The following is a 42,533-nucleotide window of genomic DNA, read 5'->3' on the forward strand; positions in this document are numbered from 1 at the left end:
CCATCTTGGCGTCAGCAGGATAACTGCAAGACAAATTACCGCTGTGATGACGCTGTACACACTCGTGCCACCCAGATGAACCACAATTTCCTTCATGTTCGCAATAAAGGATTCATGCTTCTCTAGCCCTGTTAAGCCAAGAAAGTTGGCAATCTGGCCTGTAAAGATGGTGACCGCAATCCCAGTCGTGAACCCGATCGTAACGGGCCGTGGTATGAATTTGATCAAGCCTCCAAGCTTGAATAGACCCATGAGGAACAAGAGGACACCAGCCATAAACCCTGCAATCAGTAGATTCTCATAGCCGTATTGCATCACAATGGCAAACAGAATCGGAATAAACGCTCCTGTAGGCCCCCCAATCTGGAACTTCGAACCCCCGAAGAGCGAGATCAGAATTCCCGCTACGATGACCGTGTACAGCCCGTATTCAGGCTTTACCCCAGATGCAATAGCAAAGGCCATCCCAAGCGGAATGGCGACAATGCCTACAATGAGACCTGATACAAGATCCTTCTGCAAGGATTGGACACTATACCCCTTGAACCTGCCGTCAAAAGAAAAAATCGTAATCAGCTCCGTTTATCTTTATCTTTAATTATTTGAATATATATAAAATCATATTTATGAAAACTCGTACTGTCAATCGATCCCTCGCCTCGATAACACGTAAGAACACGCAAGAATAGCGGCAATTGCAAGATAAGTTTCTGCCATCCCTCTACATCCGCATTTTTCATATCCAATTGAACTTTTTATCACTAAAATAAGGCTAGGGCTTGTCTACTCAACCATCTAGAGGAAATCGTTAACGATCTATCAGGAAGGAAGGATGCAGCTGCAAAAAATAAGATCATAGAACCTTGCCGCTTCTATCGAACGAATAGACTAATGCAGCAGAAAGGCATCATTCGAACCTGACATGATGGGAATAGGTTACAATAGAACTAAGATTACGTTTCATATACGGAGGCAAGAACATGACTAAAAAAGGCGTCGTCATCGTGAACCTAGGAACACCTGATCAGCCTAAAGCTAAAGAAGTAAGAGCTTATTTGAGCCGATTCTTAGGTGATCATCGCGTCATCGATAAGCCGCGCTGGATGTGGCTCCCGATCCTGCATGGCATCATTTTACGAACCCGTCCCAAGAGATCTGCCAAGCTTTATCAAGAGATCTGGCAAGAAGATGGTTCTCCGCTGCTTCTCTACACCAAGGCGCAGGCCCGCCACTTGCAGGACAAGCTGCCGGACCGTATCGTTCGCTTTGCCATGTCCTACAGTGAACCGCTGCTCTCTAATGTGCTTGAGGACATGATGCAGCAAGGGGCAACGGAACTTGTCGTCATTCCGTTGTATCCCCAATATTCCGTCACCACGACTGCCACGGTATTCGATCAGACAGCACGCTTCTTTTTGAAGCAGATGTTTATTCCAAGCCTGCATCTTGTTCATGCGTTTTACGAGCATCCGCTCTATATCTCGTGGATCTCCGATCAGATCAAGCAGAAGCTGAATGAACAGCCCATCGATATGCTGATCTTCTCCTACCATGGGATTCCGGTGTCTTATGTTCAAAAAGGAGATTGCTACCCTGAGCATTGTGAAAAGACGACCGCGCTTATTATGGAGCAGGTAGGCGATATTCCCTACCGGCTGACCTATCAGTCTAAGTTCGGTCCTGATGAATGGCTGACGCCTGCAACTGATGAAACGATGAAGCGTCTTCCGGTGGAAGGGATTAAGCATGTGCTGGTCATTACACCGGGCTTTGTCGCAGATTGCTTGGAGACGATTGAAGAGATTGAGGGAGAGAATCGATCATACTTTCTGAGCCATGGTGGAGACAGCTTTACTTATGTGAATCCGTTCAATGATAATCCCATTTTGGCGGATATTCTGAAGGAGCTTGTCGAAGCTTATGGTTGAATGGTAAGGGGCAGGCTTGATAGAGGCTCATATAAAAAAAGAGCTTGCTGCAACCAAGAGGCCTAGCCTCTACCCGTGCAAGCGAGCTCTTTATCGCTTCCGTGTCTACTGGCACGGCAGCTTCTATTGATTTTTCATATTTTCCAATAAGGAGATTGCACTTATGAGATGATTGTCGAAAATCTGCCTTGCGACCTGCAATAGCTCCTTAATCAGCGGGTCACGGAGTGAATAGATGACCGAAGTTCCGTCCTTGACGCCGATCACCACATTCTTGCTGCGCAGCACCGCCAGCTGTTGGGAGACCGCAGAGCCCTCTGTGCCGAGAATGGCCTGGATCTCGTTTACCGTCTTGCTTCCTTCAGATAACACTTCCAGAATCCGTATACGTAAAGGGTGTGCCAACGCCTTGAAAAAATCAGCCTTAAACTGCTGAACCTCTTGATACATCACATACTCTCCTAATATTTGAAGATTTAAAGATAGTCCTATGATAACACAAATATAGGAGAAATGTAGAATCGCCATCAAACCCATGCTGGATAAGTCTGTGCTATCACATGTGTGAAAGTGCTCGGCCCTGTCCGCAGACTGAATAGCTGACTGAACTCGCCTTGAAATAGGCTGTTCGCTTTATCGTTGGTTTCTCGTTCGATACAGCAAATAGATGAAGAACGGTGCCCCGATCCCAGACGTAAAGACACCAACTGGGATGTCGAGAGGCAGAAATGCCGTCCTTGCGACAAGATCTGCAAGGGCCACCACCGCTCCGCCTGTTAAGGCTGCAACCGGAAGCAGCCGCCAGGAGACCGGCCCTACCAGCTTGCGCGCCATATGCGGAGCAATTAATCCTACGAAGCCGATCACACCTCCAACTGACACAGCCGCACCCGCTAAGCCAACACTGATGGCGATCAGCAGCAGCCGATTCCGCTGCACCCGACTCCCTAGCCCCACTGCAAGCTCATCGCCAAGCAATTGAACATTCATTGCTCCCCTGTATACATAGAGCAGCAGCATAAAGCATATAACCCAAGGCAGAAGCACGATCACCTCTGTCCAGGACGAGCCATAAATGGTCCCTGTCAGCCAGATATAGGAGGAGGTTGCTGAATAGGAAGGGCTAAAGACCAGCATAAAGGACGTCAGCGCAGATAAGAGCGACGAGATGCCAATGCCGACGAGCACAAGCCGAAGTGGATGGACCCCATCACGCCAGGCCAGCCAGTAAACGAGTCCAGCAGCTAAGAAGGCTCCGATTATGGAAGCCACAGGCATCCAATAAATGCTTGCATAGCTGGACAAATACGTGATAAAGGCAAGCGCTCCTACGGATGCGCCGCCGCTGATCCCGATCACATCCGGCGCAGCCAGCGGATTGCGGATCACGGCCTGCAGCACCGCTCCTGAGACGGCCAGTGCGGCCCCGACTAGGAAAGCCATGATCAATCGCGGTGCCCGGAGAGACTGGATGATGAATAGCTCATCCGAGCTTCCCTGTCCCATTAGAGCTTGCCAAGCTCGGTTCAATGGTATCATCTGATCGCCAAGCATAAGGCTTAACAGGGCAAGCACGATCCATATGGTCAGAAGCACTGCAGAAGCACGAAGCGTAGGGCGGTGAAATTGGCCCCATCTGCCGGCATCGGAGGAAAGATCTCTATTGTTCTTTCTTCCTTCCCCATACGAGGTCTTCTTCATTTGCTCCTCAGCTCCTTGCGTGCAATGTAAATAAAGAAAGGCGCTCCTACAGCCGCCGTCATGATGCCGACGGGAACCTCTTCAGGCATGATGATAAACCTTGCCGAAAGGTCCGCGAGCAAGAGCAGCACCGCACCATATACCGCGCAGTAAGGCAGGAGCCAGCGATGATCATGTCCTGCAAGGGCTCGTGCGATATGGGGCACAATGATGCCGATCAAGCCGATCGGCCCGGCAACAGCAACCGAGCCTCCTGCCAGGAGGACCACAATGAACCCCACCAGGAGCCGGATGAGTCCGACGCGCTGCCCTAGTCCCCTTGCCATCTCTTCTCCCATAATGAGAATGTTAAGCTGCGGCGCTAAGATCAGTGACGCAACCCATCCAATAAGCATATAAGGAGCGACCATCATAAGCAGTTCGATATCCCGAGCTGCAATTGAGCCTGCGAGCCAGAACATTACGTCCTGCAAGCCATTTTCATTGCGTACCAGCAGTCCTTGCGTGAAGGAAGAGAACAACGCAACAATTGCAGACCCTCCCAGAATCACTCGCAGGGGAGACAAGCCGTCTTTCCCCATTGAGCCCAGCATATAGGCTGCTGCAGCCGCTAAGAGTGCTCCACCGAAGGAGACCCATACGAGCACGCGCATATCGCTCCAATGAAATACGGTAATCGCAAGCACAATCGCGAAGCTTGCTCCTTGATTAATGCCAAGCACGCTTGGCGAGGCAAGCGGATTGCGGGTAACCGCCTGCATCAGCGCCCCTGCCATGGCTAAGCTTGCTCCTACGGCGATAGCCATAAGCGCTCTTGGCAGTCGCGCAGTTCTGACCACAACTTGCTCCATCGAATCTTCTTGGTAATGGGTTAAAGCAGCGATCATATCCCCCCAAGATATCGTTTGAAATCCAAATCGAATGCTTGCTATGGCGCTGATAACAAGGAGTATGACTCCGATGACAAGTCCCCAAGCTTGAGCGGCAGCATTCCCTTTTTTTCGTTCCATCTCTTCTACCGCCTCTCCAGACTAACCTAGCTTCTCTTCTTATTCACGGCAGAAAAGAATGGACCCAAGGGGCCCATTCTTCCTTCGTTCTTGTACGTATCCATTTCATATCCTGTGAGCAGGCTATTCCAGATCAAAATAGAAGTAAAGATCATCAAGCATCTGCTTCGCAGCGAGTGCACCGCCGGAAAGGTTCCAGGTCACTGCATTCACTTTGTAGTATTTTTTATTTTTGACGGCTTTCAAGTTCTTCCAAAGCGGCGAGTTCGTCCATTCCTTTTGCAGCTTTAAGATCTCGCCATCCCCGTCCCAATCTACTGTAAAGTCAAAGATATAATCTCCATCCAAGAGACTAACTTGCTCTTTGGACGTAACTGTTACCAGCTCTTGCTTCAGGGCAGCCTGCTGCTTCGGTACCTTAAACCCGAGCTCTTGGAAGATCTGATAGGCAAATCCCGTATTATAAGCTCTTGCGCTTCCGTTTGGATTAACGCGAATGACCGAAATTTCGGCTCCTTTATCTTTAGCAGGAAGCTTTCTCTTGAAGTCAGCTACGCTTGCCTTCCAATCAGCCATGAAGGCATTTGCTTTTTCTTCTTTGTTGAATACAGCAGCCATGACTTGGAGATTGTCTTGCCAGTCGGCGAGATCCTTCGTCATAATCGTTGGCGCAATCTTATTCAGCTGACCATTGATCTTCTCGTGACGATCCTTCGTTGCGATAATCACATCCGGCTTCAGCTTCGCAATAGCCTCTAGGTTCGGCTGTGTCTCATCACCAAGCGTCTTTGTGCCAATCAAGCTTGAACGAACATACTCATAGAACGGCTGTTGGACGTAAGATTCAACAGCTCCGACCGGCTTCACGCCAAGCAGCACAGAGATATCTACACCGCCATTGAACAAAATAACGGCACGCTTTGGAACACTATTCAATGTTGTAGAGCCCAGAGAATGCTTAATCGTTTTCTTCGTTTCAAGAGATGCTGTTGAAGAGGATTTGTTCCAATTCACCCATACGCCAAGCGATTCACCGACAAAGCGCAGAGGGACCAATACGGTGCCATTGGCATTGACAGGAGCAGCGTCCATCGTTGTCGATTTCCCATTTATCTTTGCCGTTTTGCTGCCAAGCGTGAGCTCCACTTTCTGGCTTCCTTTTGTGATCGTGGCGAGCTTGGCTTTGGAGTCATACTTCACCTTTCCACCGAGAGATTCCGCAATCGTGCGATAAGGAACCATCGTTCGGCCGTTAACCATTCTTGGCTTCTCATCGAAGGAAAGAGACTTTCCATTCACGGTCACCTTGATATTGCTGACTGCTGCCTGTACAGAAGAGAGAGGAAGCAGTGTGCATACTAAAGCTAGCATTAACGTAAACGCTGTCCATCTTATTTTTAACGAATACATGAATCGATCACCTGACCTTTTGTTAATATAGCAATCTGCTAGGATTGCTTAATCTTTTGCTTCATATCCCGCAGTCCCTGATAAAGCTTATAATCGAGCTGAATGAGCAGCTCTCGATCCCAAGTTTCCGAGGATGTATGCTCAAGCAAGGACGTCAGCGCTGCTGCCAGCTCTTGATGCAGCTTTTGGTCGGTTGCCTTCAGCTGTTCCTCGATCGCCTTCCACAGCCCCGCCATCTCTTCTGCCAGCTTGGCTGCCTCTTCCTTGCTGTCGGATTCTACCGCTTGTTTATAGGCTTTAACCGCTTCGATGATCTCGGTCATGCCAGTAGGGAGATCACTTATCTCAGCGGCTTGAATCTGATCCAGAGCCTCCTGCCCCTTGCTGGTCTCGTTATTGGAGGCCGCACTAGGCTGAACGTCCCCTGCTTGTCCAGAAGATGAACTGCACGCTGACAGGCTAAACAACAAGCAAATACCAACAACCCCTAACATCCCATGCCGCCATATACGGCTTAATCTCTGCCACTCCTTTATCCCCTGTATAATGCGTTACCCCCACCTTAATTGATAATCATTTTCAATTACATTGTAACGAGCCCATTTTTCATGGTGTATACCCGCCATTGTCCGATTCATATGGACAAAATGTTCATCCCATGTTCCTTTCTCGACAAATCGCTATTGTCATCGCTGACATTTATTGATAAGATACAATTCAATAGTGATAATGATTATCAATGAGAATCATCTCGCCAAAGGAGCTGTATACCGTTGATTCAAGGACAGCGCTATTCCTCTTACATCCCCTTATCGCTTAAAAACCATGAATATCAGGCTGGCTATCGGACGAGGCCATTTACGATACATCGCCCTGCCATTCTCTTTGTCATTAGCGGCACAGCAACAATTATGCTTGACGATACAGCCTACAAGCTTCATTCCGGCTGCTCTATCCTGCTTCGTCCCTTCTCTACCTTTCGACTGCTAAATGATTCGAGCCGTACCGTGAGGCTGCAGTATTTACACTATCAGCCGTTAAGGCACGGTGAGTCCCAAGACTCCCTCCAAGCATCCGCTATGTTGGAAGGTTTTCTCCAAGAGCAGCATCCCGTACAAACAAGCTCTGCCGTTACCCTGCACACCCTTCTGACGCCGCTTGAGCAGGCCTTCAAGGAACAAGGCGAACGAGGGGAGCTTCGGCGTCAGCTGCATTTTCTGGAGCTACTGCTGCATTTGCAGGCTCAGCATCAAATACAGGGATTATCCATGAGCGATACCCTTCAGCATACGATTGACTACATGGAGGAGAACTTTGCTAAGCCCATTGCGCTTAGCGAACTGCCTGTTCTAGCCGGGATGACGCCCAGCTCCTACTGCCGCGCGTTTAAGAAGCTTACAGGCATGACGCCAGGGAATTATTTGACACGCATTCGGCTGCTTCGCGCCAAAGAACTAATGAGCGAAGGGAAAACGACCCTTCGAGAAATTGCTCAATGTGTGGGATATCAAGACGAATTGTATTTCAGCCGGGTGTTTAAAAAGACGGAAGGCATGTCGCCCTCCGCCTACATGAAGAGGAAAGATCGCAGAATTGCGGTCGTAAGCAGCTATCTCCTGCAGGATCATCTGCTGGCACTTGGCATTCAGCCAATCGCAGCACCTGCATATCCCACGTACTTCCATACTCCATCCGGCTTTCCAAGCTACCTGCATGATCGCCTGCAGGGGACAGCCGCACTCCCTGCGGAGCGTCCGCTCAATTTTAGCGATGTCATGCGCCTGGCTCCAGACATGATCATCAAGACAGAATCGTTGATTAATCCAAATGACCGCCAATGGAAGGCGAATCCGCACACCATCTTTATCCATCCCTCGGCCTGCTGGGAACAATATCTCCGTGAGATCGCAGGCCGGGTGAGCAAAGAGCAGACAGCAGACCGAATCATAGAACGAATGGCCAGAGTCGAGGAAGAAGCAAGAATGCAGCTCGCCCCGATGACAAGCCGTGGGACATGGATTATTATTCGGCTGCTGCCTGGCGATTGTCGTCTATACGGCAGGAAGGAGCATGCCCTGACAGAGCTCATCTATCAGCGGCTTGGCTTTCAGCCGGATGCGCACATTCAGCATGGTTTTTACCAAAGTCTTGCATTTGAGGACGTGCTTCAGCTTAATCCCGAGCAAATTCTTATCATGTGGAGCGAGACACAAGAAATTGTGCAGGCCTATAAGGATGAGCGCTGGCTGTCTCTTCAAGCGGTTCGCAATAACCGCGTCTTCATTCCGGATTCGAGGGAGTGGGATCCTTGGGGGCCAATTGGACGTGAGGTGATGATCCAAGAGATGGTGCATTATTTTGGTCAGTAGCATGAAGGTAGAGTCTTCGGATACACAAAAAGGACAGCCTCAACAAGGCTGTCCCTCTAACGTTCAAAGATTCGATACATGGAGGATTCCTCATCTAGCAACCTTGCCGCGAGAAAGGCCTCCTTCACATTTTTCTGATTGGTCATCCTCTCGTAGAAAAAGCGTATCGCAAACATCAGCGCCGTATTGCCATCTGGGTAATCGTCAGGTCCGATGTAGGTTTGACAGCCGCTTTCCAAAAAGGCACGAGCAAGCTGCTCGCTGCCAAGTGAGCAGCCATTGGCTAAGACAACCTTGCCTGGTAAATGGGCAAATTGTTTAATATGCTGAGGTCCGAAATTGACTCTAGGCTCGCTCTCCTCATACACGTCCTCACCAAGCTCCGGCATGATGAACGTTCCTTCATCACCGTGAAAGTTCAGTACAAGCACTTCAATATCGGGGTACAGATCCTCCCCTGACAGGATGGACATAAAGTCTTGTGGGCGGCCGAGCCAATACGTGATCACTCTTAGACCAAAGTATTCTAACGTGCATCGCAGCGCTTCCGTCTCCAGTTCACAGCCCGGACCACATACTAATGCTATCGACGGTTCTCTCTTACTCACTTAATCCCTCCCTATGACCGGCTACTCTTCACCGTTAATCATTTCCCCTCTTCGAGGATGAAGGTTGTTCTCCCATTTCACGGCAAGTGAACGCGACTCAAACAAATTCTCGCCATCGGACACTTGGAAATGAAGATGCGGCTCGCTAGAGTTGCCGGAATTGCCAAGCTGACCGATTATTTCGCCACGCTTCACGGATTCTCCTACTTTGACCTTAACAGAACCCTGCTTTAAGTGAGCCAAAATGCTATACTCGCCGTTATGATCAATCGTTACCTGATTGCCTGCCGGATCCTCTTCATTCATGACACCTACAGGAGCATTATCTGGAATATTGTTCACCACCGACACCACCACGCCGTCCGCAGGTGCTAATATATCCTTGCCAAAGGCATAGTAGCTCTCATTCAGCTTGGGATCGCCTTCATAAGAACGGTCATTCTCCACTTGAATCAGATCATAGGCGTAACGCTGCATTTCATGTGCATAGTGATAATTCAGAAGCACGTTATGGCCTCCCCAAAATACAAACATCGGCTCTTTAAACGGAAGACTGAAGGTGGTGTGGGTTAGGTGATTATCCGACTCGAGGCCCGCTCCAAGCTCTTGAATCTGCATGCTCAGTATCGTTCCCTGCTCATCGAATATCGCCAATAGGCCTTTATGTCCTGACGGATCCACCCATATGCGCTGATCCAACTCATTTAATAAAAAGCTCGCTTCTTCCTTAAAGGAGGCTACCCCTGCAACAAACGACTTGGACAATTGCTCAAACTCCGATTGACTAACCTCTCCCTTAAACTCCGGACTGAATTGCTTATAAATAAGCTCATACTTTCCTTCCAGCATCGCTTTAGGCAACTCCTCGGGCTTTAGTTGATCTACACCAGCCACCCTTTGATCAGCCTCCTTTTCATGTATGACGTTCTCTTTCTTATCGTCCACTTTCTCTGCCCCTCCGCAAGCCGTCAAGCCGATCACGGCCGTCATGAACATGATCGTGATACTCAAAAGCCGCAGCTTCTTATTCCTTCTACCATCAGCATTCATCTTTTGTACCCCTACCTCTCATTTGAATCTATGTTTATTGTAGAGGTTAAGACTTACGATACTCGTAACCGGAAATAAACACTGTCTTAATTATTTGGAGATCGGCTCCGGCCAAAATTAAGATAGCGTTAAGATAACGCAACCTATTACACTGGAATATTTATGATAATATAGGGGCAGCAAGCCATATGGGGAAAGGGGATTTACCAACATGAACGATGCGGCCATTCTCCTTGTCGATGATGAACCGTCCATTGTAACGCTGCTGCAGACTGTCCTCCATAAGGAGGGGTACACGCATATCGATGCGGCATTCACCGGCGAGGAAGCAATCAAAGCATGCCAGCGCCATACCTATGATCTCATCGTGCTCGACGTGATGCTCCCAGGACGAAGCGGAGTCGATATCTGTCCCTTTATTCGAATGACGACAGACGCACCCATCCTCTTTCTAACCGCGAAAAGCTCTGATTTTGACAAGCTGACCGGGTTCGCCGTTGGGGGAGACGATTACATTACGAAGCCTTTCAATCCACTAGAGATTGTGGCGCGGATTCGTTCCCAGCTTCGCAGACATCTTGCTGCCAAAGGGAATTATATAAAAGGAGAAGCGACCTTCCCTCCTCCTTCTAACCCTATTCGCATTTATGATTATGGGAGATTTCAAGTCAATGAGACCGCAGGAGAGCTCCGAGTCTTAAATGGAATTATTTCCTGTCCAACGCTTGTCTTTCAGCTGCTGCTGTTTTTCTGCAAGCATCCGAACCGCATCTTCAGCAAGCGAGAGCTGTATGAGCAGGTTTGGGGCGAGGAGGCGCTCTCCGATGACAATACGGTGATGGTCCATATCCACCGCATTCGAGAGCGGATTGAGGAGGATCCTTCCAATCCTCAAATTATTGTGAATGTTAGGGGTCTAGGCTATAAACTTGTCTATCATCTGCCGAAAAGGAACTCTCTATGAAAAACATCAAGCATCGGCTTACGTTGCGATTTATCATTCAGCTTGCCATATCCGGCATTATTGTCCTGATTCTTGCAGGATTGTGCATCCTGTGGGTTCTTCATCGTTTTGAACAAATTAATCTATCCAAAGACTTCGCCTCAGTCGGTTTAGAGAAGCTCGTGGAGTCCTCCCAGCTTGGACCAGACGGATTCGTATTTGATACGATGCTGCTGGATCAAGTCAAAGCCAATAACGGATGGCTGCAAAGCCTTGATGAAGAAGGCCGCGTTACGCTGTCGTACAATACACCGCGAGATGTGCCTAAACACTATGATCCCGGGGAATTGCTTGCCTATTGGGTAGGCAATAAGCCTTTTCCATACGGCCTATACTTGTGGATTCAAGAGAAGGATGGGAAGCTCTTCACTTTAATATATGGGGTAAAAAATGAGATGGAGCCTCTCATGAACCAAGTCAAAAAAGAGGCCCATCTTGCTGCTGACGGATCGCTTCAGCTCCCCGACACGGCAGAAGCGCGTCTCAAGGCTCTAGGCGGATACGTCCAATGGCTAGATATAACGGGCAAGGAACTTGGTTCCTATAACAAGCCTGGCCATGTTCCCCATCAATATACGATTCAGGAGCTCGCACTGCGAGTATCCGATCGAGAGCATTACGGCTATACCGTAGTCACATCTTATGATCAAGATACAGGCCGAACATGGCTCATCGCACTGCCGAACACGATCAGCAAGAATCCTGGTGCCGAAAGTTTCCTTCCTCCCGAGGCTAAGATAGTCATACTCGGTGTTACCGCGATGTTTCTTGCCATGCTGCTTGTCTTTATCCTGCTCTCTCTTTGGAATGCCCACCGCTTCGGCGCACCAATGCTTCATACGATGGCCTGGCTCGATTCTCTTAGCCACAAGATATACAAGGAGCCTATGGACCGAAAGGGGCTCTCCATTACCCGCAACGCTTCAGGACAATGGAAACGAAGATATCGGACGTATGCGGAGGTCATGCTGTCACTGGATAAGCTCTCTACCACGCTGCAGCGTGATGAGACGATGCGAGAGCAAACGCAGGAGCTGCGGGAGCAGTGGATCAGCGGCATTACCCATGATCTCAAGACGCCGCTTTCTTCAATTAATGGCTACGCTCATCTGCTTGCTGAAGATCAGTATGATTGGACCAAGGAAGAGGTGCTTACGTTCTCACGTGTTATGCTTGAGAAATCAACGCATATGGATTCGCTGATTAACGATCTTGCAATGACCTATCGATTACAGGCTGGCATTCGCCCACCTGAGACAGAAGAAATGAATTTGAATGTATGGCTGCGGGATTATTTGGCGCGTGCAGCATCCGATCCTGAACATCAAGATCACCTTATTCAGTATGAGCCTGCCGATAAGCATATCTCGGTTCACACTTATGCACCATGGCTTCAACGTATCATAGACAACCTTATTGCCAATGCATTCCTGCATAATCATCCAGACACAATGCTGACGGTCTCCCTACAGCTTGATCATGAGCAAGAACAGGCTATCCTTACTTTCTGTGATAATGGAAGCGGCATGGATGAACGCACGCTTGAGGGCTTGTTCGAGCGGTATTATCGGGGGACGAATACCATCCATTCTACCGAAGGCTCCGGGTTAGGCATGGCGATATCCAAAGGTCTCGTAGAGGCCCTGGGAGGAACGGTAAGTGCGGAATCCGAATGGGGCAAGGGAACGACCATACAATTAAGGTTCCCGTGTCAGAAGTCCACGGCCTAGGCCAAAGATCGCGATCAGTAGGTTAGACCAACCGCGATTCGTGATCATTTTGATATAAATCATAAAGGGACTGCCCTTTAGGGGCACTCTCCTCTTGCAGCAGGCCTTTAAACCATGATGCTGCTGAGAGGGGAGCATGCCGTCCTATCAGCAGTCCCTGTTTTTAAGATGATCTAGCGTTGTTATTTCGACTCACTATTTCGAATGTGCAGCCTCGCATTTATGGAAAGCAAACAAGCTTTTTTGCCTTATCGTGCCGCTTGATGGCGCTCACGTTCCACTTCTGCAATAAGCTCCTCTATAACCTGATCTGGCGTGCGGTGAATGAGCCAGTTCTGGCCAAACATTTGCAGCACTTTAATCGTCGGGAAGTCTCCCCAGAATCCGATGAATTCCTCGTTCAAATACACCTTGTCGGCCACATGCTCATTCATTTCATTTAAGCACTTTTCCAATACCGACTTGGCTGTCGGGTCCTCTACCCAGTCGTTAAGCAGGCTGAACTTGTGGAAGGATGCCTCTTCCTTGCCAAAGTCGCAGAATACGCGTTCCGTCAAGCGAATATCTCGCGAAGAGCTGCCTGCCGCAATCTTGAAGTAGCCCGTCTCCGCTACCCAGTGGTTGTACTTCGTATTGTAGTATGCAAAGTCCCGCTCCTCGAGCTCAAACACGACTTCCTTCTTCTCATGCGGTTGAAGCTCGACCTTGGCAAAAGCCTTGAGTTCCTTCTCTGGGCGCGTCCATTTGCACTCCTCGTCCTGGACGTACAACTGAACAACCTCTTTGCCTGCTGCCGATCCGGTATTCTCCACTTTTAGGGACACCGTTACACTGCAATCATGCTGCTTAACCATCATATCGGAATAGGCAAATGAAGTGTAAGACAGCCCATGCCCAAACGGGAATTGCGGCGCAAGCTCCTTGCGGTCATAGTAGCGATACCCAACAAACAATCCCTCACGGTAGTACAGCTTGCCATTCTCTCCACGAATGCGCATATGAGACGGATTGTCGGACAGCTTCACAGGGAACGTCTCGGACAGCTTGCCCGAAGGGTTCGTCAAGCCGAACAGAATCTCGGCAACCGCACGTCCTGAACCTTGTCCAGTCAGCCAAGAGTGAAGCAATCCTGGCACATGCTGTACCCACGGACGCATCGCCAATGCCGTACCGCTACTCGTCACAACAATGCATTTAGGCTGAACAGCCGCTACGGCTTGGATCAGTTTCACCTGATGATCGGGAAGATCGATGCTTTTTAGGTCGTGCATCTCAGACTCTGCGTATTCCGGCTGTCCAACAAACAGAATCGCGAGATCCGACTTCGCGGCAAGCGCTGCACTCTCTTCAATCATCGCGTCATCGATGCGCTCGTCCTTCGGGTAGCCTTCCGCATAATGGAACTGTACATTCTCGCCAGCAATCTTCTGCATCTCTTCCCAAGGAATATCGACACGTGTTGGCGTCACCTCAGCACTACCCGCGCCCTGAATTCTCGGCTTCTTCGCGAATGTACCGATAACGGCAATGGATTTCGCCTTAGCAGGATCAAGCGGCAGAATGCCGTTATCGTTCTTGAGCAGCACAATGCTCTCAGCCGCAGCTCTTCTAGCAAGCTCATGATAATCGATCGCTGCTGAAGGAGTCTCCGCTGCATGGTCTGTTACCTGCTCAACCAGCGTAAGAATACGGCGTACGCTCTTATCAAGCTGCTCTTCCAACAATGTGCCATTCTGCACAGCCTCCACTATTGCAGCTGCATTGTAATGAGCAGGTCCCGGCATCTCCAGATCAAGTCCTGCCTTAAGCCCGCGAATACGGTCGTTAACCGCTGTCCAGTCGGACAGTACAACGCCTTCATAGCCCCATTCTTTACGAAGAATATCATCAAGCAAATGCTCGTTCTCGCTTGCATAGGATCCGTTAAGCAGATTGTAGGAGCACATAATCGTCCAAGGATCTGCCTTCTTAATAATCCGCTCAAACGCACTCAAGTAAATCTCGCGTAGGGTACGCTCATCCACCTCTGAGCTGGTCACCATCTTTTCGTACTCCTGGTTGTTGCAGGCAAAGTGCTTCACCGAAGCGCCCACGCCTTGGCTTTGGAGTCCATTCACGAAGGCTGCGCCCAGCTCGCCGGACAGACAAGGATCCTCGGAATAATATTCGAAGTTGCGGCCGCCTAGCGGCGTGCGCTTCATATTGATACCAGGGCCGAGCAACAGCTCTACACCCATTTCCTTGCCTTCAACGCCAAGCGCTACACCAACCTCGTGCAATAACTCCGTATTCCAAGAGGAACCGATTGCAGAGCCAGTTGGATAGCATGTAGCTGGAATATTACCTGTAGTAGCAATCCCCATCTCTTCATCGCTATTCGTCTTACGAATGCCATTCGTACCGTCATACATGTGGATCGGCGGGATATTCAAGCGGTCAATCCCTTTTGTCATCCACATATTAAGACCTGCACATAACGACGCTTTCTCTTCCAATGTTAACTCCTTCATCCAATCCTGTATCTTTTGCTTCATCATTTATCCCCACTTTCCTAGCTTTGTTGCAGCTTTGCTTCTTCCTGCTCCTTCTTCAGCTCCTGCGCATCATAGATCTTGTAGAACGGATACCAGACGGCAAAAATGATGGCCAGCACGACTGCCAACAGGATGAGCCCGTTCAAGCCAGACATGATGTAAGTCGATATTCCGATCGGTGTATACCACAACTGGAACACTTTGCTCGGAATTTCCGCGAAGCCCCAATCAAGCGCGAAATATACAATAATTGGTGTAATAATACCGTTGATCCACATCGGAACCATTAGAATCGGGTTAAAGGCAATCGGCGCCCCGTAGATCACCGGCTCATTGATATTAAATAAAGATGGAACAATCGTCGCTCTGCCAATGGACTTCAGCTTTTTGGATTTCGCAAACAGGAACCATACGATGAGCGGCAGGGTCGCACCGAGACCGCCGACACCAAGCCAGCCTGAGAAGAACGTTTCGAATGTGTTGATGTTGACTGGCTCAAGTCCTTGCGCCACCAAGGCAGCATTCTGTTCAATCGCTGGAATCCAGATCGCGTACCAGATGGGCATCATCACCCATGGGCTAACCCCGAAGGAGTACAGCACAACACCAATCAAGTTAAAGAGCAAGAAGCCCCATAAGCTTTGTCCTACCGTGTTAATAGGCTCAAATACGCTCACGATCAGCTCGAAAATATCAAAGTGCAGCTGATAGACAAGCACCCAACCCATCGTTAGAATAACTGCAATCGGAACAAGAAAGTCGAACCAATCAATGATGAACTCCGGCAAAGACGAATCCTTTTTGAATAGTGAAAAATTGTTGAATACATTCAGGACTACGGCTACCACGATGCCGACCAGCAGCGCGGTGATCATTCCAGAAGGCCCAAAGCGTTCCAGGATAAAGGTAATCGTGCCATCATCATTCATAACGGGCTTAAGCAGCATTAAGAACAAGGATAGACCTGTCGCTCCGGCAATAAGCTTGATTTTGTCGCGCCCTTTCTTTTGCATGACCGTATACGGCGTGAGAAACGCAATAAACATTCCTAGAAGCCCGAAGCTAAATGTGGTTATCGGTGTTAAATCTGGCATTCCCGGAATGAAATCTTTTAGAATTGAGATCAAGGTTATGATCGATCCGATAAAAATCATAGGTAGGGTGACCATAATGGCTTCCTGAATGGAAGATACCCATACGTTGTTTGTAAACTTCTCTAAGCGTGGCGCAAATTTTTCCGTCATCCATTTCATAAGACGGTCCATGTTCATTCCCCCTTGCATTGACATTCTCATCGGCCGTAACTTTAGTATAGATCTACTTGATAGCGCTTTCTTGTTCTTCTTTGTCGCAAACGGGGTTGTTTCTTGTTCCCTTTCTCCGAACGGACTTAGCATATGCAGCAAAGGTACCGCTTACACAACAAAAAACACCCCTCCATAGAGGGGTGAACGTTGCTTTGAACGCCTTTTTAGCAGAAATATGGCGTATTATTCATTTGATAGGTCGACTAATACTGCTTATCGAACGTAAGCAGAAGCACGCCATGAGGCGAAAGGGTCACTTCTTGCTGCCAGTTCTGCACGTCATGAATGATTTGTGCCTTCATGGCAGGCCCGCTTCTAGCATCTAGATATTGAAGCTCTTCATCGGATAAAAAGTCTGGCGCTCCCAAGCGGACCCACTCATCAAATACGGAGCCATGCTCACGGTCTAGCAGATAGCTGGTCACTTTATAGCTCCCTGCTAACCCATCGATATGGATGTGAAATTCTTTATGGCCCTTCTCCTCGAATACGGCATACCGATTCGTATCGGACAGCTCCGACCAATCCCCGCTCGCAAAGAGCTGATCGACATGCACATAATGATATAGGAGCAGCTGAATGCTGCCATCACCCCGTCTTGTTGCGATATATCCATCCCCATGGGCTACAATCTGATCCCCGAGCTTGTGCAGAAGCTGGAAGGCATAGTAGCTGGGCTTCTTCAGTCCATCCCGATTGACAAGCCCGAATCCGCCATAGAAGTGGGCCGGCGGAACAACGCTTTCCTCGAATACATCCGTAAAGCTCCAGTAGGCAAGCCCCTTCATCGAGCCAATTGTCGTCAGTGCATGATATATGACGAAAGGAGCCATAAACATCGTATCGTGTACCAGATTGCGATCATAGAGCGAGAAGTTCCATTCGGTCATAAACAGTTCCACATCGCGATAAGGGGTTGCAGAGAGCTTGGCTGTTAATCGATCCACACTCTCCATATAAAAGGATCGCGGCATAATCGTCGTGAGACGATCGGTCTCTCCTTTTAAGAAGGGATACTCCGAATAGACGTGAAAGGAGAAGAAGTCGAGCGGTACCTTGTTCTCATGGCAATAGGCTAGGAATTCCTCCATCCACGTATCGTTCCACAGCGAGCCGTAGCCAAGAGCTGGTCCACCAACCTTAAACTCCGGTGAGATCGACTTGATCGCTTGGACCGTTGAGGCATAGAACGAAAAATATTCCTCCTTTGTCCCTGCCCAGCAGACGCCCGAGAGGTCCGGCTCATTCCATACTTCAAAATACCATTGACTCACCTCTTGCCAGCCGTAGCGGTTCAAGCAGTGGCGGATAAAGGCCTGAACGAGCGCATCCCACTTGGCCTGCTCTTTGGGCGGGGAAATGCTTCCTTTCCACCAAAAGACCGTCTCGTTTGACCTTCTCAGGAGGCTCGGCATAAATCCCAGCTCGACAAACGGCCGGATGCTTTGCTGAAGCAGCTCATCGTACAACTTGTCCACATAAGACCAATTGTAGATCGGCGTGCCGTCTGCTGCCTCGCTGTACACCATCATTTCATCATTAAAGATGCCATGGAAGCGAATATATTGAAAGGGGAATCGTTGCTGCATCTTTCTAAAATGCCGCCGCCAGTCCTCTCTTAGCCCCTCAACGGCTCGCCCTGCTGTCGTGACGACATTCCAGTGTTTATCAAAGGGGGCTCCCGTCCCGTTCGCCTGAACCTTTACGCCTACCACTGTTGAAGCGGCCGCTGATGCCGCACTTGGTCCTGATGAGTGGAGAGTCGTTTTCATGCCTTCCTCCGTATCGACATGGAGATAGCGGTACAGCGAGGACATCGCCTGTATCGTATCGGTCTCATAATAGTCCCCGCTGGATGATTCCTCATAGGTCAGTGGTTTACGATCCGGATCAGGCTGATCGGATAAGGCGAGCGCTTCCCGATATGCACTAGGCGTGCTATTGTATTTTTCCTTAAAGTATTTATTAAACAGCTTTACATTGGCAAAGCCGCAATCGAGCGCAATCTCTGTAATGCTCTTGGTTGTATTAGCGAGCTCCGCCTGTGCTTTCTCGAGACGGACAAGCGTCAAATACTTTTGAAAGGGAATACCTATCTTATCACTGAAAAAATGCGAAAAGTAATGCAGACTCAAATGCTCCTGATCCGCCATCGTCTGAAGCGTAATCTTCTGATTAAAGTGCTGATCGACATATTGAAGCACCCGATTGAGCCGCTTGTAGTCGTAGGACTTCGTATCGCTCACAACGGCTTCGTTTGTCCCAGATGAGAAATATCGAAGCAGATAGCCGCACAGCATCTGTAAGCATCCTAGCGTATAGCTGCGAAAGCCATTGGCCTTCTTGTTGATCTCATAGACCATCTTGGCGAGATTATGGCGGATGGCATCGTACTTGCTGCGATTATCCTCCGTCTGTGTACTCGAATTGCAGTGGATAAAGGCATTCGAATCGAGCCACTCCGGGCCAAATTGAAGCGTCAGCAGCACATTATCCTCACTCGTGCGTTCAATCTTATGAACGGACATGCTGTTGACGACGATAATATCGTCCTGGTGAAGGGTATATTGACGTTGATCCAGATACATGACTATCGAGCCTTGGAGAACATAAATAATCTCAATCTCTTTATGCCAATGAAAATGGATGTGCTTCACGCTGTTTACAAATAACTTGATAGGCAGATCATCTTGGTGCTGTATAAACTCGTATAGGTAACGGATATCACGCGCCCCCTTTCCGTTTCTTATTATGTGATGAAGATACGAAGAAATACAATGAGGTTCATCCTTCTCCAAAATAAAAAAGAGCCTCCTGTGCTGGAAGCTCACTCATTATCATTGAAAATCTGCAAGACCTACTAGCCATGTTCTGTCCTGTCATCAAGAAATGCTGCCTAATCGGCTAATAGATGGTACTCCAATCTTTGTCCAACAAGATCTGCTCTGCCTCCCAATGAAGCCGCCACACATTGCAGGTCTGATTCGCTAGAATCGTGCTTGTTACATCTAGCGCTGGGTAATATGCAAACATAGCTGCGACACCTGCGTTGCAACCCTCTTTGTACATTCGAATCAGCTTGCCATCGGTATTGTACATAAAATGAAAGCCATAACCATTGATGACTTTACCACCCGCAACTTGCCGTTCCATCGCCGTTTGCGGTCCCATGATCTTCTTCGTCTGCTCTTTGGATAGAAGCTTGCCGCCAATGATCGCTCTCATAAATCGATCAAGGTCACCTACAGTGGTAAAGGCACCTCCATCCGCGGTCCCGATTGGGGGAAACGAGTAAATATTTTTTCTCCACGCTAGGTCTTGATGCTCTGTCTGAACCATGGAGTAACCCTCAGCTATTGGAGCATCTCCATCATCCTTAGAGTAAAAGGCAGTGCTGTTCATCTCTGCCGGAATAAAGATGTGCTGCTGAACATAGCTCCTATAATCCACTTGCGCCAGCTGTTCAATGGCTAAACCAAGCAGCACAAAGGCGCAATTGTTGTAGCTGACGTCTGTACCAGCCTGAAACTTTGGCTCCTTATAAGCAAATTGAGGAAGAAAATCGATACACTGACGTATCGAATAATTGGGTTTATGGATAAATAAATCCTCGTAGCTCTCCCCCTCTTCCTCATCTGCATCGTCTGCAATGCCTGAGGTGTGCGTAAGGAGATGCGCAATCGTAACGTCTGTTGGAATGCATGTACCTGTCAAATCAACAATTTCTGTTATACGATCATGAAGACGAAGCTTGCCTTGATCCACAAGCTGCAGAATCGCAACAGCAGTAAAAAGCTTGGTGATAGAAGCCGTATCAAACATCGTATGGAGCTGATTCGGAATCTGAAAGCCTCGATGGGCCAACCCGTATGCCCCAGCAAAGAGTTCCTCTTTCTCTGTTTTAATAAGCACCGAACCAGAAAAATATTGTTCATCCTTATACCAATCAAATCGCGTAGCCAGCTTTCCCTTCATCCGGTTAGCCCCCTCCTGGCCAATATCATATCTCCCATTCTACTCCTTATCTTGGAAGCAGCCTGAGAAAGCTTTGCTATATCTATTCTTGGATGAAGGTTTAAGACTCTTTTTACCCGTCTTTCCTTACTGCACTTGGTATCCACTTCGGAAAAGCGATTAGTTTAGATGGCATTTACGAGATGCCATTACTATTATTTATATCCAACATTAACTTTATTAGTTTTACTAATGTCTTCTTATCGAGGTATAGTCATCATAGAGATGATAAAAGGATCAGTAACTTTTCATAAGGAGCGATAATATTGGAAAGAGTAGTCGGAACTGTGGTTAGAGGCTTGCGCTGCCCCATCATTAACCAAGGAGACAATATTGAAGAGATCGTGGTCGACAGCGTACTTAAGGCGGCCGAAGTCGAAGGATATTCCATCAATGACAAAGATATTGTAACGGTCACGGAATCCATCGTTGCTCGCGCCCAAGGCAACTATGCGACGATTGACCATATTGCTGCAGACGTTCAGGCTAAGTTCGGCGACGATACACTTGGGGTGATCTTCCCGATCCTAAGCCGCAACCGCTTCGCGATCTGCTTGCGAGGAATCGCAAAGGGAGCGAAAAAAATCGTCCTGATGCTGAGCTACCCATCTGATGAAGTGGGTAATCATTTGGTTGACCTGGATATGCTGGATGAAAAAGGCGTCAATCCTTGGACAGATGTGCTTACTGAGGAGCAATTCCGCAGCTATTTCGGCTATAATAAGCATCCATTTACAGGTGTTGATTACATTGACTACTATAAATCATTGATTGAAGAGTACGGGGTAGAATGCGAGGTTATCTTCTCGAACAACCCTAAAACGATTTTAAACTATACAAAGAACGTCCTTACTTGCGATATTCATACACGCTTCAGAACGAAGAAGCTGCTCAAGGCCAACGGCGGCGAGAAGATCTACAGCTTGGACAATATTTTGTCCGCTTCTATTGACGGCAGTGGCTTCAATGAAGCCTATGGCCTGCTTGGTTCGAACAAGGCAACGGAGCAAACCGTGAAACTGTTCCCTCGTCATTGCCAGCCTATCGTCGATAATATTCAGCGCATGCTGCTTGAGAAGACTGGCAAGCACGTGGAAGTCATGATCTATGGAGACGGCGCATTCAAGGATCCAGTCGGACAAATTTGGGAGCTTGCCGATCCCGTTGTATCCCCTGCCTTCACTGCAGGCTTGAACGGTACGCCAAATGAAATCAAACTCAAATATTTGGCTGATAACAACTTTGCGGGGCTGCGCGGAGAAGAGCTTAAGCAAGCGATCTCCCAATTCATTGATCAAAAGGACGCTGATCTGGTGGGCGCTATGGAATCGCAAGGCACAACACCTAGACGATTGACGGACCTTATTGGATCATTGTCGGATTTGACTTCAGGCAGCGGAGATAAGGGAACGCCGATCATTTATATCCAAGGCTATTTTGATAACTATACAAAGTAAGCTAAGCATCTTCTGCTTGCTTCACTGCAAAAAGCAATGCTCTTTAAGAGCATTGCTTTTTTTAATAAGGAGGTGCTTAAGCAAGTGTCTTAAAATACTGATATACCCGATTTAATTTCTTCTCGTGCTGGCCTTTCGGGCTCTCCATGTTCCCAAATTCAAAGAATTTCACCTTCTTAAACCCTACATATTGAAGCAGCGCCTTTCTCATAAGGACCTTATGTGCATTGTTCAGCCAATATAACGGATAGAGCGTAGGCCCTTTCATCACAGAGATGCACACCGCACTCTTCCCTTTCAGCAAGCCTTCTGGCAATAATCCGCCATGATCCCGATAGGCAAAGTTCGAGGCAAAGAGCTGATCGATATAACCTAGCAGCATCGCAGGAGGGCGCCCCCACCAGATCGGATAGACAAAGACAAGCTTATCCGCCCAACGAATTTGCTCCCGATATTTTGCTAATTCCGGATCGGTATGCATATCTCTTCTCCGTTTTTGCTTGTTAAAGACTAGGACCGGGTCAAACTTCTCATCATAGAGATCAAGCACCTGAATCTCGGTGATATGTCTATTTTCTTGGCTTCCCTGGATCACTTTTTGTAAAAAAGCGTAGCTTAAACTCTGATGATTTGGATGCGTATAAATCGCTAATACGTTCATAGACCCACCCCTAATTAATTATCAATTGATAACAAAATGGTAGCACACCTCTCTTTTAGTTGTCAAATGATAATTGTGTATTGATAAATAGTTTGTTATGGTTTTAATATGAGGTGATGATGATGGGCAAGGAACAGCTATTCCGTAAGTTTGTAGCCTTTACAACATCCGTGCATGAAGTAACGCACGAATTAACCAAGGACATTAAGCCTGAAGACATTACGCCCGTCCAATACAGCATTCTGGAATATATCGCGGTCAGTCAGCCTGTTACGTTGAGTCAGATTAGCGATTGCAAGCATATCTCTATGCCGAACACCAGCCGTGAGCTCAAGAAGCTGACGGAGAAGCAGCTATGTGAGAAATTCGAGGTTGCAGAAGACCGGCGCAAGCAATTGATTCGGCTTTCGGAGGCAGGACAAGCGATGATGGATCGCGCGTTTTGCGAGATTGGCGACCGGTTCCTCGAGCGAATCAAGAATGTATCCGATGAGGAGCTGGCTGACATTGAGCGTGCGCTTGATATCCTTCACACGAAAGTGTTCTATGAGGAGTAAGCGGTGAATAAACGAAGGGTGCCCCAAAGCTGGAGCACCCTTTTCATTTTCGTATTTTTGTTAAAAGAACAGCGGTGTTAAAAAGGAAGTTCAAACTGCACTTTCTTCCACAAGCTCTCTGTCTCTGGACCAGGATGCCAGTTCGGCGCATATGCAGTGTGCGTTTGAACGCAACGATAGAACTCACCCTCATAATATACAAGTTGCCCTGCTGTATATGTACTTAGGAGCTCCCATGTCTGAACGACTTCGAGATCTACTTCAACAGAGGTGTGATAGGAATAGGTTTCGATGGTTGTAGGCTGCCATAGAGCGGGAGCCTGCACGGGGTCCCAATTCGGTGCGTAAGCCGTATGTGCTTGAACAGCCTTATAATAATGACCGTTGTATTCAACGATGTCATTTACGTTATACGCCGCAAGCCATTCCCAAGAGCGTGCGATGACTTCGGGGCGAAGCAACAGATTGGAGAAGGTGGCCGATGCTTTGCCATTCAACGTGGTTTCCAGCCTTAATGACAAGGTCTCTCCATAGGCAAGATCCGTGCTCGTCGTACCTTTTAGAACATAATGATCCCCTGTTTTGCTAGCTACAACTGCGTTAGTAACAGCTTGAATATCCCCCTCAAAGTCAAACTCTAGAACCCATGGTGAGATCGTATTGTTCCTGGAAGGATCTAAATAAAGATTTTGTACCTGCAAATGAATGACCGCCTTCTCATTCAACGTCCCGATTCCCCATGCAGTCCCTTGTGCAGAAGCAAGAAGCGGTGCGTTTGGCGAGGCATGTGCCATCGGTACCATAAGCAGCGTGGCAATCATGGTGAGTACAATCATTTTAGCCGTCAATTTAAGCTTCTTTTTGTGCATAACTCGTTCCTCCCAGAAATGGATTGGAATGACAACGCTATAACTTATGCACTCGCCATGCAATGTAGTATCACAATCGTAAGCGGTTTCACTTTGTGCCTATTAGATGATTTCACTGAGCACTGTCTTCTGGAATTCTGCCACGTCAAGAAGCAGAAGGATAAGAAATATGCAGAACGAAAAAAAGGACAATACCCACTGGATTATCGTCCTTTTCATATTTGTATCTTTACGGATGTAATGGTTCTCTCGTAAACAAAATCCTCATTTGAATAAAGAGCGATAGAAATAAAGCTTGTTTATTCCTCTCCCGTCGCCACCGGATTCTCCTCATAGCTTACCCAGTCGCTCCAGCTGCCAGCATACAGCTTCGCATGGGAATAGCCCGCCTGCCATAGCGACAGCACGTTTGGACACGCCGTTACACCTGAGCCGCAGTAGACAATGATCTCCTTGGCGTCACCAATAAGAGCATCCCACTCTGGCTTTAGTTCATTGGGAGCTTTCCATTGTCCCGCTTCATTCAAGCTCTTCATCCAGAAGCGATTGACCGCCCCGGGTATATGCCCTGCCTTCGGATCGATAGGCTCCATCTCGCCTAAGTAGCGAGGCAGCTCCCGCGAATCGATTAGACGAACCCCTGGCTCCTTCAGCTTCTTTTTAACGTCATCCATCGTCAGCACGATCTCGCTTCTTACCTTGACTGGATAGACAAGCTCTTCCTTGCTCGTCTGGCTCCCTGCATGCTCACGGTTCGCAGCCATGTTCTCTTGTTGCTTATCGCCTTCCTCAATCGGATAGCCCGCCTGCTTCCATGCAGGGTAGCCTCCATCAAGCAATACTACCTCTCCCTCATGACCGACCCATTGCAGGAGCCACCACATGCGGCTTGCCATGGAACCGCCTTGCTCATCATACAGTACAATCTTGCTGGCTGGCGTTATCCCCGCTTCGCTTAACTTCTTCGCAAAGATCTCCACATCAGGCAGAGGATGTCGTCCGCCGTGTGTCCGAACAGGAGAAGACAAGTTCTCATTGAGATCGAAATATACCGCGCGGGGAAGATGCCCCTCGTTGTAAACCTCTTTTCCCCGTTGCGGCTCGTTCAACCAGAATCGGCAGTCGGCAATAACGACGTCTTGGGATCCTTCCTGTTGAAGCAGATGTGCTAATGCATCTCCTGAAATGATCCATGATGGCTGTGTTGGCATACGTGTACTCCCCTTCCAATAATCTTTTTTGTTACGAATAAAATGATAGGTAACAATGAATATAGCTGTATTTTAATAAATATCATAGCTTAATAGATCAATCTTGTTCTATTCTATTAACGATTCGATTAGGAAAGGAGGCACCTAACATGGATGTGATGGAGAGACCAGTTCAATCCCTTATCCCTCTTAAGCTCCGCCCCATGACTGAACACGATGCAGAGGCCATTGCTGGCTGGCGCTACGAGCCTCCCTATGACTTTTATAACCTTCCACCCTGGAACAAGCTAAAGGCTAGACGTCAATATTTTGCAGATCCTTCCTCTCGCAAAGAACAATATGTTAGCATCTGCACCTCTGATGATCGATTAATCGGCTTTGCGCAGTTTATTCCGAAGGGACAGGCTCTACGCCTTGGGCTCGGCATGAAACCTGAGATAACAGGACAGCATCTGAGCGCTGTCTTCCTTGATGCCGTTATCCGCGAGGCTCGTCGTCGCGCTCCGTGGCAGGAGCTTGAGCTCTATGTCGTCACCTGGAACAAACGTGCCGTTAAAGCCTATCAGCGTGCAGGCTTCGTGATCACGAATACGCTGCAGCGACGAATCGAAGGTCGTTATGAACCTGTCTACCATATGAGTTATCAGCCACAGCTTCAGCGCAACCATGGATGAAGAGCGGTCCTCCATTGTGAGAGAACCGCTCTTTTCTGTATGAACCGAGGTGAATTTATGCAATTAAAGCTAGCATTTAAGCTTCCGCATCCAACAGCTGTACGGTTGCAATCACCGCGTTTTCTTTCATCACCTCAATATGATGAAATTTCGGATCATGCTGAAGGCTTCCGCTGCCTACGAACAGGATCTTCTCCTGCCCCAGTCCATAGAAGCAATCATCTGCTAGCGCTTCCAACACTTCGTGCTTCTCTTCCTTGCTCATCGCTTCCCAATCCGACTCTTCCATTTCGAAGAACGAATAGCAATCCGGGATTTGAATCAACGCTGCCACTAAGTCCTGCAGGATATCTTTATAAGGTCTAGTAAACGGCATCCCCATGGTTCTCACTCCTCTGTAGCCTATCCCATTTTATTCGTATTGTAGCACAATCAGGCCCCGAATCACCAACGTTTGCTGCTGCCCACTTTGCCGCGGAACGCTTTTCCATCTAAAAAGAATCGCCTAATATGCCGATATATAAGAACAGAACGCGCAATTGCAGGATTGATGTCAACAGATGTCGATTCATCACGCAGGGAAGCACCATTATACTCATGGATGAGGTGGATGGAACGAATGGAGAAATCAACAATTATAGGCCTAGTGCTAGGGATTGGCGCGGTCTTGCTTGGGATGGTGTTCAAGCATGCGCCACTGACCAGCTTGCTTAACCCGGCCGCCTTTATGATTATTATTGTGGGAACCATAGCTGCATTATTCATGGCTTTCCCAATGAAGGAACTTACAAAGATTCCGAAGCTGTTCAAAATGATTTTCAAGCAGCAGCAGCTCGTAGATCGCGTGCAGCTGATTCAATTATTTATGGAGTGGGCATCCATTACTCGCCGCGAAGGATTGCTGGCGCTCGAGTCCCGCATTGATGAGATCGATGATGATTTTCTACGCGGCGGTATGCGCATGATCATCGATGGCAACGACCAAGATTTTGTGCGTGATGTACTGATGGAAGATATCCATGCCACAGAAGAACGTCACCGTGCAGGCGCTCTTATTTTTACCCAAGCCGGAACATATGCACCTACCCTCGGGGTTCTTGGTGCGGTTATCGGTCTGATCGCAGCCCTAGGCGAGATGTCGGATATGGCCATCCTCGCACAAGCGATTGCGGCAGCCTTCGTCGCAACTTTGCTCGGTATCTTCACAGGTTATGTGTTGTGGCATCCGATTGCGAATAAGCTGAAGCGTCTATCCCACAGTGAGATTCAGATTCGTCTCATGATGGTGGAAGGTCTTTTATCGATTCAATCTGGAGTATCGACTGTAGCGATCAACCAAAAGCTCGCTGTATTCCTTACACCGAAGGAACGTACTCGATTGGACGATAAGGAGGAAGCAGCGAATGAGTAAAAAGAGGAAGGAACATCATGAGGAGCATGTGGACGAGTCCTGGCTGATTCCTTATGCCGACCTCCTGACTCTCCTGCTTGCCCTCTTCATTGTGTTGTATGCGATGTCCTCCGTTGACGCCCAGAAGTTTAAAGCCATGAGCGATGCGTTCCAGACCGTCTTCCAAACGCAAAGCAGCGGCGGAGGCTCGGGCATTCTTGAGCATCCTTCTCTTGAACCAACAAGCGGTGATGAAGCAAAGCAGGCTGAGAAGGAATTCGAGCATGATACTGCTGCTGATCAGAAGAAGGATCGCTATGCGCTGCAAGCTGAGAAGGAGCAAGAACAGCTTGAGGAGCTTCAAGGAAAGCTTAACGAGTATATCGCGCAGAACGGCTTGTCTGATCAGCTGAACACGAAGCTGAATCACTCCGAGCTGATGCTGACGATTAACGACAGTGCCCTGTTCGCATCAGGGAGCGCGACGCTGAAGAATGAATCCAAGAAGCTCGCCTATACGATTGGCGATATGATTAAGGCTTATCCCGGCTACCAGATTGTCATAAAGGGACACACCGACAATGTACCGATCAAGAATAGCGGCTTCGAATCCAACTGGGACCTAAGCTCGGCACGTGCATTGAACTTCATGAAGATCGTGTTGAAGCAGTCCGGTCTTGATCCGAAGCAGTTCCAAGCGGTCGGCATGGGTGAATACCATCCCATTGCCTCAAATGACTCGGAGAAGGGCAAAGCCGAGAATCGCCGGGTCGAAGTGTCGATTATTCGCAAGTACACAAGCAACAAAGCCACAGAGGTGAATGCCGCTCCATAAGGAGCGCTTCTCAGTGCATATATGCGTCCTTCATGTTTAACAAAGGATCGTCCATCAAGCTGCAATTATGGCACGCTTATCGGACGATCCTTTTTTATATTATCGTATTTTAATAAAGCCCTTGTCCTGCTCGATCTTCTCCTTCGTGACATGAGCAGCAGGAAGAACAATCTTAACCTCAGTGCCTACGTTGACCTCACTTGAGATGCACAGACTGCCATGATGGCTGTCCACGATTCGGTGACATACCATCAGCCCGAGTCCCGTTCCATTCTCCTTATTCGTAAAGAATGGATCGCCAAGCTTCGGAAGGTTCTCCTCTGGAATTCCGATTCCTTGATCTCGAACCTTAATGCATACCTCGTCTTGATTCAAGCTCTCTACCGTCAATTGCAGCTTGCCGCCGCTTGGCATGGCCTCAATCCCATTTTTAATCAGGTTGATAAACACCTGCTTCATCTGATTCTCTTCGCACAGAATAAGCGGAACATCCTGATACGATGTTGCCACCTGTACGTTGTGGAGATGCGCCTCACTATTCAATAAAGACACCACTTCATCGAGAATCGGACGGATATCCTTCTCTAGAAAGCGTACTGCCTGCGGCTTCGCCAATATTAGGAACTCGCTTACGATCAGATTGATACGATCAAGCTCTGACAGCATCATCGTCGTGTGCTTCGGATTCACCTTCTGCGTATGAGCCTGCAGCTGAACGAAGCCCTTGATCGTCGTCAATGGATTGCGAATCTCATGGGCGACTCCGGCAGCCAGCTGACCTACCGTTGTAAGCTTCTCAGAGCGTCTTAGAAGCTCCTCCATGCGGTTCCGCTGGGTGATGTCACGGGTAATGCCTGCCCAGCCTATACACTGTCCATTTTCGTTATAGATCGGTGACCGGCTGACACTAACCTCAATCAGTCTGCCATCCTTCGTAACACGCACCGTTTCTTTTACGCCAAATGAAGCATCCTCCGCATAGAACGGATCCCCTTCATACTCTTCCTTCAGCGACTCTGGATATATAGGAAGCGGCTTGCCAATCAGCTCGTTATCTGTCCAGCCAAATAGCTGCTCGAACGCTTCATTGACACGCTCTACCCGTCCCTCAAGATTCGTCACATGAATCGCATCTGAGGATTGATTAATAAATGATTCGAGCTGATATTTCATCGCACGATTTTCTTCATACAAGCTTCTTAGCCGTTCTGTAGATTCGTGCAGATTCACACCAAGCATATTAATTCTTCTCGCTAACAGCCCAAGCTCATCTTTTCGGGTGATGCTCAGGTTCGTGTTGTATTGACCGATAGCCATCATGCTGACCTTTTGTAAAATGTACTGAATCGGCCGTATGATCCAGCCTGAGAAGATATAGCTGCCAATAATGACGATTTCAAGCAGAATAAAGCCAATGCCGATGTTGTTCAGCAATTGCTCCTGCAAGGCTGCCCGCAGCGGCTCTGCATTCAGCACGATCCCTAGCACATAGTGATTATTCCCCTCGCGAAGCGGCAAAAAGCTCTTGATAACACGGTCATCATTGATGATCAGTTCTTTAAAAACAGGAACGCCCTCATAGGCGACCTTCCCTACCAGCTCAGCATCCTCTTTATATCGATAGATGTAGCTTCCATAAAGGATAGGGCGGTCTGGCACCTCAATCAACTGAATACCGGAATCATTGGAGCTAACCAGCGAATCATCCTTGAATTGGTCCGGTTGAAAAGCCGTTATCTCCAAGACATTCGCTTGAGATTGAAGGATGCGTTCAATAATCCGCTGAGGATTGGTCATTTGGAAAGAGCTTTTGAACCTTGTGTCCTTGATGTAGGGATTAATAATATAATCGCGCTTGCCATCATAATAGTAGCCCCATTTCATCCGGTGAGACGGATCAGAGGTAGAATATTCGATAGGGCCTGACCAAAAGTTTTTCATCTTCTGGCCAATCGGCACCCAGACCCGATTGTAATTCAACAGCTGCTCAAAGGCTGTATGCCAATAGCCCCAATCCTTGGTGGACAGTCCAATCTCTCTTGGATCCGTTGATTGTTTGATCACAATATCTGTCCCGTCTTGCGATCGTTGAAGCAGTGAGATATGAGAGATGTCAAGCTCCCCAATGATCTTGTAGAGATCGATTGGGGTCACTTCGCTTAGCTTGCTGGGGAGCTTCTCCGCAGCATAGATGGATGCCGCATATAATTGCTCGCCGAGTAGATCTCCTATGACCTGCTCCGCCCGCTGGGATTGGATCATGGAAATAGAGACCTGCTCCGAGATAATCTTTGCACGCTCCTCCATCTCACTCATTAGCCGAGTCCGCATGGAGTAATAATTAAAAATCATATGCGTAAGCAATACCACGAACATAATGCTGGATATGGATAGTGATAATTTGCCTTTGATCGAAAGTTTCATAATTCACCTCGCCGATATCGTCGTGGACACCAGCGCCCGTCGAACATTATCACTATGATCATATCACAAGAGTGAGAATTTTCTAATGCATTCATTACCAGCTCATTCATTTTCTAAGGGAACAGGGCGAGATATCTTGAAATTAGGTGTCCATTCACATACAATGAGATCTGAGTTATTAACAAGTTATGCACAAAATGTGATTAGTTATGGATAAAATGTGTATAACTATGTGTACAAAAATAAAGTTATCCACATATTTGTACACATCATGTTAACAACGATCATTTGTTCGGAGAATAAAAGCAGCATTATTCCACAGCCCACAATGATTACATTTGCAGGAGAAAGTGGATAAATAAAAAAGGAGATTGACATGACTTTTCAACACGATAATGAATCTATACAGCGATTGACATATACAGATGAATATTGGATGCGTCAAGCTATTGAGGAAGCGAGGAAAGCTGAAGCGATTGGAGAAGTACCAATCGGAGCGGTCATTGTTCGAGATGATCAAATCATTGGACGCGGCCACAATCTTCGAGAAAGCACACGGGATTCGACGGCGCATGCGGAGATGATTGCCATCCGAGAAGCTAGTAGCTCGCTTGAAGCGTGGAGGCTTCTGAATTGCACCTTATACGTCACTCTTGAGCCATGCCCCATGTGCGCAGGAGCTATCGTACAGTCGCGAGTGCCTCGTGTTGTATTTGGGACAAGAGATCCTAAGGCAGGATGTGGGGGCACCCTGATGAATCTTCTTCAGGAGCCCCGCTTTAATCATCGAGCAGATGTCTTGGAAGGTGTGCTGCAAGAAGAATGCGCGCAGCTGCTCACATCCTTTTTCAGGCGTCTTCGGAACAAATTATAAGACCTTAGAGAAGCAGTCCGTTATTCGCCGGCTGCTTTTTTATTTGCTTGCTGCTTTAGTAAAAAATCCACAATAGCCCGATCTGTCTCTTCACTGATACGCAATACATGCGGATCTGTCAACTTGCTGCTGTTCAAAGCTATCTCATACAGCTTGTCCCGCAGCTCATCAATGCGTTGTGCGCCTTCTCTTGTCATACGATCACCTTTGCATCTCAATTTGTTGAACCCATCATGCACATGCTCAAGCCTTATCTTTTATATCGGTTGTATTGGTGAAATACGTTATCCCTGTAAAGCGCTTAAATTTTTGAGACAAAATGTAAGTCTTATAAGCAAACATTGGAAATGCGTCTGCCTTATTACAAAGATAACCTAATTTGGGTGAAAAAAAAAGACCTGTCTTTACCGACAGGTCCTGATGTAATCATATCATCACACTTTTTTTATTATTCGAGGCCGTCAACGCCTTCAAGATCATACATTCCGCTATAGATGGATTCTTGCAATTGCTCCATCGTAATCGTGTCTGTTGGAATACCAATCTTGAATTCAGCCTTTTCATTAATGTTAGATGTAGTCGTGTTCATGTGAACAACAATCTTCATTTGGTCTGTTTCATCCTTGAAGTCTACATTGCCCACAATATTTTGATACACAGGGAATCCATCTTTATTGATTGCTGTTGTAAGGCTCAATTCGTTTACTGTCAGAGATTTCTTCATCTCTTCAAGGCCTTCTTTAAGCTCGCTGTCAGTCGTTGTAAGCTCGGACTTCATTTGATCAAGGTCTGCTTGGTCGAGTTGGAACAACTCTTTGTACTCATCCTTGGACATCAGGTCGATAAGAGCAGGAAGAGCATCTTTTACGATCGTCGTTACCGCTTGATCGAAATTATCCTTCGTAATCGCTACTTTCACGACTTGCTTCGCTTCAACACCTTCTGGCAAGCCAGCGTCTTTGACTGCGATATCTGTGAAGTACAATTTCTCATCAAACTTGCTCATGACTTCTTTTAAGAACTCGTTGCTGAACTTTTGTGTTTTCACAACATCAATCGTTGGGATCTCTTCACCTGTTTGCTCAGCAAGCTCCTTCATATCAAGCACCAGGTATTTATCAACAACTTCTGCTGGAAGACCCAGCATAGGGATATTCGGAATCTTATAGTACATCTTATCCGGTGTGATTACCATAGGCAGGGAGAAGCTGAATGCCATATCGCCTTTAAGCGCAACATTCAATGTAGCTTCTACTTGCATTGGATCAAGCTGTGCTACACCGTCAATCGTAAGCTCTGCATTTTTGAGCATATTAATGACCATTGCTACGTTCGGATCGCTGAGCTCAGCTCCGCTCATTTGCAAGTCGTTCACCGTAATAGAAGATTTAAAAGCATATGATTTCATTTCCGCTGTCTTCAGGTAGGCACCTTCAAGAGCATTCTTAGGACTTTCTTTTGCGCCGCACCCCGTCAGAACCAGGACAAAAGCAAGCAGCATTGCCAATGAACCCTTTAACCACTTCTTACTCATGTTACACTCCCCAATCCAGAATTTTCTATTTAACAAAACATACTTATAAATTCTAACCCAATTTCCTGCATTTGAAAATAGTTCAATCGGGTCTAAGTCTTAGTCAATTAAGGCAAATTTGCAACATTGTCCCTATTGCATCAAAATATTCGACATAAATTCGTCTAATCATGTCGAAATATGAAACCTCGGGCAGAAGCTTGATTCTACCCGAGGCTGATTCCGGCTTAGTGAATATCTTTCTTTTTGAAGCGCCCGCCTTTAACATCATGGATATTGCCGATCGCGAGGAATGCTTGTGGATCATGCTCTTCTACAATTGACTTGAGCTTTGCTTCCTCTAATCGTGTGATGATTGTGAAAATGACTTTCTTCTCGTCTCCGGAAAATCCACCTTCACCATTCATGTACGTCACACCGCGTCCAAGACGGCTGAGCAACGCATCACCGATATCCTTATAGTTTTCACTTATAATCCATACGGATTTGGAATCGTTCAAACCCTCAATGGTAATATCAATCATCTTAAAGGCGATATAATATGCAATCAATGAGAACATGGCTTTCTCAAAGCTAAATACAAAACCCGCCACCAACATAATGAATAAGTTGAAAAACATGACGATTTCGCCGACTGAGAATGGCGTCCTTTTGTTAAAAAGAATGGCAACAATCTCAGTGCCGTCTAATGAGCCTCCAAAACGGATAACGATACCTACCCCAATCCCTAGGATAACACCCCCGTATACAACAGCTAGGAAGCTATTGGTTACAAACGGTTCTACCGGATGAAGCAGAATGGTCCCGACGGACATGACGACAATCCCGAGTAAGGTCGATAATGCAAAGGTCTTGCCGATTTGCTTATAACCAATGATAAGGAAAGGAAGGTTGAGAACAAATAGGAACACACCAAGTGGAATGCCTGTTGCATGTGAAAGGATAATGGAGATCCCTGCTATACCTCCATCCGTCATCTGATTCGGTACTAGGAAGAGCTCTAGTCCAACTGCCATCAGCACTGCGCCAATGGAGATAAAGATGACCCTTTTGATAATATCGGTCCAATGCATGCCCTTATGCTTTACCGCTATAGCATCGGCCATGACTGGCGTCTCTGTGACTTGTACTGTTACGCCTGAATGATCTGACACCGTCTCCACCCCATTTATACATTTTTCTTATAAATACTATTATACTTTAATATTTCACTAGATGCATTTCTGTCTAGAAAATACTTATATAAAATGGAAAAACTCCGAGCACGGGGCTGATTTCTCAGCATGCTTCGGAGCTTCATAGGTGAAGACTTTGTTAAAATTTTTAGCCTTCAGGATTATTATGGTCGACATGATTGCGGTTTTTCACCTTTTTAGAGCCGGAAAGGGGCTCTTGCTGCGCTCCACGGTCGTTGCCAGCGTGATGCTGCTGCTCTTGTTGATTCGCCTCTGGAACCGGCACTGCTCTAGGTTTACTCATCGTAATCCTCCTAACGGGTAACGTGTTATACCGAGTCTGACGCAGGATGGTCATGATTCAAGGCATCTTGATGCCTGCGGTCATTATGATCCTGTTGAAGCTGCTGTGCTTGATGGCTGTTGACTGGAGTTTCCTCCAGATCTGCCACCACGTTGCTTAGATTTTTATCTGCGCTGCCTTTTGCACGTGTCATGGTCTCACTCCTATCCTTCGATCAATGGGTTAAGTTCTGAAGCGCTTGGGCACATTCGTGAATATGACGAATATAGTTTTGGGTCAGCTCTTGTATCACTTCGGTACGTTCATCAATATGGCGACCGTCCTTCTCTACATCGACTAGCTTGACCTGTACCTCATGATGATCGACATAGGCACATTCAAAGTCAAAGGAGTACGCTTGATGACCGGCTGCATCAATATGAATGCGAAGGCCATGGGGAATCGCCTCGTCAGCCAACACCGTTGCTCGGTCGCTTGGATCCAGTGTAGTTGGCAGGGTTTGCTGCCAAGCTGCCACCAATTGTGTCTGATCCACTGAACGTTCAAACTCACTATGCATCTACAACACCTCCATTGGTCACAGTTACAGTGTGTGGACGTAGCAAGCCTTTTATACCCTCCAAAAGCAGCAAAAAACCACACTGTTATGCACAGTGTGGTTGAATGATTATGTATGGCGGAGAGGGTGGGATTCGAACCCACGTGAGCTTGCACTCTAACGGTTTTCAAGACCGCCCCGTTATGACCACTTCGGTACCTCTCCAATATATTGATTGTAAGAACGAGTCGAACAATCAATATTATAGCACGCATCTAGATGCTTAGCAAGTCATGTGCGTAATCATTTTTTGGTGATAATCTCAAGTCCACCCATGTAAGGACGAAGAGCTTCTGGAACGACGATGGAACCGTCTTCTTGCTGATAATTCTCAAGAATAGCAGCTACTGTACGGCCAATCGCAAGCCCAGAGCCATTCAAGGTGTGGACAAATTCTGGCTTCGACTTCGTATCGCGACGGAAACGAATATTCGCGCGGCGCGCTTGGAAATCCTCAAAGTTAGAGCAGGAGGAAATCTCACGGTATGTGCCGCTGCTAGGAAGCCAAACCTCAAGGTCGTATGTCTTCGCGGAACTAAAGCCAAGATCGCCTGAGCACAAGGTCATCACGCGATAAGGAAGCTTCAGAAGCTGAAGGATACGCTCTGCTTGTGTCGCAAGCGACTCCAGTTCTGCATAGGAATCCTCTGGACGGACGAGCTTCACAAGCTCAACCTTGTTGAATTGGTGCTGACGAATCAATCCGCGCGTATCACGGCCTGCTGCACCTGCTTCGGAACGAAAGCATGCACTGAATGCCGCATAATAGCGAGGGAGATCCTCACCATTTAAGATCTCATCACGATGATAGTTGGTAATTGGAACTTCAGCAGTCGGAATCAGATAATACTCTGTATCCTTAAGCTTAAAGAGATCCTCTTCAAACTTTGGAAGCTGCCCTGTACCGTATAAGCTGTCCTGATTGACGATGTATGGCGGCATCATTTCTTCATAGCCATGATCATTCGTATGTACGTCCAGCATAAAGTTGATCAATGCGCGCTCTAATCGAGCTCCAGCATTTTTGTAGAACACAAATCGAGAACCTGTAACCTTCGCTGCACGCTCAAAGTCCAGCATATTCAGATCAGCAGCAAGATCCCAGTGCGCTTTGGGTTCAAAGCTAAAAGAGGTTGGCTCGCTCCATGTTCTAGTCTCTACATTCTCATCCTCAGAAAGACCGACTGGAACGGACTCATTCGGAATATTTGGAATAGACAGCATCAATTCATTAATGGATTGCTCCACTTCACGAATCTGCTCGTCCAGCTCCTTAATTCGGTCACCGACCTGTCTCATCTCTGCAATCACTTCATCAGCAGGCTGACCTGCCTTCTTCAGCTTTGCAACCTCCTGGGATACGGTATTGCGACGATTCTTCAGCTGCTCCGTCTCTTGCAGCATCTCACGACGCTTCGCATCAAGCTCTGGGAATGTTGCGATAAGTTCAGGAGACTTGCCGCGATTTTTAAGCGCTTGCTCTACACGTTCAAAGTCTGTGCGCAAATGTTTAACATCTAACAAAGGAATTCCCTCCTATGAGAAACTTTCTTTCGAAGCCATTCTAAAAGAAAACGACTGCGAGTAGAGGTAGGTTTTATCGCCACATCGAATTCTGGTTCCACATCACATAAGTTCGATTGTGGTAACAAAAAGGCTTGTCTGCCTATTTAAACTCATATCTTCTTATTATAAAGTGTGTGTCAAATAAAAACACCTTAACCCTACCCTAAAAAGGGAATCAAGGTCAAGGTGTTTTTTGCCAAATCAATCGGCAGGTAAAAATATCGTTGAACAGAGCCGCTTCATCGATGACCAGCGCATTAAAACGTCCCGTACTTACGCTGTTGCACGCTTTTTGGAGTCTTTCACCATATCGATGAAATATTGATGAAGACGAATATCCTCCGTTAGCTCTGGATGGAAGGAGCACGCCAGCAGATGACCTTGACGAGCGAGCACGATCTCATCATTCACTGTGCTCAGCACCTCTACATCGCCGTGTACCGCCTCAATCAGCGGTGCTCGAATGAATACTGCCATTACTGGCTCATCAATGCCTTTAACAGCGAGACTCGCTTCAAAGCTTTCTCTTTGTCTACCAAAGGCATTACGGCGAACCTCAATATCCATTAAGCCAAGATGAGGCTCCTCTTCGCCTTGATTGCCCACAATATGCTTTGCGAGGACAATAAGGCCAGCACAGGTGCCGAATAAAGGCTTGCCTTGACTAGCTAAGTTCTGAATAGGCTCGATAAAGTGATACTTACGCATCAGCTTGCCAATTGTAGTGCTCTCTCCACCTGGAATAACAAGGCCATCCAAGTCCTCGAGCTGCTCCGGCCACTTGATCGCAACAGCCTCGGCACCCGATGCCTCCAAGCTGCGAATATGCTCGGCAACTGCTCCCTGCAGCGCTAATACACCAATCTTCATTGCTCATAACCTTCTTTCTTGCAGCGTTGAGGGAAACTCCTGCAAGGTCGCTCCTTCAGGAGCGACCTTGTTCAGAGTCAGGTTATATCGCTTCATAGAATCATGCCTCATATTAATGAAGAATTAGTCTACTCAGCTAAACCTTATTACCAGCCGCGATCCTGCATACGCTCGGACGGATCAAGCTTCGCAATATCAATCCCTTTCATTGGCGTACCGAGATTCTTCGATACTTCTGCAATAAGGGAATAGTCTGTATAGTGTGTCGTTGCTTCTACGATCGCTCTGGCGAACTTCTCTGGGCTGTCGGACTTAAAGATACCAGAACCTACAAATACGCCGTCAGCGCCCAAATGCATCATCAAAGCAGCGTCTGCAGGTGTCGCTATACCGCCTGCTGCGAAGTTAACAACAGGGAGCTTGCCTGTTTGATGAATACCGAGGAGCAGATCATAGGATACGCCAAGATTTTTCGCTTCCGCATACAGCTCATCCTTGGACAAATTCTGTACTTTGCGAATTTGGCTGTTGATCAGGCGCATATGACGAACCGCCTCAACAATGTTTCCTGTGCCTGGCTCACCTTTCGTACGAAGCATTGCAGCGCCTTCACCGATACGGCGAAGTGCTTCGCCAAGATCTTTTGCTCCGCAAACGAATGGGATGGTGAATTCATTCTTGTCGATATGGAATACTTCATCCGCTGGAGTCAACACTTCGGATTCATCGATATAGTCGACACCGAGGGATTCCAGTACTTTTGCTTCCACATAATGACCGATACGCGCTTTGGCCATTACCGGAATGCTGACTACTTTCATCACTTCTTCAACGATCGTCGGATCAGCCATGCGAGCAACGCCGCCAGCTGCACGAATATCAGAAGGTACGCGCTCAAGCGCCATAACCGCTGTTGCACCTGCCGCCTCAGCGATCTTCGCTTGCTCAGCATTCATGACGTCCATGATGACGCCACCTTTTTGCATTTCTGCCATACCGCGTTTTACACGAGAAGTACCTGTTTCCATTCTTGCCTGCCTCCTACCATCACATTCCTGATTGATCAGGTTTGCCTGAGATTTCGCCCTAATTGTACATGAAGCGCTGAATATAGACAACTGCTTTTGTCGGAATTATGCGATTTAGAACAAATCTCCGATGGATTTGAACAAATCAACGAAGAAATATTTGATCGCACGGAAGAATAATCTCCACCAGGAGCCCTTCTCCATATCCTCAGCAGCTACGAGGTTAACGGTTTGTTTTTGCTCGCTGCCATTAGCCTTATAAGTGTAAGTAACGGTACCTACCTTTTGTCCGCTCTTAATTGGTGCAACCAATTCATCCTCTGGCGTAAGCTTCACTTCTTTCGTGAGGTTGGACTCATCGAAATTCGTTCCTTTATTCACCACGAAGGATACATTGCTTTCAGTAACGGCTGGAATCTCCGTCTTTACGCCCTTTTTAATAGGCGCAGTCTCATGACCTTCCACCGCTTGCTTGGATGCAACAGCCTGCTTCACTTCAACATTGCCAAAGCCATAGTCAAGAAGCTTAGCTGTCTCGGTGAAACGTGCACCCGTAGACTCCGTTCCCATTACGACGGAAATCAAACGCATGTCATCACGAATAGCCGTGCCCGCGAAGCAGTACATCGCTTCATCGGTGAATCCTGTCTTCATGCCATCCAGGCCCTGATAAGCGTAACGCTTGAAGTTGGCAACATCCTTGTTCGCTTCCAGCATCCAGTTCAGATTGACGATCGGGGATTGATCGCGCTCACGGAACTTGTATTGTTGAATTGTCGTAAATTGGTTGAACTCAGGGTGATCGACAACGATTGCACGAACAAGCTTCGCAACGTCCATAGCCGACATGACTGTCTCTTCTTTGGATTCCGGCTTGAACTTATCTGGCATATCATCACGACCGAGACCTGTCGCATTAATGAAGTGGGCGGTCTCCATGCCAAGCTTCTTCGCTGTTTCGTTCATCAGCTTTACGAATTCCTGCTCGGAGCCTGCAATATGCTCAGCAAGCGCTACAGTAGCATCATTGGCTGATCCGATTGCCATCGCGATGTACAGATCTTTTACGGTATGCTTATCACCCTGTGCCAAGAAGATACGGGAACCGCCCGTCAAAGATGCATTCTCGCTTGCAGAAACGACGGTTTCCCAAGTAAGTTCGCCGCTTTTTACCTTTTCCATTACAATGTACTCGGACATCATCTTTGTCATGCTGGCAGGAGGAAGAGCATTGTCCGAATTATAGTTGAAAATAATTTGCCCAGTGCTTGCTTCCATCAAGATCGCAGAGCGAACATTAAGTCCAAGCGACTCCTTTGTCGGGCCAGAAGCGGCCTTATTGGCCGGCTGTTTCGTATCAGCAGCCTTCTCACCTTGTGCGACAAGGACTTGATCTCCCAATGCAGCGACCATACCTGCTGTTGGAAGTAATGCAAAAGATAATATTTGAACCGCAGTTACAAATGCAACCGCGCGCTTCCATTTACGTTTTGTCGATTTTCTAGTTGTCTCGCTGTGTTTAAACACCACGTCAACTCCTCTCTACCATTCTTTCATCTAATAAAACCATAAAGTTATTCTATCATAGTGTAATAGACAAAAAAAAGACAAGGATACAATCCTTGTCTTTTTCTGTCGAAGATATGGTAATTCTGTGAGCTACCGCACTACTCTTACAAGGAGTAGTTTGGAGCTTCTTTCGTAATTTGCACATCGTGCGGATGGCTTTCGCGCAATCCTGCACCGGAAATTTTAACGAAATGGGTATCATTTTGAAGCTCGCTCAGACTAGCTGTGCCGCAATAGCCCATACCTGCTTTCAAGCCGCCAAGCAATTGGTGAATCGTGTCAGCAAGGGGCCCCTTATAAGCAACGCGTCCCTCGATTCCTTCCGGAACAAGCTTCTTCTCGTTGCTGCTCTCTTGGAAGTAACGGTCTTTGGAGCCATGCTTCATCGCACCGAGTGAACCCATGCCGCGATATACTTTGTAGCGACGGCCTTGATAGATCTCGGAGTCGCCAGGGCTTTCTTCTGTACCTGCGAGCAAGCTGCCGAGCATAACTGCGCTAGCGCCAGCTGCAATTGCTTTTGTAATATCACCGGAATACTTGATACCACCGTCTGCAATAACTGGAATGCCATACTCACGAGCAACTGTTGCACAATCGTATACCGCAGTGATCTGTGGTACGCCGATACCCGCAATTACACGTGTTGTACAAATGGAACCAGGACCGATACCCACTTTAACAATGGATGCGCCAGCTTCGATAAGATCGCGTGTAGCTTCGCCTGTTGCTACGTTACCCGCGATAATCGTCAATTCAGGATAGTTGTTGCGGATCTCACGAACCGCATTGAGGATGTTAATATGATGTCCGTGAGCGGAGTCAACGACGATCACATCTACTCCAGCTTCTACAAGAGCTGCAACACGCTCTGTTGTATCCTTGGAGATTCCTACTGCAGCACCGCACAACAAGCGACCTTGTGTATCCTTTGCTGCGTTTGGATATTGGATAGCCTTTTCAATATCTTTAATGGTGATAAGGCCTTTTAATATATAATTATCGTCCACGAGTGGAAGCTTCTCGATCTTGTGCTGTTGAAGGAGTACTTCAGCTTCAGCAAGTGTTGTGCCAACTGCCGCAGTTACCAGATTCTCATGCGTCATGACATCTTTAATCTTCGTGCTAAAATCATGAACGAAGCGAAGGTCACGGTTTGTCAAAATACCAACCAGCTTATGGTTCTCATCAACAATAGGAACACCGGAAATACGGAATTTGCCCATCAGCTTGTCCGCTTCTGCAACAGTATGCTCTGGCGACAGCGAGAACGGATTCGTAATAACGCCGCTTTCTGAACGTTTTACGCGGTCTACTTCCTCCGCTTGCTGCTCAATTGGCATATTTTTATGAATGATACCAACGCCGCCTTCACGCGCGATTGCGATCGCAAGAGGTGCTTCTGTGACTGTATCCATACCTGCACTAATGATTGGAATATTAAGCTTTACACTTTTGCTTAATTGCGTTGAAACATCCGTTTCACGCGGCAACACACTGGATTTGCGAGGTACTAGCAATACATCGTCAAATGTTAAACCCTCTTTAGCGAACTTAGACTCCCACACAAGAAGTTCCTCCCTTTACTTATCCATTCTTTATTTTTTCAATTCACTTTCTGTCTAGTGAGCAAACACAAAACAAGTGATTTGTCTATTGAGGCAGAATGATATTATGCCGATTTTAGCAGAGCCTCTGAGAGGTGTCAAGGCAAATGCCTAGGGAAAAGCACACCAATCGCACTTAAACAGAGAATCAACATATGTTTCCGCATCATTCCATCTAACAATCATTCCTGCAGACATTTCGACATCCAGCACATCTACGTCCTTAATTTTTTTGGAAAGGATTCAGATTTCATTATTGTGCTCGATGATTTTGCAGAATATGAGCATTCTTAACGCTACTCTAATAAGAGTGAAAGCCATTTTGAATGATTCATTATAAATAGTAATCCATAAACTAAAAATACCTATAAAGAAAAACCCACTGACTTGTGTCAGTGGGCTGTTCCTGCTTGGCAACGTCCTACTCTCCCAGGACCCTGCGGTCCAAGTACCATCGGCGCTGAAAGGCTTAACGGTCGTGTTCGGGATGGGTACGTGTGGAACCCTTTCGCCATCGTCACCAAACTCGATTATTCCGAAGGAAAATATCGTCCATTTAAGGATATATTCAAGGTTTGCACCCTGAGAACTGATCGTGAAGGAAGTAAAGTCATCTTTTCTTTAGGATAAGCCCTCGACCGATTAGTATTGGTCAGCTCCACACAT

At 47.4% G+C, this 42,533-nt stretch carries 38 protein-coding genes, 1 tRNA gene and 1 rRNA gene; 10 read left to right on the forward strand and 30 right to left on the reverse strand.

Features of this window, described 5'->3' with window-relative positions; translation table 11 throughout:
* Positions 1-567, reverse strand: a 567-nt coding sequence (locus I2H74_RS24875) for a SulP family inorganic anion transporter (protein WP_420707478.1), incomplete at its 3' end; no start/stop codon positions are given.
* 413 nt (positions 568-980) lie between these two features.
* Between I2H74_RS24875 and hemH the strand changes: the two genes are divergently transcribed.
* Positions 981-1,928: a ferrochelatase gene (gene hemH / locus I2H74_RS22160; RefSeq protein ID WP_195576423.1), complete on the forward strand. Its 948-nt coding sequence runs from the start codon at positions 981-983 to the stop codon at positions 1,926-1,928.
* Positions 1,929-2,051: 123 nt separating this feature from the next.
* On the opposite strand, the gene I2H74_RS22165 is transcribed toward hemH, so the two are convergent.
* The 5 genes from I2H74_RS22165 to I2H74_RS22185 form a co-directional block, all read right to left on the reverse strand.
* Complete coding sequence (locus tag I2H74_RS22165) at positions 2,052-2,378, reverse strand: ArsR/SmtB family transcription factor (protein WP_195576424.1); 327 nt, start codon at positions 2,376-2,378, stop codon at positions 2,052-2,054.
* Positions 2,379-2,561: 183 nt separating this feature from the next.
* Positions 2,562-3,629 carry a FecCD family ABC transporter permease gene (locus I2H74_RS22170; RefSeq protein WP_195576425.1) on the reverse strand — a complete coding sequence of 356 codons (1,068 nt, stop codon included), beginning with the start codon at positions 3,627-3,629 and terminating at the stop codon, positions 2,562-2,564.
* Positions 3,626-4,639: a FecCD family ABC transporter permease gene (locus tag I2H74_RS22175; protein WP_195576426.1), complete on the reverse strand. Its 1,014-nt coding sequence runs from the start codon at positions 4,637-4,639 to the stop codon at positions 3,626-3,628. The genes I2H74_RS22170 and I2H74_RS22175 overlap by 4 nt, the downstream gene beginning before the upstream one ends.
* Before the next feature lie 123 nt (positions 4,640-4,762).
* The gene (locus I2H74_RS22180) at positions 4,763-6,049 is read right to left on the reverse strand and encodes a stalk domain-containing protein (protein ID WP_195576427.1); all 1,287 of its coding nucleotides are present in this window, start codon (positions 6,047-6,049) and stop codon (positions 4,763-4,765) included.
* A 38-nt stretch (positions 6,050-6,087) separates the two neighbouring features.
* Positions 6,088-6,543, reverse strand: a complete 456-nt coding sequence (locus I2H74_RS22185; RefSeq protein WP_195576428.1) for a hypothetical protein — start codon at positions 6,541-6,543, stop codon at positions 6,088-6,090.
* Between the two features lie 279 nt (positions 6,544-6,822).
* Between I2H74_RS22185 and I2H74_RS22190 the strand changes: the two genes are divergently transcribed.
* Complete coding sequence (locus tag I2H74_RS22190; RefSeq protein WP_195576429.1) at positions 6,823-8,418, forward strand: helix-turn-helix domain-containing protein; 1,596 nt, start codon at positions 6,823-6,825, stop codon at positions 8,416-8,418.
* A gap of 56 nt (positions 8,419-8,474) precedes the next feature.
* On the opposite strand, the gene I2H74_RS22195 is transcribed toward I2H74_RS22190, so the two are convergent.
* On the reverse strand, positions 8,475-9,026 hold the full coding sequence (locus I2H74_RS22195; protein WP_195576430.1) for a delta-aminolevulinic acid dehydratase: 552 nt from the start codon (positions 9,024-9,026) through the stop codon (positions 8,475-8,477).
* A gap of 21 nt (positions 9,027-9,047) precedes the next feature.
* The gene (locus I2H74_RS22200; protein WP_229106945.1) at positions 9,048-10,076 is read right to left on the reverse strand and encodes a M23 family metallopeptidase; all 1,029 of its coding nucleotides are present in this window, start codon (positions 10,074-10,076) and stop codon (positions 9,048-9,050) included.
* Between the two features lie 211 nt (positions 10,077-10,287).
* Here I2H74_RS22200 and I2H74_RS22205 point away from each other — a divergent pair, with 211 nt between their 5' ends.
* Both I2H74_RS22205 and I2H74_RS22210 read left to right on the forward strand, forming a co-directional pair.
* Positions 10,288-11,040, forward strand: a complete 753-nt coding sequence (locus I2H74_RS22205) for a response regulator transcription factor (RefSeq protein WP_195576431.1) — start codon at positions 10,288-10,290, stop codon at positions 11,038-11,040.
* Positions 11,037-12,809, forward strand: coding sequence for a sensor histidine kinase (locus I2H74_RS22210; protein WP_195576432.1), 1,773 nt, complete (start codon positions 11,037-11,039; stop codon positions 12,807-12,809). Before I2H74_RS22205 ends, I2H74_RS22210 begins: the two co-directional genes overlap by 4 nt.
* A gap of 248 nt (positions 12,810-13,057) precedes the next feature.
* On the opposite strand, the gene I2H74_RS22215 is transcribed toward I2H74_RS22210, so the two are convergent.
* The 4 genes from I2H74_RS22215 to I2H74_RS22230 all read right to left on the reverse strand — a co-directional run bounded on the left by I2H74_RS22215 (position 13,058) and on the right by I2H74_RS22230 (position 20,625).
* Positions 13,058-15,346 (reverse strand): beta-glucosidase family protein, encoded by a 2,289-nt coding sequence (locus tag I2H74_RS22215; RefSeq protein ID WP_229106946.1) that lies wholly within the window; start codon positions 15,344-15,346, stop codon positions 13,058-13,060.
* Between the two features lie 14 nt (positions 15,347-15,360).
* On the reverse strand, positions 15,361-16,608 hold the full coding sequence (locus I2H74_RS22220) for a PTS sugar transporter subunit IIC (RefSeq protein WP_195576433.1): 1,248 nt from the start codon (positions 16,606-16,608) through the stop codon (positions 15,361-15,363).
* A gap of 245 nt (positions 16,609-16,853) precedes the next feature.
* The gene (locus tag I2H74_RS22225) at positions 16,854-19,448 is read right to left on the reverse strand and encodes a GH39 family glycosyl hydrolase (RefSeq protein ID WP_229106947.1); all 2,595 of its coding nucleotides are present in this window, start codon (positions 19,446-19,448) and stop codon (positions 16,854-16,856) included.
* A gap of 106 nt (positions 19,449-19,554) precedes the next feature.
* Complete coding sequence (locus I2H74_RS22230; protein WP_195576434.1) at positions 19,555-20,625, reverse strand: serine hydrolase domain-containing protein; 1,071 nt, start codon at positions 20,623-20,625, stop codon at positions 19,555-19,557.
* A gap of 305 nt (positions 20,626-20,930) precedes the next feature.
* On the opposite strand from I2H74_RS22230, the gene I2H74_RS22235 reads away from it, so the two are divergent.
* Positions 20,931-22,121 (forward strand): coenzyme F420-0:L-glutamate ligase, encoded by a 1,191-nt coding sequence (locus I2H74_RS22235; RefSeq protein WP_195576435.1) that lies wholly within the window; start codon positions 20,931-20,933, stop codon positions 22,119-22,121.
* 76 nt (positions 22,122-22,197) lie between these two features.
* On the opposite strand, the gene I2H74_RS22240 is transcribed toward I2H74_RS22235, so the two are convergent.
* On the reverse strand, positions 22,198-22,782 hold the full coding sequence (locus I2H74_RS22240) for an NAD(P)H-dependent oxidoreductase (protein WP_195576436.1): 585 nt from the start codon (positions 22,780-22,782) through the stop codon (positions 22,198-22,200).
* Positions 22,783-22,904: 122 nt separating this feature from the next.
* Here I2H74_RS22240 and I2H74_RS22245 point away from each other — a divergent pair, with 122 nt between their 5' ends.
* Positions 22,905-23,339, forward strand: a complete 435-nt coding sequence (locus I2H74_RS22245; RefSeq protein WP_195576462.1) for a MarR family winged helix-turn-helix transcriptional regulator — start codon at positions 22,905-22,907, stop codon at positions 23,337-23,339.
* A gap of 77 nt (positions 23,340-23,416) precedes the next feature.
* Here I2H74_RS22245 and I2H74_RS22250 read toward each other — a convergent pair whose 3' ends face one another.
* The gene (locus tag I2H74_RS22250) at positions 23,417-24,208 is read right to left on the reverse strand and encodes a carbohydrate-binding protein (RefSeq protein ID WP_195576437.1); all 792 of its coding nucleotides are present in this window, start codon (positions 24,206-24,208) and stop codon (positions 23,417-23,419) included.
* 299 nt (positions 24,209-24,507) lie between these two features.
* Positions 24,508-25,419, reverse strand: a complete 912-nt coding sequence (locus tag I2H74_RS22255) for a sulfurtransferase (RefSeq protein ID WP_195576438.1) — start codon at positions 25,417-25,419, stop codon at positions 24,508-24,510.
* Between the two features lie 149 nt (positions 25,420-25,568).
* Between I2H74_RS22255 and I2H74_RS22260 the strand changes: the two genes are divergently transcribed.
* Positions 25,569-26,093 carry a GNAT family N-acetyltransferase gene (locus I2H74_RS22260; protein WP_229106948.1) on the forward strand — a complete coding sequence of 175 codons (525 nt, stop codon included), beginning with the start codon at positions 25,569-25,571 and terminating at the stop codon, positions 26,091-26,093.
* Positions 26,094-26,169: 76 nt separating this feature from the next.
* On the opposite strand, the gene I2H74_RS22265 is transcribed toward I2H74_RS22260, so the two are convergent.
* Positions 26,170-26,475, reverse strand: a complete 306-nt coding sequence (locus I2H74_RS22265; RefSeq protein ID WP_195576439.1) for a DUF7167 family protein — start codon at positions 26,473-26,475, stop codon at positions 26,170-26,172.
* A 237-nt stretch (positions 26,476-26,712) separates the two neighbouring features.
* Between I2H74_RS22265 and motA the strand changes: the two genes are divergently transcribed.
* Positions 26,713-27,504 (forward strand): flagellar motor stator protein MotA, encoded by a 792-nt coding sequence (gene motA, locus I2H74_RS22270; protein ID WP_195576440.1) that lies wholly within the window; start codon positions 26,713-26,715, stop codon positions 27,502-27,504.
* On the forward strand, positions 27,497-28,318 hold the full coding sequence (locus I2H74_RS22275) for a flagellar motor protein MotB (protein WP_195576441.1): 822 nt from the start codon (positions 27,497-27,499) through the stop codon (positions 28,316-28,318). The genes motA and I2H74_RS22275 overlap by 8 nt, the downstream gene beginning before the upstream one ends.
* Positions 28,319-28,417: 99 nt before the next feature.
* Here the strand turns inward: I2H74_RS22275 and I2H74_RS22280 are convergent, their stop codons facing one another.
* Positions 28,418-30,742, reverse strand: coding sequence for an ATP-binding protein (locus I2H74_RS22280; protein ID WP_195576442.1), 2,325 nt, complete (start codon positions 30,740-30,742; stop codon positions 28,418-28,420).
* A 376-nt stretch (positions 30,743-31,118) separates the two neighbouring features.
* Here I2H74_RS22280 and tadA point away from each other — a divergent pair, with 376 nt between their 5' ends.
* A complete protein-coding gene (gene tadA / locus I2H74_RS22285) occupies positions 31,119-31,616 on the forward strand; it encodes a tRNA adenosine(34) deaminase TadA (protein WP_195576443.1) in 498 nt (165 codons plus the stop codon).
* Between the two features lie 20 nt (positions 31,617-31,636).
* On the opposite strand, the gene I2H74_RS22290 is transcribed toward tadA, so the two are convergent.
* The 13 genes from I2H74_RS22290 to rrf all read right to left on the reverse strand — a co-directional run bounded on the left by I2H74_RS22290 (position 31,637) and on the right by rrf (position 42,392).
* Complete coding sequence (locus I2H74_RS22290; protein WP_195576464.1) at positions 31,637-31,813, reverse strand: aspartyl-phosphate phosphatase Spo0E family protein; 177 nt, start codon at positions 31,811-31,813, stop codon at positions 31,637-31,639.
* Between the two features lie 251 nt (positions 31,814-32,064).
* Complete coding sequence (locus I2H74_RS22295; protein ID WP_195576444.1) at positions 32,065-33,150, reverse strand: hypothetical protein; 1,086 nt, start codon at positions 33,148-33,150, stop codon at positions 32,065-32,067.
* Between the two features lie 227 nt (positions 33,151-33,377).
* Positions 33,378-34,223, reverse strand: a complete 846-nt coding sequence (locus I2H74_RS22300) for a YitT family protein (RefSeq protein ID WP_229506123.1) — start codon at positions 34,221-34,223, stop codon at positions 33,378-33,380.
* Positions 34,224-34,473: 250 nt separating this feature from the next.
* Positions 34,474-34,629, reverse strand: coding sequence for a small acid-soluble spore protein P (locus tag I2H74_RS22305; RefSeq protein WP_195576445.1), 156 nt, complete (start codon positions 34,627-34,629; stop codon positions 34,474-34,476).
* Positions 34,630-34,654: 25 nt separating this feature from the next.
* Positions 34,655-34,822 carry a hypothetical protein gene (locus I2H74_RS22310; protein WP_195576446.1) on the reverse strand — a complete coding sequence of 56 codons (168 nt, stop codon included), beginning with the start codon at positions 34,820-34,822 and terminating at the stop codon, positions 34,655-34,657.
* A gap of 21 nt (positions 34,823-34,843) precedes the next feature.
* A complete protein-coding gene (locus I2H74_RS22315; protein WP_195576447.1) occupies positions 34,844-35,188 on the reverse strand; it encodes a hypothetical protein in 345 nt (114 codons plus the stop codon).
* Between the two features lie 115 nt (positions 35,189-35,303).
* Positions 35,304-35,392, reverse strand: a tRNA-Ser gene (locus I2H74_RS22320).
* Between the two features lie 78 nt (positions 35,393-35,470).
* Positions 35,471-36,751, reverse strand: coding sequence for a serine--tRNA ligase (gene serS / locus I2H74_RS22325; RefSeq protein ID WP_195576448.1), 1,281 nt, complete (start codon positions 36,749-36,751; stop codon positions 35,471-35,473).
* A 315-nt stretch (positions 36,752-37,066) separates the two neighbouring features.
* A complete protein-coding gene (gene pdxT, locus I2H74_RS22330) occupies positions 37,067-37,663 on the reverse strand; it encodes a pyridoxal 5'-phosphate synthase glutaminase subunit PdxT (RefSeq protein WP_195576449.1) in 597 nt (198 codons plus the stop codon).
* Positions 37,664-37,809: 146 nt separating this feature from the next.
* Complete coding sequence (gene pdxS / locus I2H74_RS22335) at positions 37,810-38,691, reverse strand: pyridoxal 5'-phosphate synthase lyase subunit PdxS (protein ID WP_195576450.1); 882 nt, start codon at positions 38,689-38,691, stop codon at positions 37,810-37,812.
* 114 nt (positions 38,692-38,805) lie between these two features.
* Complete coding sequence (locus I2H74_RS22340) at positions 38,806-40,221, reverse strand: D-alanyl-D-alanine carboxypeptidase family protein (RefSeq protein WP_324254136.1); 1,416 nt, start codon at positions 40,219-40,221, stop codon at positions 38,806-38,808.
* Between the two features lie 143 nt (positions 40,222-40,364).
* Positions 40,365-41,828 (reverse strand): IMP dehydrogenase, encoded by a 1,464-nt coding sequence (guaB, locus tag I2H74_RS22345; protein ID WP_195576451.1) that lies wholly within the window; start codon positions 41,826-41,828, stop codon positions 40,365-40,367.
* A 447-nt stretch (positions 41,829-42,275) separates the two neighbouring features.
* Positions 42,276-42,392 (reverse strand): 5S ribosomal RNA (gene rrf / locus I2H74_RS22350).
* Positions 42,393-42,533 lie beyond the last annotated feature (141 nt).

The sequence above is a fragment of the Paenibacillus sp. 1001270B_150601_E10 genome, from assembly GCF_015558675.1.
Lineage (GTDB): Bacteria > Bacillota > Bacilli > Paenibacillales > Paenibacillaceae > Paenibacillus_B.

Bases quoted from the DNA above. Each gene is read 5' to 3' on its own strand.
- I2H74_RS22280 (WP_195576442.1), bottom strand. From the start codon at position 30,742: ATGAAACTTTCGATCAAAGGCAAATTATCACTATCCATATCCAGCATT.
- I2H74_RS22170 (WP_195576425.1), bottom strand. From the start codon at position 3,629: ATGAAGAAGACCTCGTATGGGGAAGGAAGAAAGAACAATAGAGATCTT.
- I2H74_RS22290 (WP_195576464.1), bottom strand. From the start codon at position 31,813: ATGACAAGAGAAGGCGCACAACGCATTGATGAGCTGCGGGACAAGCTG.
- I2H74_RS22210 (WP_195576432.1), top strand. From the start codon at position 11,037: ATGAAAAACATCAAGCATCGGCTTACGTTGCGATTTATCATTCAGCTT.
- I2H74_RS22255 (WP_195576438.1), bottom strand. From the start codon at position 25,419: ATGCCAACACAGCCATCATGGATCATTTCAGGAGATGCATTAGCACAT.
- hemH (WP_195576423.1), top strand. From the start codon at position 981: ATGACTAAAAAAGGCGTCGTCATCGTGAACCTAGGAACACCTGATCAG.
- motA (WP_195576440.1), top strand. From the start codon at position 26,713: ATGGAGAAATCAACAATTATAGGCCTAGTGCTAGGGATTGGCGCGGTC.
- I2H74_RS22315 (WP_195576447.1), bottom strand. From the start codon at position 35,188: ATGCATAGTGAGTTTGAACGTTCAGTGGATCAGACACAATTGGTGGCA.
- I2H74_RS22220 (WP_195576433.1), bottom strand. From the start codon at position 16,608: ATGGACCGTCTTATGAAATGGATGACGGAAAAATTTGCGCCACGCTTA.
- I2H74_RS22185 (WP_195576428.1), bottom strand. From the start codon at position 6,543: ATGTTAGGGGTTGTTGGTATTTGCTTGTTGTTTAGCCTGTCAGCGTGC.
- I2H74_RS22215 (WP_229106946.1), bottom strand. From the start codon at position 15,346: ATGATGAAGCAAAAGATACAGGATTGGATGAAGGAGTTAACATTGGAA.
- I2H74_RS22275 (WP_195576441.1), top strand. From the start codon at position 27,497: ATGAGTAAAAAGAGGAAGGAACATCATGAGGAGCATGTGGACGAGTCC.
- I2H74_RS22230 (WP_195576434.1), bottom strand. From the start codon at position 20,625: ATGAAGGGAAAGCTGGCTACGCGATTTGATTGGTATAAGGATGAACAA.
- I2H74_RS22305 (WP_195576445.1), bottom strand. From the start codon at position 34,629: ATGAGTAAACCTAGAGCAGTGCCGGTTCCAGAGGCGAATCAACAAGAG.
- pdxT (WP_195576449.1), bottom strand. From the start codon at position 37,663: ATGAAGATTGGTGTATTAGCGCTGCAGGGAGCAGTTGCCGAGCATATT.
- I2H74_RS22310 (WP_195576446.1), bottom strand. From the start codon at position 34,822: ATGACACGTGCAAAAGGCAGCGCAGATAAAAATCTAAGCAACGTGGTG.
- I2H74_RS22240 (WP_195576436.1), bottom strand. From the start codon at position 22,782: ATGAACGTATTAGCGATTTATACGCATCCAAATCATCAGAGTTTAAGC.
- I2H74_RS22165 (WP_195576424.1), bottom strand. From the start codon at position 2,378: ATGTATCAAGAGGTTCAGCAGTTTAAGGCTGATTTTTTCAAGGCGTTG.
- I2H74_RS22175 (WP_195576426.1), bottom strand. From the start codon at position 4,639: ATGGAACGAAAAAAAGGGAATGCTGCCGCTCAAGCTTGGGGACTTGTC.
- pdxS (WP_195576450.1), bottom strand. From the start codon at position 38,691: ATGGAAACAGGTACTTCTCGTGTAAAACGCGGTATGGCAGAAATGCAA.
- I2H74_RS22265 (WP_195576439.1), bottom strand. From the start codon at position 26,475: ATGGGGATGCCGTTTACTAGACCTTATAAAGATATCCTGCAGGACTTA.
- I2H74_RS22300 (WP_229506123.1), bottom strand. From the start codon at position 34,223: ATGCATTGGACCGATATTATCAAAAGGGTCATCTTTATCTCCATTGGC.
- tadA (WP_195576443.1), top strand. From the start codon at position 31,119: ATGACTTTTCAACACGATAATGAATCTATACAGCGATTGACATATACA.
- I2H74_RS22245 (WP_195576462.1), top strand. From the start codon at position 22,905: ATGGGCAAGGAACAGCTATTCCGTAAGTTTGTAGCCTTTACAACATCC.
- I2H74_RS22295 (WP_195576444.1), bottom strand. From the start codon at position 33,150: ATGAGTAAGAAGTGGTTAAAGGGTTCATTGGCAATGCTGCTTGCTTTT.
- I2H74_RS22200 (WP_229106945.1), bottom strand. From the start codon at position 10,076: ATGAATGCTGATGGTAGAAGGAATAAGAAGCTGCGGCTTTTGAGTATC.
- I2H74_RS22180 (WP_195576427.1), bottom strand. From the start codon at position 6,049: ATGTATTCGTTAAAAATAAGATGGACAGCGTTTACGTTAATGCTAGCT.
- I2H74_RS22260 (WP_229106948.1), top strand. From the start codon at position 25,569: ATGGATGTGATGGAGAGACCAGTTCAATCCCTTATCCCTCTTAAGCTC.
- I2H74_RS22250 (WP_195576437.1), bottom strand. From the start codon at position 24,208: ATGCACAAAAAGAAGCTTAAATTGACGGCTAAAATGATTGTACTCACC.
- I2H74_RS22205 (WP_195576431.1), top strand. From the start codon at position 10,288: ATGAACGATGCGGCCATTCTCCTTGTCGATGATGAACCGTCCATTGTA.